51 protein-coding genes and 1 pseudogene (1 of these 52 running past the window's edge) are annotated in these 56,762 nt (G+C 66.1%); 20 read left to right on the plus strand and 32 right to left on the minus strand.

Annotation, left to right across the window (positions count from 1 at the left end):
• Positions 1-173: the 3' end of a diguanylate cyclase gene (locus tag BLS61_RS08115; RefSeq protein ID WP_090429678.1), read on the plus strand. It extends 1,504 nt beyond the left edge of the window; only the last 173 of its 1,677 coding nucleotides appear in the window; its start codon lies off the left edge, out of view; the stop codon is at positions 171-173.
• A gap of 271 nt (positions 174-444) precedes the next feature.
• Here the strand turns inward: BLS61_RS08115 and cysW (BLS61_RS08120) are convergent, their stop codons facing one another.
• The 10 genes from cysW (BLS61_RS08120) to BLS61_RS08165 form a co-directional block, all read right to left on the minus strand.
• The gene (cysW, locus tag BLS61_RS08120; RefSeq protein WP_090429680.1) at positions 445-1,272 is read right to left on the minus strand and encodes a sulfate ABC transporter permease subunit CysW; all 828 of its coding nucleotides are present in this window, start codon (positions 1,270-1,272) and stop codon (positions 445-447) included.
• On the minus strand, positions 1,269-2,108 hold the full coding sequence (cysT, locus tag BLS61_RS08125; protein ID WP_090429681.1) for a sulfate ABC transporter permease subunit CysT: 840 nt from the start codon (positions 2,106-2,108) through the stop codon (positions 1,269-1,271). Before cysT (BLS61_RS08125) ends, cysW (BLS61_RS08120) begins: the two co-directional genes overlap by 4 nt.
• A 138-nt stretch (positions 2,109-2,246) precedes the next feature.
• Positions 2,247-3,263, minus strand: a complete 1,017-nt coding sequence (cysP, locus tag BLS61_RS08130) for a thiosulfate ABC transporter substrate-binding protein CysP (protein WP_090429683.1) — start codon at positions 3,261-3,263, stop codon at positions 2,247-2,249.
• A gap of 353 nt (positions 3,264-3,616) precedes the next feature.
• A complete protein-coding gene (locus BLS61_RS08135; RefSeq protein ID WP_003242436.1) occupies positions 3,617-3,832 on the minus strand; it encodes a TOBE domain-containing protein in 216 nt (71 codons plus the stop codon).
• Positions 3,833-3,920: 88 nt separating this feature from the next.
• Positions 3,921-4,721 carry an aliphatic sulfonates ABC transporter ATP-binding protein gene (ssuB, locus tag BLS61_RS08140; RefSeq protein ID WP_090429685.1) on the minus strand — a complete coding sequence of 267 codons (801 nt, stop codon included), beginning with the start codon at positions 4,719-4,721 and terminating at the stop codon, positions 3,921-3,923.
• A complete protein-coding gene (ssuC, locus tag BLS61_RS08145; protein ID WP_090429687.1) occupies positions 4,718-5,512 on the minus strand; it encodes an aliphatic sulfonate ABC transporter permease SsuC in 795 nt (264 codons plus the stop codon). The genes ssuB and ssuC overlap by 4 nt, the downstream gene beginning before the upstream one ends.
• 327 nt (positions 5,513-5,839) lie before the next feature.
• Complete coding sequence (ssuD, locus tag BLS61_RS08150) at positions 5,840-6,988, minus strand: FMNH2-dependent alkanesulfonate monooxygenase (RefSeq protein ID WP_090429689.1); 1,149 nt, start codon at positions 6,986-6,988, stop codon at positions 5,840-5,842.
• Positions 6,989-7,081: 93 nt separating this feature from the next.
• Positions 7,082-8,047 carry a sulfonate ABC transporter substrate-binding protein gene (locus tag BLS61_RS08155; protein WP_090429691.1) on the minus strand — a complete coding sequence of 322 codons (966 nt, stop codon included), beginning with the start codon at positions 8,045-8,047 and terminating at the stop codon, positions 7,082-7,084.
• A gap of 152 nt (positions 8,048-8,199) precedes the next feature.
• The gene (gene ssuE, locus BLS61_RS08160) at positions 8,200-8,793 is read right to left on the minus strand and encodes an NADPH-dependent FMN reductase (protein WP_090429693.1); all 594 of its coding nucleotides are present in this window, start codon (positions 8,791-8,793) and stop codon (positions 8,200-8,202) included.
• Positions 8,794-8,937: 144 nt separating this feature from the next.
• Positions 8,938-9,576, minus strand: coding sequence for a peroxiredoxin (locus BLS61_RS08165; protein WP_090429695.1), 639 nt, complete (start codon positions 9,574-9,576; stop codon positions 8,938-8,940).
• A 115-nt stretch (positions 9,577-9,691) separates the two neighbouring features.
• On the opposite strand from BLS61_RS08165, the gene BLS61_RS08170 reads away from it, so the two are divergent.
• Positions 9,692-10,141, plus strand: a complete 450-nt coding sequence (locus BLS61_RS08170) for a GNAT family N-acetyltransferase (RefSeq protein WP_090429697.1) — start codon at positions 9,692-9,694, stop codon at positions 10,139-10,141.
• On the opposite strand, the gene BLS61_RS08175 is transcribed toward BLS61_RS08170, so the two are convergent.
• The 7 genes from BLS61_RS08175 to chrA form a co-directional block, all read right to left on the minus strand.
• Positions 10,138-10,830, minus strand: coding sequence for a response regulator (locus BLS61_RS08175; RefSeq protein WP_090429699.1), 693 nt, complete (start codon positions 10,828-10,830; stop codon positions 10,138-10,140). The genes BLS61_RS08170 and BLS61_RS08175 overlap by 4 nt on opposite strands.
• A complete protein-coding gene (locus tag BLS61_RS08180; RefSeq protein ID WP_090429701.1) occupies positions 10,830-13,478 on the minus strand; it encodes a sensor histidine kinase in 2,649 nt (882 codons plus the stop codon). Before BLS61_RS08180 ends, BLS61_RS08175 begins: the two co-directional genes overlap by 1 nt.
• Before the next feature lie 10 nt (positions 13,479-13,488).
• Complete coding sequence (gene kdpC / locus BLS61_RS08185; protein ID WP_090429703.1) at positions 13,489-14,046, minus strand: potassium-transporting ATPase subunit KdpC; 558 nt, start codon at positions 14,044-14,046, stop codon at positions 13,489-13,491.
• Between the two features lie 192 nt (positions 14,047-14,238).
• Positions 14,239-16,296, minus strand: a complete 2,058-nt coding sequence (kdpB, locus tag BLS61_RS08190) for a potassium-transporting ATPase subunit KdpB (RefSeq protein ID WP_090429705.1) — start codon at positions 16,294-16,296, stop codon at positions 14,239-14,241.
• A gap of 13 nt (positions 16,297-16,309) precedes the next feature.
• Positions 16,310-17,998: a potassium-transporting ATPase subunit KdpA gene (gene kdpA / locus BLS61_RS08195; protein ID WP_090429707.1), complete on the minus strand. Its 1,689-nt coding sequence runs from the start codon at positions 17,996-17,998 to the stop codon at positions 16,310-16,312.
• 10 nt (positions 17,999-18,008) lie between these two features.
• Positions 18,009-18,098: a hypothetical protein gene (locus tag BLS61_RS08200; protein WP_021490657.1), complete on the minus strand. Its 90-nt coding sequence runs from the start codon at positions 18,096-18,098 to the stop codon at positions 18,009-18,011.
• A 280-nt stretch (positions 18,099-18,378) separates the two neighbouring features.
• The gene (gene chrA, locus BLS61_RS08205) at positions 18,379-19,713 is read right to left on the minus strand and encodes a chromate efflux transporter (protein WP_090429710.1); all 1,335 of its coding nucleotides are present in this window, start codon (positions 19,711-19,713) and stop codon (positions 18,379-18,381) included.
• A 1,322-nt stretch (positions 19,714-21,035) separates the two neighbouring features.
• Between chrA and BLS61_RS08215 the strand changes: the two genes are divergently transcribed.
• Positions 21,036-21,701: a YcxB family protein gene (locus BLS61_RS08215; RefSeq protein ID WP_139205543.1), complete on the plus strand. Its 666-nt coding sequence runs from the start codon at positions 21,036-21,038 to the stop codon at positions 21,699-21,701.
• Positions 21,702-21,911: 210 nt separating this feature from the next.
• Here the strand turns inward: BLS61_RS08215 and BLS61_RS08220 are convergent, their stop codons facing one another.
• The 4 genes from BLS61_RS08220 to BLS61_RS08235 all read right to left on the minus strand — a co-directional run bounded on the left by BLS61_RS08220 (position 21,912) and on the right by BLS61_RS08235 (position 25,865).
• Positions 21,912-22,643: an ABC transporter ATP-binding protein gene (locus BLS61_RS08220; RefSeq protein WP_090429716.1), complete on the minus strand. Its 732-nt coding sequence runs from the start codon at positions 22,641-22,643 to the stop codon at positions 21,912-21,914.
• Entirely contained in the window at positions 22,640-23,470 is an 831-nt protein-coding gene (locus BLS61_RS08225) for an ABC transporter permease (protein ID WP_090429718.1), read from the minus strand. The genes BLS61_RS08220 and BLS61_RS08225 overlap by 4 nt, the downstream gene beginning before the upstream one ends.
• Positions 23,471-23,473: 3 nt before the next feature.
• Positions 23,474-24,466 (minus strand): aliphatic sulfonate ABC transporter substrate-binding protein, encoded by a 993-nt coding sequence (locus BLS61_RS08230; RefSeq protein WP_090429720.1) that lies wholly within the window; start codon positions 24,464-24,466, stop codon positions 23,474-23,476.
• A 79-nt stretch (positions 24,467-24,545) separates the two neighbouring features.
• Positions 24,546-25,865: an OprD family porin gene (locus BLS61_RS08235; protein ID WP_090429722.1), complete on the minus strand. Its 1,320-nt coding sequence runs from the start codon at positions 25,863-25,865 to the stop codon at positions 24,546-24,548.
• 387 nt (positions 25,866-26,252) lie between these two features.
• Here BLS61_RS08235 and BLS61_RS08240 point away from each other — a divergent pair, with 387 nt between their 5' ends.
• From BLS61_RS08240 to BLS61_RS08255, 4 genes are all read left to right on the plus strand, one after another.
• Positions 26,253-27,212: an aliphatic sulfonate ABC transporter substrate-binding protein gene (locus BLS61_RS08240; protein ID WP_090429724.1), complete on the plus strand. Its 960-nt coding sequence runs from the start codon at positions 26,253-26,255 to the stop codon at positions 27,210-27,212.
• Positions 27,209-28,438 (plus strand): acyl-CoA dehydrogenase family protein, encoded by a 1,230-nt coding sequence (locus BLS61_RS08245; protein WP_090429726.1) that lies wholly within the window; start codon positions 27,209-27,211, stop codon positions 28,436-28,438. The genes BLS61_RS08240 and BLS61_RS08245 overlap by 4 nt, the downstream gene beginning before the upstream one ends.
• Before the next feature lie 103 nt (positions 28,439-28,541).
• The gene (locus BLS61_RS08250) at positions 28,542-29,468 is read left to right on the plus strand and encodes a sulfurtransferase (RefSeq protein ID WP_090429728.1); all 927 of its coding nucleotides are present in this window, start codon (positions 28,542-28,544) and stop codon (positions 29,466-29,468) included.
• Between the two features lie 380 nt (positions 29,469-29,848).
• The gene (locus tag BLS61_RS08255) at positions 29,849-31,033 is read left to right on the plus strand and encodes a YeeE/YedE thiosulfate transporter family protein (protein ID WP_090429730.1); all 1,185 of its coding nucleotides are present in this window, start codon (positions 29,849-29,851) and stop codon (positions 31,031-31,033) included.
• 174 nt (positions 31,034-31,207) lie between these two features.
• Here the strand turns inward: BLS61_RS08255 and BLS61_RS08260 are convergent, their stop codons facing one another.
• Positions 31,208-32,452 carry an MFS transporter gene (locus BLS61_RS08260; protein WP_090429732.1) on the minus strand — a complete coding sequence of 415 codons (1,245 nt, stop codon included), beginning with the start codon at positions 32,450-32,452 and terminating at the stop codon, positions 31,208-31,210.
• A gap of 371 nt (positions 32,453-32,823) precedes the next feature.
• Here BLS61_RS08260 and BLS61_RS08265 point away from each other — a divergent pair, with 371 nt between their 5' ends.
• From BLS61_RS08265 to modC, 4 genes are all read left to right on the plus strand, one after another.
• The gene (locus tag BLS61_RS08265) at positions 32,824-33,450 is read left to right on the plus strand and encodes a class I SAM-dependent methyltransferase (protein WP_090429734.1); all 627 of its coding nucleotides are present in this window, start codon (positions 32,824-32,826) and stop codon (positions 33,448-33,450) included.
• Positions 33,451-33,648: 198 nt separating this feature from the next.
• Entirely contained in the window at positions 33,649-34,425 is a 777-nt protein-coding gene (modA, locus tag BLS61_RS08270; protein ID WP_090429736.1) for a molybdate ABC transporter substrate-binding protein, read from the plus strand.
• A 78-nt stretch (positions 34,426-34,503) separates the two neighbouring features.
• Entirely contained in the window at positions 34,504-35,184 is a 681-nt protein-coding gene (modB, locus tag BLS61_RS08275) for a molybdate ABC transporter permease subunit (protein WP_090429738.1), read from the plus strand.
• Positions 35,184-36,308: a molybdenum ABC transporter ATP-binding protein gene (modC, locus tag BLS61_RS08280; protein WP_090429740.1), complete on the plus strand. Its 1,125-nt coding sequence runs from the start codon at positions 35,184-35,186 to the stop codon at positions 36,306-36,308. Before modB ends, modC begins: the two co-directional genes overlap by 1 nt.
• 800 nt (positions 36,309-37,108) lie before the next feature.
• Here the strand turns inward: modC and BLS61_RS08285 are convergent.
• Together BLS61_RS08285 and BLS61_RS08290 are read right to left on the minus strand one after the other, a co-directional pair.
• The gene (locus BLS61_RS08285) at positions 37,109-37,933 is read right to left on the minus strand and encodes a sigma 54-interacting transcriptional regulator (protein ID WP_090429742.1); all 825 of its coding nucleotides are present in this window, start codon (positions 37,931-37,933) and stop codon (positions 37,109-37,111) included.
• Between the two features lie 113 nt (positions 37,934-38,046).
• A pseudogene (locus BLS61_RS08290) lies at positions 38,047-38,627 on the minus strand (RBBP9/YdeN family alpha/beta hydrolase).
• A 246-nt stretch (positions 38,628-38,873) separates the two neighbouring features.
• Between BLS61_RS08290 and oscA the strand changes: the two are divergent.
• From oscA to BLS61_RS08315, 5 genes are all read left to right on the plus strand, one after another.
• Positions 38,874-39,056, plus strand: a complete 183-nt coding sequence (gene oscA / locus BLS61_RS08295) for a sulfur starvation response protein OscA (protein WP_003464528.1) — start codon at positions 38,874-38,876, stop codon at positions 39,054-39,056.
• Positions 39,057-39,153: 97 nt separating this feature from the next.
• Entirely contained in the window at positions 39,154-40,152 is a 999-nt protein-coding gene (locus tag BLS61_RS08300; protein WP_090429744.1) for a sulfate ABC transporter substrate-binding protein, read from the plus strand.
• Between the two features lie 89 nt (positions 40,153-40,241).
• A complete protein-coding gene (gene cysT / locus BLS61_RS08305; RefSeq protein WP_090429745.1) occupies positions 40,242-41,060 on the plus strand; it encodes a sulfate ABC transporter permease subunit CysT in 819 nt (272 codons plus the stop codon).
• 10 nt (positions 41,061-41,070) lie between these two features.
• Positions 41,071-41,943, plus strand: coding sequence for a sulfate ABC transporter permease subunit CysW (gene cysW, locus BLS61_RS08310; RefSeq protein ID WP_090429747.1), 873 nt, complete (start codon positions 41,071-41,073; stop codon positions 41,941-41,943).
• Positions 41,944-41,946: 3 nt separating this feature from the next.
• A complete protein-coding gene (locus BLS61_RS08315; RefSeq protein ID WP_090429749.1) occupies positions 41,947-42,942 on the plus strand; it encodes a sulfate/molybdate ABC transporter ATP-binding protein in 996 nt (331 codons plus the stop codon).
• Between the two features lie 318 nt (positions 42,943-43,260).
• Here the strand turns inward: BLS61_RS08315 and BLS61_RS08320 are convergent, their stop codons facing one another.
• Positions 43,261-43,662, minus strand: a complete 402-nt coding sequence (locus tag BLS61_RS08320) for a hypothetical protein (protein WP_090429751.1) — start codon at positions 43,660-43,662, stop codon at positions 43,261-43,263.
• A 123-nt stretch (positions 43,663-43,785) separates the two neighbouring features.
• Here BLS61_RS08320 and BLS61_RS08325 point away from each other — a divergent pair, with 123 nt between their 5' ends.
• A complete protein-coding gene (locus tag BLS61_RS08325) occupies positions 43,786-44,571 on the plus strand; it encodes an MmyB family transcriptional regulator (protein ID WP_090429753.1) in 786 nt (261 codons plus the stop codon).
• A 130-nt stretch (positions 44,572-44,701) separates the two neighbouring features.
• Positions 44,702-45,448: a hypothetical protein gene (locus BLS61_RS08330; protein WP_090429755.1), complete on the plus strand. Its 747-nt coding sequence runs from the start codon at positions 44,702-44,704 to the stop codon at positions 45,446-45,448.
• Positions 45,449-45,654: 206 nt separating this feature from the next.
• Here the strand turns inward: BLS61_RS08330 and BLS61_RS08335 are convergent, their stop codons facing one another.
• Positions 45,655-46,179: an Mpo1 family 2-hydroxy fatty acid dioxygenase gene (locus BLS61_RS08335; protein WP_003242470.1), complete on the minus strand. Its 525-nt coding sequence runs from the start codon at positions 46,177-46,179 to the stop codon at positions 45,655-45,657.
• A gap of 124 nt (positions 46,180-46,303) precedes the next feature.
• Between BLS61_RS08335 and BLS61_RS08340 the strand changes: the two genes are divergently transcribed.
• Positions 46,304-46,987, plus strand: coding sequence for a Crp/Fnr family transcriptional regulator (locus BLS61_RS08340; protein ID WP_090429758.1), 684 nt, complete (start codon positions 46,304-46,306; stop codon positions 46,985-46,987).
• Between the two features lie 56 nt (positions 46,988-47,043).
• On the plus strand, positions 47,044-48,990 hold the full coding sequence (locus tag BLS61_RS08345) for an alkaline phosphatase D family protein (RefSeq protein WP_090429760.1): 1,947 nt from the start codon (positions 47,044-47,046) through the stop codon (positions 48,988-48,990).
• 42 nt (positions 48,991-49,032) lie between these two features.
• Here the strand turns inward: BLS61_RS08345 and BLS61_RS08350 are convergent, their stop codons facing one another.
• From BLS61_RS08350 to BLS61_RS08375, 6 genes are all read right to left on the minus strand, one after another.
• Positions 49,033-49,803 carry a 3-hydroxybutyrate dehydrogenase gene (locus tag BLS61_RS08350; protein WP_090429763.1) on the minus strand — a complete coding sequence of 257 codons (771 nt, stop codon included), beginning with the start codon at positions 49,801-49,803 and terminating at the stop codon, positions 49,033-49,035.
• Between the two features lie 129 nt (positions 49,804-49,932).
• Positions 49,933-51,198: an OprD family porin gene (locus tag BLS61_RS08355; RefSeq protein ID WP_090429765.1), complete on the minus strand. Its 1,266-nt coding sequence runs from the start codon at positions 51,196-51,198 to the stop codon at positions 49,933-49,935.
• 556 nt (positions 51,199-51,754) lie between these two features.
• A complete protein-coding gene (locus tag BLS61_RS08360) occupies positions 51,755-53,227 on the minus strand; it encodes a sigma-54 interaction domain-containing protein (RefSeq protein ID WP_090429767.1) in 1,473 nt (490 codons plus the stop codon).
• A gap of 84 nt (positions 53,228-53,311) precedes the next feature.
• The gene (locus tag BLS61_RS08365) at positions 53,312-54,682 is read right to left on the minus strand and encodes a TRAP transporter large permease (protein WP_090429902.1); all 1,371 of its coding nucleotides are present in this window, start codon (positions 54,680-54,682) and stop codon (positions 53,312-53,314) included.
• Between the two features lie 16 nt (positions 54,683-54,698).
• The gene (locus BLS61_RS08370; protein WP_090429904.1) at positions 54,699-55,286 is read right to left on the minus strand and encodes a TRAP transporter small permease subunit; all 588 of its coding nucleotides are present in this window, start codon (positions 55,284-55,286) and stop codon (positions 54,699-54,701) included.
• Between the two features lie 72 nt (positions 55,287-55,358).
• Complete coding sequence (locus BLS61_RS08375) at positions 55,359-56,444, minus strand: TRAP transporter substrate-binding protein (protein ID WP_012020127.1); 1,086 nt, start codon at positions 56,442-56,444, stop codon at positions 55,359-55,361.
• Positions 56,445-56,762 lie beyond the last annotated feature (318 nt).

Below are 56,762 nucleotides of genomic sequence, written 5' to 3' on the forward strand. Positions count from 1 at the left end.
TCATCGCCGATGGCGGGGAATTTTCCTGCACCCTGAGCGCCGGTATCGCCGGCACCGATGTGCACAGCCAGGCCGAACAGTTGCGCGAGCGTGCCGACAAGGCCCTGTATGCGGCCAAGCACGGCGGGCGCAATCAGGTGCGTGTGGCGGCTTCGCAAGAGCATGGCGACTGAAGCCGCTCCCACACCAGCACGACGCTCCGTAGGAGCGGCTTCAGCCGCGATAGGTCATAACGGCTACGGCGGAGTGCCGCCCGCCAACGCCACCCTGCTCACGCCTCGGCGCGCTGCATCAGGCGGCGCTGGCGCCATTCCATGAAGGTCTTGAGGAACAGCATCGCGGCTGAAGCCGCTCCTACACCAGCACCACACTCCGTGGGAGGGGCTTCAGCCGCGATAGGTCATAACGGCTACGGCGGAGTGCCGCCCGCCAACGCCACCCCGATCAGACCTCGGCGCGCTGCATCAGCACGCGCTGACGCCACTCCATGAAGGTCTTGAGAAACAGCGTGAGCAGCGCCATGCACGCCAGCAGGCCGGCGGCGGTGAAGGCCGCGGCGGGCTTGTAGTCGTTGTTGAGCTGATCGACCAGCAGCGGCAGGGTCAGGGTCTGGTTGATGATGCTGCCGGACACCACCGATACCGCGCCGAACTCGCCCACCGCACGGGCATTGGTGACCACCACGCCGTACAGCAGCGCCCATTTGATCTTCGGCAGGCTGATGCGGCGGAAGATCTGCCAGCCGCTGGCGCCCAGGCACATGGCGGCGGTTTCCTCGTCATGGCCCTGGGCCTGCATCACCGGGATCAGGATACGCGCTACATAGGGCGCGGTGACGAACACCGTGACCATGACGATGCCCGGCCAGGCGAACATCAGCTGCATGCCGTTATCGTAGAACCAGCGGCCAATGAAGCTTTCCAGGCCGTAGACCACCAGGTAGCAGAGGCCGGCGACCACCGGCGACACCGCATAGGGAATGTCGATCAGGGTGGTCAGCAGCTTGCGCCCGCGAAAGTCGTAGTGGGTCACGCACCAGGCCAGGCAGATGCCGAAGCACAGGTTCAGCGGCACGGTGATCACCGCCACCAGCAGGGTCAGGCCGATGGCGTGGCGCATGTAGTCTTCGTTGAGGTTGCTCCACAGCAGGTCGAGACCGCCGGCCAGCGCCTTGCTGAAGATCAGCGCCAGCGGCACCAGCAGCACCAGCACGACCACCGTGAGCCCGAGAATCACCAGCGCCCACTGGCGCCAATCCTGAGGTTTTTTCATCGACCTTGCCGTTGCCAAGCGAACAGACGTCCCTGCAGGACCTGCAGGAGGAACAGAAGAATCAGCGACGCGAGCAGGATCACCGAAGCGATGGCCGCCGCCGCCGGGTAATTGAATTCCTGCAGACGGACGAAAATCATCAGCGAGCTGACCTCCGTCTGGAAGGGAATGTTGCCGGCGATCATGATCACCGCGCCGAACTCGCCGAGGCTGCGGATGAACGCCTGCGAACCGCCGGTGATCAGCGCCGGTGCCAGGGTCGGCAGGATCACCTTGGCGAAGGTCTGCGCGCGGCTGGCGCCGAGGGTGCGCGCGGCCTCCTCGTATTCCGAGCCGAGATCCTGCAGCACCGGCTGCACCGTACGCACCACGAAGGGAATGCTGGTGAAGACCATGGCCACGACGATACCGGCATAGGCGTAGGCCACCTTGAACCCCAGCCACTGGCCAATCCAGCCATTGGGCACCAGCAGTGCGGCGAGGGTCAGGCCGGCGACCGAGGTTGGCAGGGCGAACGGCAGGTCGACCAGCGCATCGACGATGCGCCGGCCGGGGAAGTCGTAGCGGGTGATGATCCAGGCCAGCAGCAGGCCCAGCACCAGCACCGCCAACGTCGAGTAGAACGCCGCCGAGACGGTTACCTTGTAGCTCTGCACCACCCGCGGGTCGCTGATGGCGAACCAGTACTGCGCCCAGGTCATGTCGCTGACGTACAGCAGCAGCGCCGACAGCGGCAACAGTATCACCAGGGAGAGATACAGCACGCTGATGCCGAAGCTCAGGCCGAAACCTGGCAGCAGCGGGGTCTGCAGGAAGAACAGCGGCGGTTTATTCACGAAAAAAGCTCGGCTCTACAAATGCAGTTGGCCGCCAATAAGGCGGCCAAAGGACCATTACGATGCTCGCGCAGGGCGGGCGCACCCCGCCACTCATGGGCTGGCGGGTTGCACCCGCCCTACGCCAGACCGGCGTGCTCAGCGCCCGGTCGCGAGAAGCTGGTCGAGAATACCACCGTTGTCGAAGTGCTTGGCGGTGATGTCATCCCAGCTGCCGAGGATCTCGTTCGGGTTGATCAGGCGTACCGGCGCGAACTGCGCCTTGGTCGCCTCGACCACTTCCGGGTTGTGCACGCGGTAGTTGTAGCGAGTCAGCAGTTGCTGGATGTCCTTGCTGTACTGGAAGTCGAGGAAGGCCTTGGCCTGCTCGCGGGTGCCGCGCTCGTCGGCCACCTTGTCGACGATGGCCACCGGGAACTCGGCCAGCACGCTGACTTCCGGCACCACGATTTCCAGATTGGCGGACTTGAACTCGTCACCCTTGGCGATGTTGATCACTTCCGATTCGAAGGTCAGCAGCACGTCGCCCTGGCCATTCTGGGCGAAGGCCACGGTGGCGCCGCGGCCGCCGGTGGGGAAGTTCTCGACGTTCTTCAGCAGCTTGCCGACGAAGGCCTTGATCTTCTCCTCGTCGCCGTTGAACTTCTCGTTAGCGAACAGCCAGGCGCCCAGGTAGCTGTAGCGCGCGTTGCCGGAGGTTTTCGGGTTGGGGAAGACCAGCTTCACGTCGTCGCGAATCAGGTCGTCCCAGCTCTTGATGTTCTTCGGGTTGCCTTCGCGCACCAGGAAGGCGGTGGTGCTGTAGTACGGCGAGCTGTTGTTGGGGAACTGCTGGGCCCAGTCGGTGCGCAGCAGACCGCGCTTGGCCAGGATGTCCACATCGGAAACCTGGTTGAAGGTGACCACGTCGACCTTCTTGCCCTGGATGATGTCCTGCGCCTGGCGCGAGCTGCCGGCGAAGGACTGGACGATCTTCACTTCCTTGCCGCTCTGCTGCTTCCAGTGCTTGACGAACAGCGGGTTGATCTCGCCGAACAGCTCGCGGGCGATGTCGTAGGAGGCGTTGTGGAATGGAGTGTCGGCGGCAGCATGGCTCAGCGAGCCAGTCAGCAGGGTGGCGCTGGCCACGGTGGCCAGAACGATCTTCTTCAGCATCTAGGGCGTCCTTCTTATCGAGAGAGGAGCCTGCAGGCAGGCTATTTGATGGCGCGATTCTGCAGAAAAAACATATAGCTGAAAAATATCTTTTTATTTTCCTTTTATAACCAACATCTCTTTACCTACGAAAACACGCTGCAGCCCTGCTCAGGCAACCACTCATAGAACCTGTTCACGATCTTCAAGGCAAAAGCGTTCGATGAGCATGTAGGAGGGGCTTCAGCCCCGAGCTTTATTGGGGCGCAAAGAGCTCGCGGCTAAAGCCGCTCCTACAGGATCGCAGGCGGATTATTTCGCCAAATGACTGCCGAAATCGCCGAAAATGGGCTGAAAAATTATGAAAAAGCTTCCTACAGCTTGGCGATGGACACCTCGGTGGATTTGACGAAGGCGATCACTTCGCTGCCGACCTGCAGTTCCAGCTCGCGCACGGAACGGGTGGTGATCACCGAGGTGACGATGCCGGCAGCGGTCTGCACGTCGATTTCCGACAGTACGTCGCCGATGACGATCTCCTTGATGCTGCCCTTGAACTGGTTACGCACGTTGATGGCTTTGATGGTCATGGTATTTCTCCTCAGGTCGTTTTACATGTAGCCCGGATGCAATCCGGGGAATTCTTCAGCCGCCCCGGATTACATCCGGGCTACGGCCTCACAGCGCCCATCGCAGTTGCGTGGGCAGGGGCGATACGGGGTCGGGCGGCGTCGGCAGCTCCGGCTGCGCCAGCACCCGGTCGAGCACCCGCGCCTCCAGCGCCGCCAGCAGCGGCGAGCCGTGCGGGCGCGGGCGCACCAGCTGCACATCGCGGTCGAGGCCGATCTGGCCGTCCTCGATCAGGATCACCCGATCGGCCACGGCCACCGCCTCGGCGACGTCATGGGTGACCAGCAGCACGGTGAAGCCATGCTGCTGCCACAGGCGCTCGATCAGTTGCTGCATCTCGATCCGCGTCAGCGCATCCAGCGCACCCAGCGGCTCGTCGAGCAGCAGCAGGCGCGGTCGGTGGATCAGCGCCCGGGCCAGGGCCACGCGCTGCTTCTGCCCGCCGGACAGGGCTGCCGGCCATTCACCTGCGCGATCGGCCAGGCCGACCGCGGCCAGCGCTTCCTCGGCCTGCTGGCGCCAGTTGCCGGAAAGGCCCAGGCCGACGTTGTCGATCACCCGCTTCCAGGGCAGCAGACGCGAGTCCTGGAACATCAGGCGGATATCCTCGCGCACCGCGTTGAGCGAACCGCTGCCGGCCAGCAGCTGGCCGCCGCTGGGCTGATCCAGCCCGGCCAGCAGGCGCAGCAGGGTGCTCTTGCCGCAGCCGCTGCGGCCGACCACGGCGACGAACTGGCCGGCCGGGATATGCAGGTCGATGCCCTTGAGCACCTGGCGCTCGCCGAAGGACTTCTCGATATTCTCGATCGCCAGCGGGATGCCCTGGCGGATGCTGTGCAGGGCGGTCATCGGCCACCTGCCTTGGCCTGGTAGGCCGGGTGCCAGCGCAGCCATACGCGCTCCAGCCCCCTGGCCGCAACGTCGGCCAGCTTGCCGAGCAGCGCGTAGAGCAGGATCGCCAGCACCACCACGTCGGTCTGCAGGAACTCGCGGGCATTCATCGCCAGGTAGCCGATGCCGCTGCTGGCGGAGATGGTTTCCGCCACGATCAGGGTGAGCCACATGAAGCCGAGGGCGAAGCGCACGCCGACCAGGATCGACGGCAGCGCGCCGGGCAGAATCACCTGGCGGAACAGCGAGAAGCCGGACAAGCCATAGCTGCGCGCCATCTCCACCAGCGCCGGGTCGACGTTGCGGATGCCGTGGTAGGTGTTGAGGTAGATCGGGAACAGGGTGCCGAGCGCGACCAGGAACACCTTGGCCGCCTCGTCGATGCCGAACCAGAGAATCACCAGCGGGATCAGCGCCAGGTGCGGCACGTTGCGGATCATCTGCACCGAGCTGTCGAGAAAGCGCTCGCCCCATTTCGACAGGCCGGTGACAAAGCCCAGCAGCAGACCGATGCCGCCACCGATGGCGAAACCGATGCCGGCGCGCTGGCCGCTGATCGCCAGGTGCTGCCAGATTTCGCCGGAGGCCAGCAGTTCCCAGCCGGCGGCCAGCACGGCGCTGGGCGCCGGCAGGATGCGGCTGGACAGCCAGCCACTGACCACCGCCAGCTGCCAGGCGGCCAGCAGCCCCAGTGGCAAGGCCCAGGGCGCAGCGCGCAGGGCCAGTTTGTTAAGGGTCGTGTTGCTCATGGTTGCCTCGAAAACCTGTGTAGCGTCTGTATTCCCCGGATTGCATCCGGGCTACAACCCTCTCCCATGAGAGGGATAGCCGGAGTCGATCCGTAGGGAGCGCCATGCGCACCAATGGCAGCGCAGGCAATCGCGGTGCGCACAGCGCACCCTACGGCTCACTCAGTAGCCCGGATGCAATCCGGGGAATTCGTGCGCCTGCCCCCTCTCCCCCAGCCCCTCTCCCGCAAGCGAGAGAGGGGAGCCAAGCCGTGCCACCGAATCACCCGGCAACACCGATCAGCCCCCTCTCCCATTTATGGGAGAGGGTTGGGGAGAGGGCGCTTTTCAACTCGCCGCAGCCGCCTTCGGCAGAATGTCGCTGGAGATCATTTCGCCGAACGGGCTGACATAGCCGCGACTCTCCGGGCGTTGCGGCTGGGCCACGTCCAGGTGCGGGAACAGCAGTTCGGCGACCCGGTACGACTCCTCCAGATGCGGGTAGCCGGAGAAGATGAAGGTGTCGATGCCGAGGTCGGCGTACTCCTTGACCCGCGCCGCCACGGTCGGACCATCGCCGACCAGCGCCGTACCGGCGCCGCCGCGCACCAGGCCGACACCGGCCCAGAGGTTCGGCGACACTTCCAGGTTGTCTTTCTTGCCGCCGTGCAGCGCGGCCATACGCTGCTGGCCGACCGAATCGAAGCGCGCCAGCGACGCCTGGGCGCGGTCGATGGTGTCCTGGTCCAGATGGCTGATCAGGCGATCCGCCGCGGCCCAGGCCTCCTCGTTGGTTTCGCGCACGATCACGTGCAGGCGGATGCCGAAGCGCACTTCACGCCCCTGCTTGGCGGCCTTCTCGCGCACCTGGGCGATCTTCTCGGCCACCGCAGCCGGCGGCTCGCCCCAGGTCAGGTACAGCTCGACCTGCTCGGCGGCCAGGTCCTGCGCCGCGTCGGACGACCCACCGAAATACAGCGGCGGACGCGGCTGCTGGATCGGCGGGTAGAGCAGCTTGGCGCCCTTGACCTGGATGTGCTTGCCGTCGTAGTCGACGGTTTCGCCCTCCAGCACGCGGCGCCAGATGCGGGTGAACTCGACGGAAGCCTCATAACGCTCGGCATGCGACAGGTGCAGGCCGTCGCCGGCCAGCTCGTCCGGGTCGCCACCGGTCACCAGGTTGAACAGCGCGCGGCCGTTGGACAGGCGATCCAGGGTCGCCGCCTGGCGCGCGGCCACGGTCGGCGAAATGATCCCCGGGCGCAGCGCGACGAGAAACTTCAGGTTCTGCGTCACCGGAATCAGCGAAGCCGCCACCAGCCAGGAGTCCTCGCAGGAACGCCCGGTGGGGATCAGCACGCCGCCGTAGCTGAGACGGTCGGCAGCCTGGGCAATCTGCGCCAGGTAGCCGTGGTCGACAGCGCGGGCGCCTTCGGCGGTGCCCAGGTACTTGCCATCGCCATGGGTAGGCAGGAACCAGAAGATGTTGAGGCTCATGGAGTGGTCTCCTTTCACGAAAGCGTTGACGTAGCCCGGATGCAATCCGGGAAATACCGTGTGGCTGCCCCGGATTGCATCCGGGCTACGGTCTTACTGGACCTGCGCGACCTTGGCCGGCGGAGTCCAGATCACATCCTTGATGGTCAGCTGCTTGGGGATCAGCTTCAGCTCGGTGAAGGTGTCGGCGATCTTCTGCTGCGCCGCGACCACCTTCGGGCTGATGAACTGCGCACCGTAACCCTGGCGCTCGACGGCCTGGCGGGTAATCTCCGGGGACAGGCCGATCAGCGGTGCGACCTGGCTGGTGGCTTCGTCGAGGTTGCCCTTGACCCACTCACCGACGCCGCGGATTTCCTCGACCAGCACGCCGATCACCTGCGGGTTCTTCTCGGCATAGGTGCGGGTCGCCAGGTAAAACTGGTGGTTGTCCACCAGACCGCTACCGTCGCGCAGGGTGCGCGCCTGCAGCTGCTTCTCGGCGGCGGACTGGAAGGGGTCCCAGATCACCCAGGCGTCGACGCTGCCACGCTCGAACGCGGCGCGGGCGTCGGCCGGCGGCAGGTACACCGGGGTGATGTCGCCGTACTTGAGGCCGGCGTCCTCCAGGGCGCGCACCAGCAGGTAGTGCACGTTGGAGCCCTTGTTCAGGGCGACCTTCTTGCCCTTGAGTTCGGCCACCGATTTGATCGGCGAGTCCTTGGGTACGAGGATCGCCTCGCCGGTCGGCGCCGGCGGCTCATGCGCAACGTAGAGCAGGTCGGCGCCCGCGGCCTGGGCGAATACCGGCGGGGTTTCACCGGTAACGCCGAAATCCACCGAGCCGACGTTGAGGCCTTCGAGCAGCTGCGGACCGCCCGGGAACTCCGTCCACTTCACGTCAACGCCGTGTTCGGCGAGGCGTTTTTCCAGGGTGCCCTTGGCCTTGAGCAGCACCAGGGTGCCGTATTTCTGATAGCCGATACGCAGTGTCTCGGCCTGAGCTTGAGTGATGGCGCCGAAGGAAATGGCCGCGGCAAACAGGGCGACCAGGCTTCGACGCAAAGTAGTGGTGCGCATGGCGCTCTCCCTTTGCGGTGATGTCTTGGTTGGCTACCTGCTTGCCCGTTGGCGGGCGAGTAAGGCTTTTTGGGGCTTCAGGCTGCGGGCCTCCGGCTCCAGGCGGACAGGCTCTTGCCTGCCGCCTCTAGCCTGCGGCCTGCAGCCGCTTTTCAGATACTCCAGCGGGCGTTCACCAGCCGGTCGTTCAACAGGTTCGGGTCGATCGGCTTAGGCCGTCGCGCCAGGGCTGCGCCCAGTTGTTCCAGTGCCTCGTCGAGGCGTTCGCGCAACTCGCTGTCGATCTGCGCGGGCTTGTCGCCTTCCGGGTAGGCGATCTGCTTGTCCACGGCGAACACGCCGCTGAGCATTTCCTGCGCCTTCAGCGCAGCCAGCACCGGCTTGAGGGCGTAGTCCACCGCCAGCAGGTGCGCCGGGCTGCCACCACTGGCCAGGGGCAGCACCACCTTGTGCGCCAGGGCACGCTCGGGCAGCAGGTCCAGCAGCACTTTCAAGGCGCCGGTGAACGACGCCTTGTACACCGGCGTGCCGACCACCAGGCCATCGGCGCTGGCCACCACGGCCTGCAGCTGCTGCACCGCCGCGCTGTCGAAGCGTGCGTGCAGCAGGTCCTCGGCGGGAAAATCGCGTACCCGCAGCAGGCTCACTTCCACCTGCTGCGCCTCGAGGCGCTGGCGCACATGGTCCAGCAGCACTTCGGTGCGCGAACGCGCCGCAGGGCTGCCGGACAGCAACACGACATGCATGGTGATTCCTTAAACGTACTTGCGATCTCGCGAGCTAGAGCCATACAAGGCAAAACCGGGCGAGGACGCGGAGTTTACGAGCTGTAAATGAGCAGGCCGAGCCCGGTATTAACGCAGTAGGGCCGACGCGCAGCAGATCGCTCCTTAGCGATTCGGTTGCGGCGTCAGGCGCAGATAGGGTTTGACCGCGCGGTAGCCCTTGGGAAAGCGCTGGGCGATCTCGGCTTCGTCCTTGAGCGACGGCGCGATCACCACCTCTTCACCGTCCTGCCAGTTGGCCGGCGTGGCGACCTTGTAGTTGTCGGTCAGCTGCAGCGAGTCGACCACGCGCAGGATCTCGTTGAAATTGCGCCCGGTGCTGGCCGGGTAGGTGATGGTCAGGCGCACCTTCTTGTTCGGGTCGATGACGAACAGCGAACGCACGGTCAGGGTGTCATTGGCGTTCGGGTGTATCAGGTCATAGAGGTCGGACACCTTGCGGTCGGCATCGGCGATGATCGGGAAGTTGACCGCGGTATTCTGCGTCTCGTTGATGTCGTCGATCCATTTCAGGTGCGAATCCACCGGGTCGACCGACAGGGCGATGGCCTTGACGCCGCGCTTGGCGAATTCGTCCTTGAGCTTGGCGGTGAAGCCCAGCTCGGTGGTGCACACCGGCGTGAAGTCGGCCGGATGGGAGAAGAGGATGCCCCAGCTGTCGCCCAGCCACTCGTGGAAACGAATGCGGCCTTCGCTGGAATCCTGTTCGAAGTCAGGGGCGATGTCGCCCAGGCGGATGGTCATGGCAGTGCTCCTTGGCAGTGGCTTGCGTGGTGCTCACTATGCTCAGGAACGAAACGAAACAAAAAGAATAAATAATGATTTATTTATAACCAAAACATCATTCAAGGATGACGGCATGATCAGCCTGCACAGGATTCCCGGCGAGCAAGCGCCACTGGCGCTGTTGCTCGAAGCCGATCCCAGCACCGACGCCATTGCCCGCTATCTGGCGGACGGTCATTGCGTGGTCGCGCGCCTGGACGACGCGGTCGTCGGCGTCTACGTGATCAAGACCCTGAGCGCCGCTACCTGGGAACTGATGAACATCGCCGTGGCGCCCGAACGCCAGGGTCGGGGTATCGGCGCCCTGCTGCTGCACCACGCCATCGACCAGGCCCGGCAACTGGGTGCCAAGCGTCTGGAACTGGGCACCGGCAGCTTCGGCCACCAGCTGACCTTTTACCAGCGCGCCGGCTTTCGCGTGGTAGCAGTCGAGCCGGATTACTTCCTGCAGCACTACCCCGAGCCATTGTTCGAGAATGGCCTGCAGCATCGGGATCGTCTGCGCCTGGTGCTGGAGCTTTAGGCAGGTTCACGCAGGCGATACCCGACCCCCGCCTCGGTGATCAGGTAGCGTGGCGCGGCCGGGTCGTCGCCGAGTTTCTGCCGCAGGTGGCCGACCACCACGCGCAGGTAATGGCTGTCGCCGACATGGCTGGGGCCCCAGATATCACGCAGCAACTGTTGCTGGGTCACCACCCGCCCGAGGTGCTGGGCGAGCAGCGCCAGCACCGCGTATTCCTTGGGCGTCAGGGCGATCTCGGTGCCGTCGAGGCTGACCCGGCGATAGGCCAGGTCGATATTCAGCGCACCACAGGCGATGCTCGCCGGCAGCGCTTCGCGGCCCTGGCCCTGGCGCAGCAGCACGCGCACCCGGGCGAGGAATTCCTGAATGCCGAAGGGTTTGGTCACGTAGTCGTTGGCGCCGCCGTCCAGCGCCAGCACCTTCTCGCCCTCGCTGGCACGCACCGAGAGCACCAGCACCGGCACCTGGCTCCATTCGCGCAGGCCACGCAGCACCTGCTGGCCATCGAGATCGGGCAGGCCGAGGTCGAGCACGACGAGATCGGGGCTATGCAGCGCCGCCTGGGCCAGGCCGTCTTCGCCGTTGGCCGCCTCCAGCACCCGATAGCCCTGGGCGCTGAGGGCGATGCGCAGGAACTTGCGAATCTGCGCTTCGTCGTCGATCAGCAGAATGCTCGGCCCCTGGCTCATCAGTCGTCCTCGGCTTGTGGCTGCGCGGTCAGCGGCAGGTGCAGGGTCAGGCTGGCGCCACGGCCATCGAGGCCATCGCCGACCGTGACGCGACCGCCGTGGGCACCGACCATGCCCTGGCAGATGGCCAGGCCCAGGCCGGTGCCCTGGCCGCCGCGATCGCCCCGCGCTGCGGTGTAGAACATGTCGAAGATCTTCGCCCGTTCCGCCTCGGGAATGCCAGGGCCCTGGTCGGCGACCACGAAGCGCAGCTCCTGCTCATCGTATTCCAGCGCCACGCGCAGGCGCCCGCCGGGCGGCGAGAAGCGCGCGGCGTTCTCCAGCACGTTGATCAGCGCCTGCTCGATCAGCGCCGCATGCACATGCAGCAATGGCGGCTGTGGCGGCAGCAGGCATTCGACCTGCAACGGCGCGAGCACCGCGCGCAGGCGCTGCAGGGCGCTGGCGACGATATCGCTCGGCGCCACCCAGTCGCGCGCCAGCTTGAGCCCGCCATGGCCGAGGCGGGTCATGTCGAGCAGGTTCTGGATATAGCGGTCGAGGCGCTCGGCCTCGTCGCGGGTGCCTTCCAGCAATTCACGGCGATCCGCCTCGGGGATCGCCTCGCCCAGCGCCAGCAGGCTGTCGATGGAGCCGCGCATGGCCGTCAGCGGCGTGCGCAGGTCGTGCGACACCGAAGCCAGCAGCGCGCTGCGCAGCTCCTCGGTCTGCCCGTGCAGGCGCGCCGCCTCCAGCTCCTCGGCCAGTTGCGCGCGAGCCAGGGCCTGTGCCAGCGGTTGGCCAAGGGCAGCGATCAGACGCCGCCGTTCATCGGCCAGCGGCGTGCCCTGCGCGCTCTGCAGACCGATCAGCAGCAGCGGCCCCTCCTCCCCGCACAGCGGCCACCACCACCAGCGGCTGCTGGGCAGGGTATCGGTACCCAGGCCCGCCGCCTGCTCGTGCTGCCAGGCCCAATCGGCAGCGACTCGCTCGGTATCGGCCAGCTCGACGCGCTGGCCACCCTCGTGGCACCACTGCCCGTCCGCACTGCGCGACAGCAGCGTCAGCTGCACGTCCGGCCAGCCACCCAGTTGCTGCTCGGCCACCGCCAGCACGGCCTGGCGATCGGCGGCGACGGTGAGCTTGCGCGACAGCTCCAGCAGCGCCGTGGTTTCGCCCTGCGCCTGGCGCAACGCCTGCACCTGGCGCCGCTGGCGGCTGGCCAGGTTGCCGGTCAACCCGGCCATGAGCAGGAAGAACAGCAGGGTCAGCACATCTTCCTGACGCTGGATGCGCATGGTCAGGGTCGGGGGGATGAACAGGAAGTTGTAGGCCAGGAACGACAGCCCCGCGCAGGCCAGCGCCGGGCCCAGGCTGCTGCGCACCGCCACCAGCAGCACGGCGGCGAGGAACGCCAGGGAGATGTTGGGCAGCTCCAGCACCCGCGCCAGGCCGAGGGAAATCAGCGTGGCGCAGGCGGCAGCCAGCGCGGCCAGCAGGTAGTCGCGCCAGCGCGGCGCGATGCGCACACGCCGACCAGCCGGAGGCTGGGCCCCGGCCGCATCCAGCACGCTCACCTCCAGCCCGGCACCGGCAGCCAGCAGGCGCTCGCCCAGGCCACGGCCGAACCAGCGCCGACGCAGGCGTCGTGTGCTGCTGCCGACCAGGATCAGGCTGGCGCGGCGTTCGCGGGCGTGGTCGAGCAGCGTGCGCGCCACCGAGTCGCCGTGCAGCGTCACCACCTCGCCACCAAGGCGCTCGGCCAGGCGCAGCGCCGCTTGCAGACGCCCGCGCTGCTGCTCGTCCATGGCCCGGCGGCCGTTCACATGCACCACCGACCAGGGCAGATGGCGGCGCTCGGCGACCCGGCAGGCGTGGCGCACCAGACGCTCGGCCTCGCCATCGCCGTCCACCCCCACCAGCAGGCGCCCGAGCACGCTGGGCGCGGCCTGGCCGAGCTGACGGTAGCGCTGGTCGAGGTCGGCATCGACCCGCGCGGCGGCGGTCTGCATGGCCAGCTCGCGCAGCGCCGTGAGGTTGGTCGGTGAGAAGAAGGCGTCGATGGCCGCCCGCGCCTGCTCGGGCATGTACACCTTGCCGTCGCGCAGGCGCTCGAGCAGCTCGCGCGGCGGCAGGTCGACCAGCTGAATCTCGTCGGCTTCCTGCAGCACCCAGTCCGGCACCGTCTCGCGCACCTGCACGCCGGTGATATCGCGGACGCGGTCGTTAAGGCTTTCCAGGTGCTGGACGTTGACCGTGGTGTAGACGTCGATGCCGGCGGCGAGCAGTTCCTGCACGTCCTGCCAGCGCTTGGCGTGACGGCTGCCGGGTGCGTTGCTGTGCGCCAGCTCGTCCACCAGCGCCAGCTTGGGCGGGTCGGCCAGCAGGCCGTCGAGATCCATCTCGCTCAGCTCCAGGCCGCGATAGGGCAGGCGCAGCGGCGGCTGTTGCGGCAGGCCCAGCAGCAGCGCCTCGGTTTCGCTGCGGCCGTGGCTTTCCACCACCCCGGCGCGCAACGCCACGCCCTGGCGCAGTTGCGCATGGGCGGCCTGGAGCATGGCGTAGGTCTTGCCCACGCCCGGCGCCGCGCCGAGAAACACCTTGAGCCGGCCACGGCCTTCGCGGGGCAGGTCGGCGAGCAGCGCTTCGGCGCGCAGGCTGTCGTTCATCGAGCACTCGTCACTGGGAGGAAGTGGAGGGATTGTCGATCAGCGCCAGGTTCAGAGCCAGTACATTGACCACCGCCGGGCCGAACAGCGGGCGCTCGGTGTGCGCTTCGATCAGGCGCAGCAGCTCGGCCTCGGCCAGGCCACGGGCCTGGGCGATACGCGGCACCTGCCAGGCCGCCGCCTCGGGCGACAGGTGCGGGTCGAGGCCGCTGCCCGAGGTGGTCGCCAGTTGCATCGGCAGCGGCGCCTGGCCGCTCAGGCCGGTGCTGGCCTGCTCGATGCGCTCGCGCAGCTGCGGATTGCTCGGCGCGAGGTTGCTGGCGGCGCTGGCCACAGTGGCGTAGTCGCCGGCCGAGGGGCGCGGCTGGAACCACTGATCGCCGTCGAAGGCCTGGGCGATCAGGCGGCTACCGCGTACCTGGCCGGCATCGTCACGCACCAGGCTGCCGGCGGCCTGATCGGGGAAGGCCACCTGGGCCACGCCGGTGACGCTCAAGGGATAGGCGACCCCGACCAACAGGGTCATGAAAGCCAAGGTGGCGATGGCGGGGCGAATATGGTTGAGCATGATGAGTCTCCTGATTCAGATTGCCCCGGATTGCATCCGGGCTACGTCGCTTGTCTCCCCTCTCCCGCTTGCGGGAGAGGGGCCGGGGGAGAGGGTCTATCCGGTAATACCGAGTGGCCTGCCCCACCCTCTCCCCAGCCCTCTCCCATGAACGGGAGAGGGAGCAGACCGCGTGTGAACGAAACAACGCGGTTACACCCAGCCCAACCCCACCAGCAGCAGGTCGAGCAGCTTGATGCCGATGAAGGGCGCAACCAGCCCGCCGAGGCCGTAGATCAGCAGGTTGCGCCGCAGCAACTGACCGGCGTCCAGCGCCTGGATGCGCACGCCACGCAGCGCCAGCGGGATCAGCGCGACGATGATCAGGGCGTTGAAGACGATGGCCGAGAGGATCGCGCTCTGCGGGCTGTGCAGCTGCATCAGGTTGAGCGCGCCAAGCTGCGGGTAGATGCCGGCGAACAGCGCCGGGAGGATGGCGAAGTACTTGGCCACGTCGTTGGCCACCGAAAAGGTGGTCAGCGCGCCGCGCGTCACCAGCAGCTCCTTGCCCACCTGCACCACGTCGATCAGCTTGGTCGGGTCGCTGTCCAGATCCACCAGGTTGGCGGCCTCGCGCGCGGCCTGGGTGCCGTCGTTCATGGCCAGCCCGACGTCGGCCTGGGCCAGCGCCGGGGCGTCGTTGGCGCCGTCGCCGCACATGGCCACCAGCTTGCCTTCGGCCTGCTCGGCGCGGATACGCGACAGTTTCTTCTCCGGCGTGGCCTCGGCGATCACATCGTCGACACCGGCCTCGGCAGCGATGGCGGCGGCGGTCAGCGGGTTGTCGCCGGTCACCATCACGGTGCGGATGCCCATGGCGCGCAGCTCGGCGAAGCGCTCGCGGATGCCCGGCTTGACCACGTCCTTGAGGTGGATGGCGCCGAGCAGGCGCCCAGCCCCGGCCACCAGCAGCGGTGTACCACCACTCTGGGCGATCTTCTCCACCTCGCGCGCCAGCGGCGCCGGCAGTTCGTCACGGCCCAGACCGAGGTAGGCCAGCACGGCGTCCACCGCACCCTTGCGATAAGCCACGCCACCCACGTCAGCACCGGACAGGCGCGTCTCGGCGCTGAAGGCGATCAGGGTCATGCCGCTGCGCTCGGGCACCGCCATCGGGTGCAGCGCCGCCAGGTATTCGACAATGGACTTGCCCTCCGGCGTGTCGTCGCCCTGCGAGGCCAGCAACGCCGCCTCGGCCAGTTCCAGCGTGGACACACCTGGCGCCTTGACCATGGCGCTGCAACGGCGGTTGCCGAAGGTGATGGTGCCGGTCTTGTCCAGCAGCAGGGTGTGCACGTCGCCGGCGGCCTCCACGGCGCGGCCGGACTTGGCAATGACGTTGAGGCGCACCAGGCGATCCATGCCGGCGATGCCAATGGCCGAGAGCAGGCCGCCGATGGTGGTCGGGATCAGCGTCACCAGCAGCGCCGCCAGGTATATCAGCGGCAGGTCGCCGTCGGCGAAACGGGCGAACGGCTGCAGCGTGGCCACCACCAGCAGGAAGATCAGGGTCAGGCCGATCAGCAGGATATCCAGCGCCACCTCGTTGGGCGTCTTCTGCCGGCGTGCGCCTTCGACCAAAGCGATCATGCGGTCGAGGGTAGACTCGCCGGGGTTGGCGCTGATCTTCACCAGCAGCCAGTCCGACACCAGCCGGGTGTTACCCGTGACCGCCGAGCGGTCGCCACCGGATTCGCGGATCACCGGCGCGGATTCGCCGGTAATCGCCGCTTCGTTGACTGCCGCGACACCTTCGATCACCTCGCCGTCGCCGGGGATCAGCTCACCGGCCTCGACTCGCACCACGTCGCCCTTGCGCAGACTGCTTGCCGGCACGGACTGGAACTGCGCACCGACCTGCTTGCGCGCCATCAGGCCCTGGCTGCCGGACTTGAGGCTGTCGGCGCGGGCCTTGCCACGGCCCTCGGCCAGGGCCTCGGCGAAGTTGGCGAAGAGCACGGTGAACCACAGCCACAGGGCGATCTGCACGCCCAGGGCAGTGCTTACTGCTGGGTTGGGGACGAAGCACAGCACGCTGGTGACCAGCGCCGTCAGCTCCACCACCAGCATCACTGGCGAGCGCAGCAGCTGGCGGGGGTCGAGCTTGACGAAGGCCTGCTTGAGGGCCGGGCGCCACAGCGCAGCGATGCCGGTCTGCGGCTGGCTGCTGGACGATTGGGCGCTGCGTTGCGCCGTTACGGGGGCATTCATCACGGTTTCTCCTTCAGAACGCCAGGTGTTCGGCCAGCGGGCCCAGGGCCAGCGCCGGCATGAAGGTCAGGCCACCCACCAGGAGGATGGTCAGGGTCAGCAGCACGACGAACAGCGGCCCATGGGTGGGGAAGCTGTTCTGCCCCTGCGGCGCGGCGCGCTTGGCCGCCAGGCTGCCGGCAATCGCCAGCACCGGCAGGATGTAGCCGAAGCGCCCGAGCAGCATGGCCAGGCCGAGCATCAGATCGTGGTAGGGGGTATCGGCGCCGAAGCCGGCGAAGGCCGAGCCGTTGTTGCCGGTGGCCGAACCGTAGGCATACAGCGCCTGGCTGAAGCCATGCGGGCCGGGGTTGCCGATGGACGCCGCCGGGCCGGCGAAACTCACCGCCAGGGCGCCGAACACCAGCACGCCGAGCGGCATCACCAGCAGCGTGGCGACCATCAGGCGCACCTCGCGCGCCTCCAGCTTCTTGCCCAGGTAGGCCGGGGTGCGGCCGATCATCAGGCCGGCGAGGAATACCGCGATCAGCACGAACAGCAGCATGCCGTAGAGGCCGGCGCCGACGCCGCCGAAGACGATCTCGCCGAGCAGCATGTTGACCAGCGGCACCAGGCCGCCGAGGGCGCTGAAGCTGTCGTGCATGGCGTTCACCGAGCCGTTGGACGCCGCCGTGGTGGTGGTCGCCCAAAGCGCCGAAGCGAAGCTGCCGAAGCGCGCCTCCTTGCCCTCCAGCGAACCGACCTGCTCGATGGGCAGCCCGGCCAGCGCCGGGTTCGGCTGCAGCTCCGCCCAGGCGCACACGCCCAGGCCGATGACGAACAACAGCAGCATGCTGGCCAGGATCGCCCGGCTCTGGCGCAGGTCACGCACGTAGTGGCCGAAGGTGAACACCAGCGCCGCCGGGATCAGCAGGATCGACGCCAGCTCCAGCAGGTTGCTCAGCGCCGTGGGGTTCTCGAACGGATGCGCCGAGTTGACGCCGAAAAAGCCGCCGCCGTTGGTGCCCAGTTGCTTGATGGCGATCTGGCTGGCCGCCGGCCCCATCGGCAGGCTCTGCTCGCTGCCCTGCAGGGTGGTGGCCGACACGTAATCGCTGAAATTCTGCGGCACGCCCTGCCACACCAGCAGTACGGCCAGCACCAGGCACAGCGGCAACAGGCCGTAGAGCACGGCGCGGATGATATCGACCCAGAAGTTGCCCAGGCGGTCGCTGGACTGCCGCGCCAGGCCCCGGCACAGCACCACCAGCACCGCCAGGCCCACCGCCGGGCTGACGAAGTTCTGCACGCCAAGGCCGATCATCTGGCTGAAGTAGCTGAGCTGCGCCTCGCCGCTGTAGGCCTGCCAGTTGGTGTTGGTGACGAAGCTCACCGCCGTATTGAACGCCAGCGGCAAGCTCATCCCCGCCACCTGCTGCGGGTTGAGCGGCAAGGCGCCCTGCAGCAGCAGAATGCTCATCAGCGCCAGCAGGCAGACCAGGGTGAAGGCCAGCAGCGCCAGGGCGTAGCCGCGCCAGCTTTGCTCCTGCTCCGGGTCGACGCCGGCCACGCGGTAGCACAGCCGCTCCAGCGGCTGCAGCACAGGGCTGAGCCAGGTGCGCTGGCCCTCCATCACGCGATAGAAGTAGCGCCCGAGAAAGGGTGCCGGTGCCAGCACCAGCAGGGAAAAGGCCGCCAGCAGCAGCCAGTCGTAGTCGTGCATGGCCGCCTCCTCAACCACGCCCGGCGGTCAGCAGGGCCGACAGCAGGTAGGCGAAGAGGCCGACCACCAGGATCAGCGACACACCATCGATTGCGTTCATCACAAAGCTCCACGATGCGGGGAATCCGCTCGCGAGCATTGTCGAAAGGCTGGCCGTAAAGATTCGATTGGCGCCCCAGTGCCGGGGCGTAAAGAAATCGTATTGATGAGGCGGGACGAGTCTGTGGGAGGCGCTTCAGCGGCGACTTATCGAGGCGTCGCGGCTATCGCGGCTGCAAGGAGGCAGTTCGTAGGGTGGGTTAGCGGCGCAGCACACCGCTACCACAGCCGCGTACCCACTCCACGCGCCGCGTAACCCACCAAGCGATGCCAAGCCCCCATCAAATCAACAGATGCGCCACCAGCCCGACTACAGCGCAACCGGCAATGGTCTCGATCACCCCGCGCTTGAACTTGAACAGGGCCAATGCCGCCCCGCTGGCGATCAACGCCGACACCCAGTCGAAGGTGCCGGCGAAACCCTCGGGCCAGAGCACGTGATAGCCGAAGAACAGCGCCAGGTTGAGGATCACCCCGACCACGGCGGCGGTGATGCCGGTCAGCGGTGCAGTGAACTTGAGCTCGCCGTGGGTCGACTCCACCAGCGGCCCGCCGGCGAGAATGAACAGGAACGACGGCAGGAAGGTGAACCAGGTGACCAGCACCGCCGCCAATGCACCGCTGGCGAAGGCCGAATCGCCACCGAACACCGGCTGGCCAAAGGCACCGACGAAGGCGACGAAGGCCACCACCATGATCAGCGGCCCCGGCGTGGTCTCACCCAGGGCCAGACCATCGATCATCTGCGTCGGCGTCAGCCAGCCGTAGTGGCCCACCGCGCCCTGATACACATAGGGCAGTACCGCATAGGCGCCGCCGAAGGTCAGCAGCGCCGCCTTGGTGAAAAACCAGCCCATCTGCGTCAGCGTGCCATCCCAGCCGAACGTCAGGGTCAGCAGGCCCATCGGCAGCAACCACAGCACAACGCCGACCAGCAGGATCAGCGCCAGGCGGCTGGAACGAAAGTGTGTGTGCGCCAGGCGCGTATCGTCATCGATCAAGGCTGGCGCATGCGCGCCGCCCTTTTCGCCATGGCCACCGCCGACCGCGAAGTGCTGCGGCGCCAGGCGCCCTCCGATGTAACCCACCAACGCGGCGCCCAGCACGATCAGCGGGAACGGCAGGTGCAGCACGAAGATGGCGACGAAAGCCGCCGCGGCGATCGCCCACAGCCAGCGATTCTTCAGCGCCCGACCGCCAATACGCCAGGCTGCCTGCACGACGATGGCCGTCACCGCCGGCTTGATGCCATAGAAGATTCCGGCCACCAGCGGCACGTCGCCGAACGCCAGATAGACCCAGGACAGCGCGACCAGAATCAGCAGCGACGGCAGCACGAACAGCGCCCCGGCGATCACCCCGCCCCAGGTGCGGTGCATCAGCCAGCCGATATAGGTGGCCAACTGCTGCGCCTCCGGCCCGGGCAGCAACATGCAGTAGTTCAGCGCATGCAGAAAGCGCCGTTCGGACAACCAGCGGCGCTTCTCCACCAGCTCCTGATGCATGATCGAAATCTGCCCGGCCGGCCCGCCGAAACTGATCAACCCCAGCTTCAACCAGAACCAGAAGGCCTGCAGCAAACTGACCGGGGTGGGACGCTCAGGGGATTCGGACATCGGAGGGCTCCATCGGTGGACAAAATCGACCGGGCACTATAGCCGCATAACATGACCGCCGCGCGACAACGCACGAAAAATCACCAGCCCCGCGCAGCCCTTGCACCACGTGGCCCGGACGAGTTTTCCCGCATCTTATCCACAGCACTTTCCCCAGATTCTGTGCACGACACTCGGCAACACGCTGCCGCCCGGCCCAGCCGTTGATAACCCGAGCCAAGTTATTGATTAAAAGCGTTATTCCGCCTGGCGATAACGCCAGCAAAACGTCATTGGGCAAAAACTGAACGGGCTGCCATGGCCCGCTTGAATGCTAGGCGCGGAGGGCTTTTGCAAAGGTTATCCACAGCAGTGTTCACAGAATTTGTGGGTGGCTGTGAGCAGGCTTGAATCAACCTCAACGGCAAACCAGCCATATGGCATTTTGCCCAAGGAGCATGGACAGCGCCGCGGTGGATGGAATAGGTTCTGGGTTGGTTTTGCTGGCGCAGTGTTCCAGCAGATTAGGCTTGCCGTTATCTCTGTCGTGTTTCTTGCTAGGTGCTGTCGCGTTTCATGTGACCACTCTCAATCGGAACAAGGACTTGCAGGACGACAAGGAAAGTTATGCGACAGGTGTCGTGTGAAAAAGCGACATGAACGTCGTCTAATTAATGTTAGGTACTCTTTATGGCCGCTGCTGAGTATTGGATCGAATACGCTGATTCGTGGCGAAATGCTCCGCTCGCGTTTTGGGTACACATTGAGCAAGACGGCGAACCTTGGTTTAAATCTAATAAATTTTTACCAGAGGCACCCAAGGCAGTACCTCACAAGGGCTTTGTAATCATATGCGTTGAGATTCAAGGTACGGTTTTGTATTTCTCTTCCTCTGAGCAGCTTGCAGAGTGCATCAGAATCTTGTCATTGAATCCTCTGCCAACAACTCGTCGTTTATCAACGCTCCGCGGAACGACTCTCGGTCCGAATAGGCACTGGCTAAGTCGTCTTCCAGCAAAATTGAAATCACCAAAAATGCGACCCACAGTAGTTTCTGCACTCAACGAAGCGCTCCGTGCGATAACGAGTACCTAACAACTGTATATGGACTCTCCCCACAAGTAGTGAGTAAAGCTTTGCTTTTGCACATGTCGTCAGCGCGGTTGCATTCGTATATCCGGCCTGTTCTGGGCTCTTGCGCCCTGGCCATTCTGTAGTTCGCGCAGCGGGGGCCAAGCGTTCAATCTATCCCTAAACTCTCAGGCATAGATTTATTTCCACAAGAACTATAGATCCCCCTACAAAAAACTGCTTCCTATTGATTACCCATGCCGAGCAAATAGATGAGACACCGAAAAATATCAAGCAACTACAAACCTAGAGAAATGGGCTTTCTGGTATTTTATACGGGACTTCGGAGCTCAAGATTTCTTCTGAGCTTTGTTTTTCTATGGATACTATTTGCATGGCTCTATATACCTTGGACGCAGGCTGAACCAAAACTTATACTGACCTTAATCTTTATGGGTGCTTTTCTGTGCGGAACATTCTGCGTCATCGGTCTTGCGCTATCGTCTCTGTTTTATATGCTAAAAACCGTTAGAGGCGGCATACCGATTGGGGACATCGAGCATAAAATAAACGAAGAAGGCATCCAGCAAACATCAAAAAACATAGAAGTCACACTATCTTGGCATGCCATCGAGTCGATAATTCCATACAAAAGCCATATTATTCTCCTGACAAAAGTCCCTTATTATTTTATTGCCTTGAAAAAGCAGAGTTTTGAATCCAACATGGACTGCGATATTTTTTATCGCGAGGCTAAAGCACTAATCGGGCAGCGTGACAGCCGTAAGGACAAGGCCCGCACAAAAAGACTGGAATGGGAAGCACAAGAAAAATGGCAAATGACGACATTGCTGCGGAGCTTTGCAAAAAACTGGGAAGACAACCTTCCCAAGCAGAGCTTGAGGAATATCGTTGGTCGCGCTAACTCCCAAAGTTGACAACTCTCAAAGGTGGCAGATTTATTTACTACCTTTACAACCTGCGGGGTTCCAGAGCCCGGTGCGCACGGCGCACCCTACGATCAGAACGCGGACATATCGAGCACACGATTAGCCCCGGATGCATCAGGGCTACGTAGGTGCGTGCGACGCGAACAAAAAAAATCGGGCCTGACGGCCCGAAAAAGTACTCCACCTTGAAGAGTTCGTTTACAGCACGTGCGACTGGTACAGCTCGGTCAGCGCTTCGCCGCGCAGATAGGCCAGTTCGGCCGAGCGGCGGTCGCGAGGGCGGGTCAGGGGCACGGCCAGTTCGCGTTGCAGGCGGCTGGGTGTGCCGCCGAGGATCAGCACGCGGTCGCTGAGGTAGAAGGCTTCGTCGAGGTCATGGGTGACCAGCAGCACGGCGATCTCGTAGCGGGCGGCCAGCTCCACCAGCAGGTCCTGCAGCTTCATGCGGGTGAAGGCGTCCACCGCGCTGAAGGGCTCATCCAGCAGCAGTACCTGCGGTTTGCCGTACAGGGCGCGGGCGATCGCCACGCGTTGGGCCTGGCCGCCGGAGAGGTGCTTGGGCAGCGCCTCGCCACGCCCGTGCAGGCCGACGTCGCGCAACAGTTGTTCAATCCACTGGTCGTCAGCCACCCAGCCATCGGCGAAGCCGACGTTCTGCGCCACGCTCAGCCAGGGCATCAGTCGGGGTTCCTGGAACACCACACCGATGCCGCTGCCACGACCGAAGTTGAGCAGCGGGTTGAGTTCCAGCCCGCCCTGATAGTCCTGATCCAGCCCGGCGGCGATGCGCAGCAGGGTGCTCTTGCCGCAACCGGAGGGGCCGAGCAGGCTGACCACTTCGCCAGCGGCCAGGCTCAGGCTGACGTCTTCGAGCACACGCACGTCAGCGAAGGCCTTGTGGATATTCTGCAGTTTCAGCAGCGCACTCATGCTCCGCCCTCCCCGCCCTGGAAGCTGTCGCGCCAGCGCAGGGCTCGGGTTTCCCAGGCCTTGAGCAGGCTGTCGCTGAGTTTGCCGAGCAGCGCCAGCAGCAGGATGGCGGCGATCACCAGATCCGGCCGCGAGGTTTCCCGACCGTCGCTGAGCAGGTAGCCAAGGCCACGGGTGGCGGCGATCAGTTCGGCGGCGACGAGGAACATCCAGCTCAGGCTGAGCGCGCCGCGCAGGCCGGTGAACAGGCTCGGCAGCGCAGCGGGCAGGAGAATGCGGCGCACCAGCGCAAGGGGCGAGAGGCCGTAGAGCCGGCCCACTTCCACCAGTTTGCGGTCGATGTTGCGGATGCCGGCAAGCAGCGCGAGGTACACCGGGAAGAAGGCGCCGAGGGCGATCAGCACGATCTTCGGCGTTTCGTCGATGCCCAGCCAGAGCAGCAACAGCGGCACCCACGCCAGGCTGGGAATCGCCCGCAGCGCCTGGAAGGTCGGCTCCAGATAGGCTTCGGCGCGGCGGCTCAAGCCCACCCAGGTGCCGATGACGATGGCCAGCGCGGCGCCGATGGCGAAGCCGGCGCCGACGCGCAGCAGGCTGGCGTGCAGATGCCGCCACAGTTCGCCGCTCTGCGCCAGCAGGTACAGGGTTTGCGCCACCTGGCTCGGTGCGGGCATCTGGTGCGCGGGCAACACGCCGCTGCGCACCAGGATTTCCAGCAGGGCCAGCAGCAGCAGGGGCACCACCCAACCACGCAGGTCGGTCAGTGCCGGCCGCCAGGCGGGAAGCCGTTCGACCCAGCGACCGATGACGAGGTTGAGCGCGCCCATCGGTCAGTTCCCCGCCTTGGCCACGCTCTGGCCGATCACCTGGGCAGCCAGTTGCGGCTGGATCAGCTGGTCGACCACCTGGGCCACGTCGGTGCCCGGGCGCACCAGTTGCTCGTCGAGCAGGATGGGCGCGGCGGCTTTCAACGCCTTGATGTGTTCAGCGCCCGGCTGCGAGTTGCTGAAGTCGGTGCGCGACAGTTGCAGCTTGGCCACTTCCAGCGGCAGCTTGGCTTCGTCGGCGAGCAACTGGGCCAGGGCATCGGGGTTGGCGATGGCCCACTGGCGCGCCTGCTCGTAGGCGGCGATCACCTGCTGGATCAGCTCGGGTTGCTCCTTGGCAAACTTCTCGGTGACGCTGAGCACGCTGTAGCTGTTGAAATCACGATTGCGGTACAGCAGGCGCGAGCCGGCCTGCAGCTCGCTGGCCGCCATCAGCGGGTCAAGCCCCGCCCAGGCCTGCACGTCGCCGCGCTCCAGGGCAATGCGACCGTCAGGATGTTGCAGGTGGACGATTTCCACGGCGTTCTTGTCCAGCCCGGCCTTCTGCAGGCTTTGCAGGAGGAACAGGAAAGGGTCGGTGCCCTTGGTGGCGGCGACCTTTTTGCCCTTGAGATCGGCCAGCGACTGGATGGGCGAGTCCTTGGGCACCACCAGCGCTGTCCATTCCGGGCGGCTCGCGACGTAGACGGTATTGATCGGTGCGCCATTGGCGCGGCTGAGCACGGCAGCCAGGCCGGCGGTGGAGGCAAAATCGGTGCTGCCGCCGTTGAGGTATTCCAGCGAACGGTTGCTGCCCTGGCTGAATACCCATTTGACAGCGATGCCCTGCGGCGCGAGGGCTTTTTCCAGCAGGCCCTGCTGCTTGAGCACCAGGCTGGTGGGGGCGTAGTAGGCGTAGTCCAGGCGGACTTCTTGCGGTGGTGCAGCATGTACGGCGACTGGCAACCAGGCGGCGAACAGCGCCGCCAGGCCAACGCGCAAGGCATTCTTGTTCATGGTCATCTCCTCACTTGGATGAAATACCTTCCGGCCCGTTGGCGGGCCGGTCAGGAGATGTCACAACTGGGTTGCTGGATCAGAGCAGCGTCAGGGTGTAGCTCAGGATCAAACGGTTCTCGTCGGCATCGGTGGTGACGTTGCCGCGCTGGGTCGCGTTGCGCCAGGACACACCCAGGCCTTTCAGCGGGCCGTCCTGCAGGGTGTAGTCGAGGCGGAAATCGCGCTCCCATTCCTTCAGGTCGCCGTTGGCGGAATCGACGTTGTCGCCCTTGAGGTAGGCGACGCTGGCCTTGAGGCCCGGCACGCCGAGCTTGGCGAAGTCGTAGCCGTACTCGGCCACCCAGGTGCGCTCACCGGCGTTCTGGAACTTGCCGATCTGGCGGTCGGTGATCAGGTAGGACGAGGAGCCGCCGCCCTGGTTGAGGAAGGGGAAGGCGCTGTCGCCTTCGACCTGCTGGTAGCCCAGGCTGGCGAAGTGGCTGCCCAGGGTGTAGGTGAACAGCGCGCTCCAGGTCTGGTTGTCGACCTCGCCGGTGCTGCTTTCGCCGGCACGCCAGTAGCCGGCGCTGCGGTAACCCTGGGCGCGACCGGAGGCGCTGCCGTTCTTGCCGTCGGAACCGCTGTCGAAGTAGCGCAGGTCGGTCTTCAGCGAGCCCGGGCCGATCGCCCAGTTGTGCACCAGGCCGAGGAAGTGCTGTTTGTAGAAGTCTTCCAGGTTGCCGTAGTAGTACTGCAGCGTCAGGTCCTTGGTCAGCTTGTAGTCACCACCGGCGAAGTAGAACTTGTTGCTGTCGGCGTCACCGCTGGCACCGGCGATACGCAGGGCGATGTCGTCGGTGGAGCTGCGGGTCTTGGTGCTTTCCAGCTGGCCGGCGGTCAGGGTCAGGCCGTCGATCTCGTTGGAGGTGATCTGCCCACCCTCGAAGGTTTGCGGCAGCAGGCGGCCATCGTTGAAGGTCACCACCGGCAGCTTCGGCAGCAGGGTGCCGAGGCGCGCCTCGGTCTTGGACAGGCGCACCTTGGCGGTCACGCCGGCCTTGCTGTATTCGTCCACCGCGCTGCCGTCGCTATCGAGCGGGAACAGCTGGCCGGGAGTGCGGTCGCGCCCGGTCTTGGTATTGCGGCCGCCGGAATCCAGCTTGACGCCCAGCAGGCCGATGGCATCGAGGCCGAAACCGACGGTGCCTTCGGTGAAACCGGAGGCGTAGTTGAAGATGAAGCCCTGCCCCCACTCCTGCGCCTCGCCGTTGTTGTTGGCGGTGTTCTTGTTGTTGAGGTCGTAATAGAAATTGCGCAGGCCGATGCTGGCCTTGCTGTCTTCGATGAAACCGGCGGCGGTCGCTTCGGTGGCCAGAGCGGCCAGGGCGACGGCCAGCGCCAGGTTGGACTTGTTCATGCTCGATGCTCCAGGTGCTGTGTAGGCTGTTATAGGCTGGGCACTGCACAGGGGCTCGACGGACGACCGACACGACGAAGTTGGCAATAAGAGCCCCTGATTCGGGCCCGATGCGGTGGTCCGCTGTCGGCTGGTGGCTAATCTACGAAATACTCGTTAATCCCTAAAAAGAATTATTTTTCACTTTGTAGTAACAAAAAAGAATATAAGACCGCTGGCGACCTGCCTGACAAATCGGCCTTAGCTCATGACTAAAAATTATTTAACAACGGCTTTTTAGATCGACTAGCTTCTCTTCACCGGATCACCGGACTTCTTTCCCAACACTGAAGTACACGTGATCCGCCGCTACGCATGGCCGGTACGTGTCCGCATCGAGATGCCGCCATGTCCAAGACGCATTCCAACCGCAGCGTGCTGATTGCCGTGTCCCTGGCCATCGGCCTGCTCGCCGCCCCCATCGCCGAGGCCGCCCAGCAGCTGCGCATCGGCTATCAGAAATCATCCACGCTGATCAGCCTGCTGAAGAGCCAGGGCACTCTGGAGAAGGCACTGGCCGACCAGAACATTGCCATCAGCTGGCACGAATTCCCCAACGGCCAGCCGCTGCTGGAAGCGCTCAACGTCGGCAATATCGACCTCTCCGCCGATGTCGCCGACACCGTGCCTGTGTTCGCCCAGGCCGCCGGCGCCGACCTCGCCTACTTCGCCCAGGAAGCGCCCTCGCCCAGCGCGCAGGCGATCATCGTGCGCGAGGATTCACCGATCACAAGCCTGGCCGACCTCAAGGGCAAAAAGGTCGCCGTGACCAAGGCGGCCGGCGTGCACTACCTGCTGATCGCCGCGCTGAACAAGGCCGGCCTGAAATTCAGCGATATCGAACCGGCCTACCTGACCCCGGCCGACGGCCGCGCCGCCTTCGAGAACCGCAAGGTGGACGCCTGGGTCACCTGGGAACCCTTCCTCAGCAGCGCCCAGCAGCAACTGCCGACGCGCATCCTCGCCGACGGCAAGGGCCTGGCCGATTACCAGCGCTACTACCTGACCAGCGTCACCTTCGCCAAGCGCCATCCGCAGGTGCTGCAGACGGTGTTCGACGAGTTGGTGAAGACCGGCGACTGGCTGCGCGCCAACCCGCGCCAGGCGGCTGAAATCCTCGGCCCGCTGTGGGGCAACCTCGACCCGGCCATCGTCGAGAAAGCCAACGCCAAGCGCAGCTACCAGGTGCGCCTGGTGCAGCCGGACAGCCTCGCCGAGCAGCAGAAGATCGCCGATGCCTTCTACGGCGCCAGCCTGTTGCCGACCTCGGTGGATGCCCGCGAAGTCAGCATCTGGAGCCCGCAATGAGTGCCGAGGCCCGCCTGCACCCCAGCCTGCGTGACGAACCGCTGCTGGCCGCGCACCTGTTCCCGGTGGATTTCGGCAACCGCACGGCCAAGGTCGAACGCCTGGCCCGGCGCCTGGCGGCCACCGCGGTGGAGCGTGATCGCACCGGCGGCAGCCCGCAGGCCGAGCGCGAGCTGCTGCGCGACAGCGGCCTGCTGACCCTGGCCGTGCCGCAGCAATACGGCGGCCAGGGCGCGGCCTGGCCGGAAATCTACCGCATCGTGCGCTACCTGGCGGCGGTGGACAGCTCGCTGGCCCACCTGTTCGCCTTCCAGCACCTGCAGGTGGCGACCATCGTGCTGTTCGGCAACCCCGATCAGCAGCGCCACTGGCTGACGCGTACGGTGCAGGAGCGCTGGTTCTGGGGCAACGCCACCAACGGCCGCGACACCGGCCTCGTGCTCAGCCCGCGCGAGGAGCATTTCGAGCTCAACGGCAGCAAGTCGTTCTGCTCCGGCGCGCTGGGCGCCGATGCGCTGGTGGTCAGCGCACCGCGCGGCAGGAGCCCGGAGGATCGCGTGTTCATCGTCCTGCCCAGCCAGCGCGAGGGCCTGGCCGTGAACAGCGACTGGGACGGCTTCGGCCAGCGCCAGACCGACAGCGGCACCGTGCAGTTCGAGCAGGTGTTCGTCGACGCCAGCGAGCTGCTCGGCCCGGTCGGCCCCAGCCCGCGTACCACCCTGCGCGCCTGCCTGTCGCAGCTGATCCTCACCCAGCTCTACCTGGGCAATGCCCAGGGCGCGCTGGACGCAGCGCTACGCTACACCCGCGAGCAGAGTCGCGCCTGGCCGGCATCAGGCGTGGCCAATGCCAGCGACGATCCCTTCATCCAGCAACGTTACGGCGAGCTGTGGCTGCGCTATCGCAGCGCCCTGCCCCTGGCCGAGCACGCCGCCCAGCGCCTGCAGAGCGCTTGGGAAAAACCGGCGCTGACCGCTGCCGAACGCGCCGAGGTGGCGCTGGCCATCAGCGAGGCCAAGGTGGTGGCGGCACGCGCCGCGCTGGAAATCACCAGCCAGATCTTCGAAGCCATGGGCGCCCGTGCCACCAGCTCGCGTTACGGCTTCGACCGCTTCTGGCGCAACGTGCGGGTGCACAGCCTGCACGACCCCATCGACTACAAGGTGCGCGACCTCGGTCACTGGCTGCTCAGCGGCCAGGGGCCGCAGCCGTCGCTGTACGGCTGAGGGAGGTGCGCTCAACCGGGAATATGCATAGAAAAAAGCGGTATCTCGCTTCGATAAAGGCTGACTAGCCTGAAATCTGCCAACCTTCGAGAGGTCGTCGACAATGACTATCAAGACCCTGTTCGGCGCCGGCCTGCTGGCCGCCGCCACCCTGCTGCACACGCTGACGGCGCAGGCCGCCAGCGACTATCTGGTCAGTACCGACTGGCTGGAAAAGAACCTGAAAGATCCCAAGGTACGCATCATCGAAGTCAGCGTGGTGCCCGGCGTCTATGAGCGCGGGCACATCCCCGGCGCGGTGAACTTCGCCTGGCACAGCGACCTGGTCGACCCGGTACGCCGCGACATCGCCAGCCAGGAAGCTTTCCAGCAACTGCTGCGCAAGGCCGGGGTGAATGACGACAGCACCACCATTCTCTACGGCGACAACAACAACTGGTTCGCCGCCTGGGGCGCCTGGGTGTTCGACGTGTACGGCGTGGATAACGTCAAGCTGCTCGACGGCGGCCGCGCCAAGTGGGAAGCCGAAGGCCGTCAGCTGGACAGCCGCACCAGCACGCCGAAAGCCGGCAACGTCACGGTCAAGGCCGCCAACAAGGAGCTGCGCGCCTTCCTGCCAAACGTGCTGGCCGCCGCCGAGAAGCGCAGCGACGTGCAACTGGTGGATATTCGCTCGCCGGACGAATACAACGGCAAGGTCTTCGCCCCGCAGGGCGTGCAGGAGCTGGCCGTGCGCGCCGGCCACGTACCCGGCGCGGTGAACGTGCCCTGGGGTCAGGCGGTGGCTGCTGATGGCACCTTCAAGTCGGCCGAGGAGCTGAAGAAGGTCTACGCCGCGGTGGGCATCGACGGCAGCAAACCGATCATCACCTACTGCCGCATCGGCGAGCGCTCCAGCCACACCTGGTTCGCCCTGAAGAAGATCCTCGGCTACGACGTGCGCAACTACGACGGTTCCTGGACCGAGTACGGCAATGCCGTGGGCGTGCCGGTGGTGAACCTGGCCGGTACCGTTTGGGGCGGCAAGTAAGGGCTTGAACCGATCCACCGCTATTAAGGCTGATGCTTTCTGTAGGAGCGGATTTATCCGCGATTTTCGCGGCTGAAGCCGCTCCTACAAAACAAACGTCAGTCACGCACAACGCGGCCCCGGTCCAAACACCGGAATGCTGTTCACTTAAGGTTGTACACACTTCGTTCCCCTCTCCCATTTATTGGGGGCACGCCTAGTGGAGAGGGGTTAGGGGAAAGGGCCGAAAACACCGCGGGACTGCCATTTCCTCTCCGAACGCGGCCCGCCCTAACCCTCTCACCAGAGGGGCGAGGGGATTGATTGCGTTCGACCCTTTCTTATGTGAACAGCATTACGGTCCAAACACCGGGCCCGCTTTCGCCGGGCAAGGACACCCCATGACCGCCAGCATCACCGCCCCCCGCGCAACGCTACCCATCGCCACGGCCGGCCTGATCGCCATCGCCCTGCTCGCCTGGAGCTGGCAACTGGCCGACGGCAGCAACGAAGGCCGCGCCTTCAGCTACTCGCTGGCCAGCGGCGCGCTATTCGGCTTGCTGCTGCAGCGTTCACGCTTCTGCTTCTTCTGCGTGACCCGCGACTTCGTCGAGCGCCGCGTGCCGGACGGCCTGCTCGGCCTGCTCGCCGCCCTGGCGGTCGGCACCCTCGGCTATCACGCAGTGTTCGGCGCCTTCCTGCCCGACCCCAGCGGCGGGCGCCTGCCCCCGGATGCCCATATCGGTCCGCTGAGCTGGGTGCTGGCTCTGGCTGCCACGGTGTTCGGCATCGGCATGGCGATTTCCGGCTCGTGCATCAGCGCGCACCTGTATCGCCTCGGCGAGGGCAATTTCGCCTCACTGGCCGCGCTCGCTGGCGCACTGCTCGGCTTCGCCCTGGGCTTTCTCAGCTGGAACCCGCTGTATCTGGCCGCCCTGCAGGAAGCGCCGGTGCTCTGGCTGCCCGGGCGGCTCGGTTACGGCGGCTCGCTGCTGCTGCAACTGGCGCTGCTGGGTACGCTGGCCGCCTGGCTGCTGCGTTATCGCCAGGCGGGCTCGAGGACTGAAGCTCAAGGACTGTGGTCGCTGCTGTTCGGCGCACGCTGGCCGACCTGGGTCGGCGGCGTGCTGATCGGTGGGCTGGCGGTGCTGGCTTACTTTCGCGTCGCGCCGCTGGGGGTGACGGCCGAACTGGGCAGCCTGGCGCGCACCGGGGCGGACAGCCTGGGCTGGCTGCCACAGCGCCTGGAGGGACTGGACGGCTTTTCCGGCTGCGCCACGGTGGTCAAGGAGACGCTGCTGTCGAACAACGGCCTGTTCGTCATCGGCCTGATGATCGCGGCATGGGCCAGCGCACTGGCCGCCGGCGACTTCCGTCCCAGCAGCGGCGCACCCCGCGACTGGCTGCGCGGCCTGCTCGGCGGCGTGCTGCTGGGCTGGGGCAGCCTGCTGGCGTTGGGCTGCACCGTGGGCACGCTGCTGTCCGGAGTGATGGCCGGCGCGGCGTCGGGCTGGATGTTCGGCCTGTTCTGCCTGGTGGGCATAGTGCTTGGGCTGAAGCTGCGGCCGCTGTTGCGCTTGGGCTGATGCACCTTCGTAGCCCGGATGAAATCCGGGGTCTTCTGCTGCAGGTTTCCCCGGATTTCATCCGGGCTACGGTTGCATCCGATCTAGCGCTGGGTGGGGGCGGTACGCGCGGCGCACCCTACACGATTACCCCGGGTGCGCTGTGCGCACCACGTCAAGCTGCGACACCAGCGCTCAGGCCGCCTTGCTCGGCGAGGCATCCTCGAAGCGGTCGACCCTGCGCAGGCTCTTGAAGCCGAGCATCCAGCCGCCGGTCACCGCCAGGGTGCAGGCGCAGCCGATCAGCGCCGCCGGCACCACGCCGAACCAGGCGGCGCTGGTGCCGGCGCGGAATTCGCCCAGTTCGTTGGAAGAGCCGATGAACAGCATGTTCACCGCGTTGACCCGGCCGCGCATGGCGTCCGGGGTGGAGAACTGCACCAGGGATGAGCGGATGTACATGCTCACCATGTCCGCACCGCCCGCCACCACCAGCGCGGCGAACGACAGCCAGAACAGGCTGGACAGCGCGAACACCAGGTTGGCCACGCCGAACAGCGCCACCGCGGCGAACATCACCAGGCCGACATGACGGTTGAACGGCCGCACGCTCAGGTACAGACCCACCGTCACTTCGCCGATGGCCATGGCGCTGCGCAGCAGACCCAGGCCCGTCGGCCCCACCTCCAGCACCTCCTGGGCGTAGATCGGCAGCAGCGCCACCACGCCGCCGAGCAGCACGGCGAACAGGTCCAGCGAGATGGTGCCGAGGATGATCGGCCGCGTGCGGATGAAATGGATACCGGCGGTGAACCGCGCCCAGGCGGTAGCTTCCAGCGCCTGCATCTTCTCCGCGTAGCGCACCGGCACCAGCGGCAGCAGCGCGGTCCCGATGAGGAAGCACACCAGGCACACCGAGTAGGTCAAACCGCCGCCACCGATGGCATACAGGCCGCCGCCCAGCACCGGGCCGGAGATGGTTGCACCGCGCATGATCATGCTGTTGGCGGCAATGGCCGCAGCCAGGCGCTCGCGCGGCACGATCTGCGGCAGCAGGCTCGATAGCGCCGGCCCGGTGAAGGCGCGGCCGCAGCCGTAGAGCACCAGCACCGCGTAGTACCAACTGACCGCCGCCTCGCTCAGCGACAGCCACAGCAGCGCGGCGGCGCACACGCCCTCAACCAGCCAGCTGAGCATGAGGATCAGCTTGCGATCGAAGCGGTCGATCAGGTCACCGGCCGGCATCAACAGCAGCAGCATGGGGATGAACTGGGCCAGGCCGACATAGGCCAGCGACAGCGGATCGCGTGTCAGGTCATAGACCTGCCAGGCCACCACGATGGCCTGGATCTGCACGGCGAACACCACCACGACGCGGGCGACGAGAAACGGCAGGAAGCCGGGAAGGCGGTAGACGGAAGCGGGAACGGCAGCAGGCACGACGCGAACCTCGAGGCATGACCGGGCAGTTCCGGTCGAGGTGGGCCGGCCAATCTACGGCATGGCGCCGCCACGGGGCAAACGCGGGAACAGGCTGTTGCGCAGGTTGCTCCATTGCGTGGTGGTGGTGGAAATATTTCGGGCAGCATCGACAGATATTGTGCAGTCGCGGCTGAAGCCCCTCCAACGTTCCGTGCGGCGGTGGGGGTATGGTTCAGGCCTCGCTCGGGTGGGAGGCGCTCTAGCGGCGAGCCCTTCTATCGCGGCTGAAGCCGCTCCTACCGGGAACAGCGCGCTAAGACACCTCGGTAGACGACTTTGGTAGCCTTGTCCAAACGCCTGCCTATTTGCCCTTTTTCGGAACCCTCACCATGCCCCTGAGCCCCGACGAACTCGCCCAGATCAGCGCCCTGACCCTGGCCCATTACCAGGGTTGCGCCGAGGACTTTCGCGAGGGCACGCGCGACCATGACGTGAGCCAGAACATCGCCGCCCTGCTGCGCCATATCGAGGGTGACAAACCCTGGCGCATCCTCGACTTCGGCTGCGGGCCGGGGCGTGACCTGCGCACCTTCAGCGGCATGGGTCACGAGGCCATCGGTCTGGATGGCTGCGCCGAGTTCGTCGCCATGGCACGCGCCGACAGCGGCTGCGAGGTGTGGCAGCAGAGCTTTCTCGCGCTCGACCTGCCGGCCGGGCATTTCGACGGCATCTTCGCCAACGCCAGCCTGTTCCATGTGCCGGATCAGGAGCTGCCGCGCGTGCTCGGCCAGCTGCACGGAGCACTGAAGAGCGGGGGCGTGCTGTTCAGTTCCAACCCGCGTGGCGACAACCAGGAAGGCTGGAACGGTGAGCGCTACGGCAGCTACCACGACCTCGGGCGCTGGCGCGCCCGCCTCACCGCCGCCGGCTTCGTCGAACTGGAGCATTACTACCGCCCCGCCGGCCTGCCACGCGAGCAGCAACCCTGGCTGGCCAGCGTGTGGCGACGCGCCTGACCGACCACTTGACTTGCGAGTCAGATTTAGGCCTGATTCACCACGCACGACGCCATCCAACCCTCGCCTGAGAAACCTTCCATGACGGCTCGGCCGTTCTCCGGCGTCTGGATTTCGTCCGCCGCTATATACAAAAAAACATAACGAAGTAGCATGGCTGCCTGATTGATCAGCGGCCGCACAGATCGGAGCAACGAGATGCATGAACGAGACGTTTCCATGATCAGGACAGTGCAACGCAGCCTGCTCGCCCTCGCCCTGCTGTTCACCGGCGGCGTCAGCGCCGGTGAGGTCAAGGTCGCGGTGGCCGCCAACTTCACCGCGCCGCTGCAGGCCATCGCGCCCGCGTTCGAGAAGGCCACCGGACACAAGCTGGTGGCGTCCTTCGGCGCCACCGGGCAGTTCTATGCGCAGATCAGCAATGGCGCGCCCTTCGAGGTGCTGCTGGCCGCCGACGATACGACGCCGGCCAGGCTGGAGAACGAGGGCGCGACAGTGCCAGGCTCGCGCTTCACCTACGCCATCGGCAGCCTGGTGCTGTGGTCGGCCGATGCCGCCTACCTCGACGGCACGGACGCGGCGCTGCAGGCCGGCCAGTTCAGGCACCTGGCCATCGCCAACCCGAAGGCCGCGCCCTATGGCCTGGCCGCGATGCAGGTGCTGGACAAGCTGGGCCTCAGCGAAGCGGTCAAGGGCAAGCTGGTGGAGGGGCAGAACATCACCCAGGCGCACCAGTTCGTCTCCACCGGCAATGCCGAGCTGGGCTTCGTCGCGCTGTCGCAGGTGTATCAGGACGGCAAGGTCGGCAGCGGCTCGGCCTGGATCGTGCCGGAGGCCATGTACGAGCCGATCCGGCAGGATGCGGTGATCCTCCGGCAGGGCGCGGGCAACCCGGCCGCCGCCGCACTGGTCGAGTATCTGCAGGGCGCGGAAGCGGCCAGGGTGATCGAATCCTTCGGCTATAAACTGCCGTAGCCCGGATGAAATCCGGGGCATCCATCCGAGCGAGCCCCGGATTGCATCCGGACCTTCGCCACTTCCGGAAATCCCTGCATGCCGCTGTCCAAGAACGACCTCGACGCCATCCTGCTGACCCTGGAGCTGGCCTCGCTGACCACCGTGCTGCTGCTGATCATCGGCACGCCCATCGCGCTGTGGCTGGCGCGCACCGACTCCTGGCTCAAGCGCCCGGTCGGCGCCATCGTCGCGCTGCCGCTGGTGCTGCCGCCGACGGTGATCGGCTTCTACCTGCTGGTGAGCATGGGCCCCAACGGTTTCTTCGGCCAGCTGACGCAGAGCCTCGGCCTGGGCACCTTCACCTTCAGCTTCACCGGCCTGGTGATCGGTTCGATCTTCTACTCCCTGCCCTTCGTCGTGCAGCCCTTGCAGAACGCCTTCGAGGCCATCGGCCGCGGCCCGCTGGAGGCCGCTGCGACCTTGCGCGCCAGCCCGTGGGATACGTTCTTCAGCGTGGTGCTGCCACTGGCCCGCCCGGGGTTCATCACCGCCGCGATCCTGGCCTTCGCCCATACCGTGGGCGAGTTCGGCGTGGTGCTGATGATCGGCGGCAATATCCCCGGCAAGACCCAGGTGGTGTCGGTGCAGATCTACAACCACGTGGAAACCATGAACTATGCCCAGGCGCACTGGCTGGCCGGCGGCATGGTGGCGTTCTCCTTCATCGTCCTGCTGGCGCTGTACGGCGGCCGCAGCGCCAGGGTGAGGACGCTGTGATGTTCGGATTCGGCAAGGTCAAGGCGCCTGTCGTCAGTGACGACGGGCGCATCCGCGCGCGCTTCGTGCTACAGCACGCCGACTTTCGCCTGGACGTGAACCTCGACCTGCCGGCGCGTGGCGTCAGCGCCCTGTTCGGCCACTCCGGCTCGGGCAAGACCAGTTGCCTGCGCTGCTTCGCCGGGCTGGAGCGCCCGCAGCAGGGCTACCTGCAGGTGGCCGGCGAACTCTGGCAGGACAGCGAGCGCGGTTTCTTTCTGCCGGCACACCAGCGCGCCATCGGCTACGTGTTCCAGGACGCCAACCTGTTCCCGCACCTGAGCGTGCGCGGCAATCTGCAGTACGGGCAGAAACGCATCCCGGCCGCGCAGCGCAGGGTGGCGCTGGATCAGGCGCTGGATCTGCTGGGCATCGGTCATCTGCTCGAGCGCATGCCGTCGGCGCTGTCCGGTGGCGAACGGCAGCGCGTCGGCATCGCCCGCGCCCTGGTGACCAGCCCGCGCCTGCTGCTGATGGACGAGCCGCTGGCCTCACTGGATCTCAAGCGCAAGCAGGAAGTGCTGCCCTACCTGCAGCGCCTGCACGAGGAGCTGGATATCCCGGTGCTCTACGTCAGCCACGCCCCGGACGAAGTGGCGCGCCTGGCCGACCACCTGGTGCTGCTCGACGACGGCCAGGTACGCGCCAGCGGCCCGCTCAAGGAAACCCTGCTGCGCGCCGACCTGCCCTTCGCCAGCGATGAGGATGCCGAGGCGGTGATCGACGGCGAGGTCTGCGGCCATGCTGCCGCCTATGAGCTGCTGGAACTTCGACTGCCTGGCAGCGAAGCGCGCCTGCGCCTGCCTCACGCGGCATTGCCCAACGGTCACCCGGTGCGGGTGAAGATCAAGGCGCGCGACGTCAGCCTCAGCCTGCAACGCGCCGAGGGCAGCAGCCTGCTCAACCTGCTGCCGGCGACGGTGGAAAGCTGGCAGGCGCTCGATGCGCAGATGCTGCTGACCCTGCGCCTGGGCGAGCAGCGCCTGCTGGCACGGATCACCCGCTATTCATTCGATCAGCTGGGCATTCATGCCGGCCAGGCGCTCTGGGCGCAGATCAAGTCGGTGTCGTTGCTGGCGCCGTAGGCTGCGCCGTGCAACCGCGGAGCCCCCGGTGCGCATGGCGCACCCTACGCTGGAGCCGGCACACCGTAGGGTGCGCCGTGCGCACCGACGATCGTGCAATGTCTCTGTCCTGCACGCCCCGACACTGGGCGCAGATCAAGTCGGTGTCGTTGCGCCGTAATTCCCGGCTGGGCGACCGCGGAGCCCCCGGTGCGCATGGCGCACCCTACGCTGGAGCCGGCACACCGTAGGGTGCGCCGCGCGCACCAACGATCGTGCAATATCCCTGTCCTGCACGCCCCGGTACTGGGCGCAGATCAAGTCAGTGTCATTGCTGGCGCCGTAATTCCTGGCTGGGCGAACGCGGAGCCCCGGTGCGCATGGCGCACCCTACGCTAGACCGGCACACCCGTAGGGTGCGCCGCGCGCACCAACGGTCGTGCAATGTCCCTGTCCTGCACGCCCCGGCACTGGGCGCAGATCAAGTCAGTGTCATTGCTGGCGCCGTAATTCCTGGCTGGGCGAACGCGGAGCCCCGGTGCGCATGGCGCACCCTACGCTAGACCGGCACACCCGTAGGGTGCGCCGCGCGCACCAACGGTCGTGCAATGTCCCTGTCCTGCACGCCCCGGCACTGGGCGCAGATCAAGTCAGTGTCATTGCTGGCGCCGTAGTTCCTGGCTGTGCGAACGCGGAGCCCCCGGTGCGCATGGCGCACCCTACGCTAGACCGGCACACCGTAGGGTGCGCCGTGCGCACCAGCAACGCGCAGGTTGCTAGCTCCCACGCGCCACGTGAGGAAGATCGACCTCACCCATCCATTACCCAATACCCGGCAACTCCAAGTGCTCCGGCCCGATCTCTGCATTTCCAGCCAGCAGCAGGGCGAAGTGAATGACGTTCTCCAGCTCGCGGGTATTGCCCGGCCAGCGGTGCGCCTCCAGCACCGCCTGCGCCGCTGGGCTGATCGGCGGGATGGCCAGGCCCAGCCGCGAGGCATGGATGCCAAGGAAGTACTCGGCCAGCGGCAGGATGTCGCCGACCCGCTGGCGCAGCGCCGGGAACAGCAGCTGGCCGTCGCACAGGTAGGCGTACAGGCGCTCGTCGAAGGTGCCGGCGGCCACGGCGCGGCCCAGATCGATGCTGCTCGCCGCCACCAGACGCACATCCACCGGCAGTGCCTGGCTGGCGCCGACGCGATACACCTCGCGGGTTTCCAGCGCAGCCAGCAGCTTGGCCTGCAGAGGACGCGAAAGATCGGCGATTTCGTCCAGGTACAGCGTGCCGCCATTGGCCGAACCGAACCAGCCGGCGCGGCTGCTGGCGGCCCCGACATGGGCGCCGCCGACATGGCCGAACAGCTCGGCCTCGCCCCATTGCGGGCTGATCGCCGCGCAGCTCAGTGCGACGAACAGGCCGCCGCGCTCGCTCTGCCTGTGGATGTAGCGCGCCAGCAATTCCTTGCCGGTACCACTCTCGCCGAGGATCAGCAGCGGCTGGCCATTGCCCGCCAGCGCCTCGGCGCGTTCGCGCAACTGGCGTGAACGCGGGTCGACGAACACCAGCGCCTTGGCCCGAATGCTCAGCGGGCTCTTGTCCGAATCGGCGAAGGTCAGCGGCGCCGGAAAGTCGGGTGGAAAGCTCATGACGTGCAGCTCCAAAGCCGCACCTCGGTGGACGCAGCCCGTAGTCGAATAAAAAAGAGCGGGCGGCTGCCTGGCCCGATCCCGCTCCGAAAGGGTTAGCCCCGAAGGGACGTTCAGGCGCGCAGGCGCGTCTGCTGTTCGATGCGGCTCTGCAGGCGATACAGATAGCCGAAGCCCTGCTCCCAATAGCGGTGCCCGGACTTCACGTTGATATGTCCGGCACCGGTGAGAATCGCCGCCTCGCTACCCCAGGCGCGCGCCAGCTCCATGGCGCGCAGGGCGCTAGCCGCCGCGTCATTGTCGGAGCCACCAGCAGGCTGGGAAAGGGCAGCAGATCGCGCGGAATCGGTGCGAAATTCTGCAGCGGTGCGGGGCAGCCCGGGCGCTCGACATCGGCCGGCGCCACCAGCAGGGCACCGCGTACGCGACGCAGTAGCTCGATGGGTGCCTGCGCCGCCCAGTGGGCGACGGTGACGCAGCCCAGGCTGTGAGCAATAAGAATGGCAGGGCGCGGGTCGGCGGCTACCGAGCGGTTCAGCTCGCTGACCCAGTCGGCGCATTGCGGCTCGAACCAGTCGGCCTGCTCCACCCGCATGCTGTTCGGCAGGCTGCGTTGCCAATGGCTTTGCCAATGCTCCTCGGGCGAGCCCTGCCAGCCAGGCAGAATCAGATAACGGGTTGCTTCGCTGCCCATGACGGCACCTCCTTGAATCGAATGGCGTCAGTCTAGGCAGCAGAAAGCTATTCCAAAAAGAATAAGAACTTATTTGCTTATTCCATAAGAACAAATAAAACACCCAAGTCCACATATTTCCAAAAAGCATATAAATGTTCTTAAACAGTATTTTTAAGAATATTTCAGCACCTCTACTATCCGCTCCACGCCAGCGTCGGCACTGCCTTGCGCCGCCGTGGCGACCTATTCACAAGGAGCCTGGAAATGACCGCGACTCTGAGAAACCTCGAAGGCCAGGACGAAGCCAGCATCCTGCGCGAGATCCAGACCGCACTGCATGGCCTGAAATTCGGCTCGGTGGAAATCACCGTGCACAACGGCCAGGTGGTGCAGATCGAGCGCAAGGAAAAGATTCGCCTGCAACAGCCGAGCACCAAGAACAGCTGATACATGATGCGGCCCGACTGGACCACCAGAGGGCGCGAGAAACCTCCCCAACCTGACACCAATACGCCAACACAAGAATCCAGTTAGGAGCTGCACCATGTCCATTCGTCGTTTCGCCCTGGCCGCGCTGGCCAGCGCCCTGATCGCCGGCCCGGTGGCCGCCGCGCAAACCCTGCTCAACGTGTCGTACGACCCGACCCGCGAGCTCTATACCGAATTCAACGCCGCGTTCAACAAGCACTGGCAGGCCGAGGGCAACGAGGCGGTGACCATCCAGCAATCCCACGGCGGCTCGGGCAAGCAGGCCCGCGCGGTGATCGACGGCCTGCGCGCCGACGTGGTGACCCTGGCCCTGGCCGGCGACATCGACGAGCTGTACAAGCTCGGCAAGCTGATCCCGGAAAACTGGCAGGAGCGCCTGCCGGACGCCAGCACCCCCTACACCTCGACCATCGTGTTCCTGGTGCGCAAGGGCAACCCCAAGGGCATCAAGGACTGGGATGACCTGGTCAAGCCCGGCGTGGAAGTGATCACCCCCAACCCGAAAACCTCCGGCGGCGCACGCTGGAACTTCCTCGCCGCCTGGGCCTATGCCCAGCAGAAGTACGGCAGCGAAGCCGAGGCCAAGGCCTTCACCGAGAAGCTGTACAAGAACGTCCCGGTGCTCGACACCGGCGCCCGCGGCTCGACCATCACCTTCGTCAACAACGGCATCGGCGACGTGCTGCTGGCCTGGGAAAACGAAGCCTTCCTGGCCCTCAAGGAAGAAGGTGGCGACAACTTCGAGATCGTCGCGCCGTCGCTGTCGATCCTTGCCGAGCCGCCGGTCAGCGTGGTCGACCAGAATGTCGACAAGAAAGGCACCCGCAAGGTCGCCGAGGCCTACCTGAACTACCTGTACAGCGAGGAAGGCCAGCGCATCGCCGCCAAGCACTTCTACCGTCCGCGCAACCAGGCGGTGGCTGCCGAGTTCGCCCAGCAGTTCCCGCAGCTCAAGCTGGTGACCATCGACGCTGACTTCGGCGGCTGGAAAACCGCTCAGCCGAAGTTCTTCAACGACGGCGGCGTGTTCGACCAGATCTATCAGGCGCAGTAGCCCGTAGGGTGGGCCGTGCGCACCAGCGCACGGCCCACCAGATCGTCGCAGCCAGTGGCGGGTTCCACCCGCCCTACCAAGGAGCTTGCATGTCCCGCCGCACTTCCCCCGTCATACCCGGCTTCGGGCTGACGCTGGGTTACACCCTGGTGTACCTCAGCCTGTTGGTGCTGATTCCCCTGGGTGCCATGTTCGTCCACGCTGCCCAGCTCACCTGGGATCAGTTCTGGGCCATCATTTCCTCACCGCGCGTGCTGGCCGCCCTGAAGCTGAGCTTCGGTACCGCCCTGCTCGCCGCCGTGATCAACGGCGTGATCGGTACCCTGCTGGCCTGGGTGCTGGTGCGCTACACCTTCCCCGGCCGCAAGATCATCGAAGCGATGATCGACCTGCCCTTTGCCCTGCCCACCGCCGTTGCCGGTATCGCCCTGACCGCGCTCTATGCGCCGGGCGGCCTGGTCGGCCAGTTCGCCACCGCCCTGGGCTTCAAGATCGCCTACACCCCGCTGGGCATCACCCTGGCGCTGACCTTCGTCACCCTGCCCTTCGTCGTGCGCACCATCCAGCCGGTGCTGGCCGACATCCCGCGCGAGGTCGAGGAAGCTGCCGCTTGCCTGGGCGCCCGCCCGCTGCAGGTGGCCCGCCACGTGCTGCTGCCGGCGCTGCTGCCGGCCTGGCTGACCGGTTTTGCCCTGGCCTTCGCCCGCGGCGTCGGCGAGTACGGCTCGGTGATCTTCATCGCCGGCAATATGCCGATGAAGACCGAGATCCTGCCGCTGCTGATCATGGTGCAGCTGGACCAGTACAACTACGCCGGCGCCACCGCCATCGGCGTGCTGATGCTGGTGGTGTCGTTCATCCTGCTGCTGCTGATCAACCTGCTGCAGCGCCGCATCAGTCGTTCGTAAGGAGCCAGGCATGTCATCTGCAACCCTGACGGCCAGCGCCGCCAACAACGCCGCGCGCCGCGGCAGCGCCCTGGGCCGCCGCCTGCTGATCGTTTCGGCCTGGCTGGTGTTCGCCTTCTTCCTGCTGCTGCCCCTGTTCGTGGTAGCCACCGAAGCGCTCAAGCAGGGCGTCGGCGTATTCGTCGCCGCGATCCTCGAGCCCGACGCGATCAGCGCGCTGAAACTGACCCTGCTCGCCGTGGGCATCGCCGTGCCGCTCAACCTGGTGTTCGGCGTGGCCGCCGCCTGGTGCGTGAGCAAGTACGAGTTCCGCGGCAAGAGCATCCTGGTGACCCTGATCGACCTACCGTTCTCGGTGTCGCCGGTGATCGCCGGTCTGATATACGTGCTGCTGTTCGGCGCCCAGGGCTTCTTCGGCCCCTGGCTGCGCGAGCATGACATCCAGATCATCTTCGCCCTGCCCGGTATCGTCCTGGCCACCATCTTCGTCACCGTACCCTTCGTCGCCCGCGAGCTGATCCCGCTGATGCAGGAACAGGGCACGCAGGAAGAAGAGGCCGCGCGCCTGCTCGGCGCCAACGGCTGGCAGATGTTCTGGCACGTCACCCTGCCCAACATCAAATGGGGCCTGATCTACGGCGTGGTGCTGTGTACCGCGCGGGCGATGGGTGAGTTCGGCGCGGTATCGGTGGTGTCCGGGCACATCCGCGGCTACACCAACACCCTGCCGCTGCATGTCGAGATTCTCTACAACGAATACAATCACGTCGCCGCCTTCAGCGTTGCCAGTCTGCTGCTGCTTCTGGCGCTGTTCATCCTGCTGCTCAAGCAGTGGAGCGAGTCCCGTATCAACCGCCGCAAAGCCAGTGCTGGCGAGGAATAAGCCATGAGTATCGAAATCCGCAACGTCAGCAAGAACTTCAATGCGTTCAAGGCGCTGAAGGACATCAACCTGAACATCCAGAGCGGCGAGCTGGTCGCCCTGCTCGGCCCGTCCGGCTGCGGCAAGACCACCCTGCTGCGCATCATCGCCGGCCTGGAAACCCCGGACAGCGGCACCATCGGCTTCCACGGCGAGGACGTTTCCGAGCACGACGTGCGCGATCGCAACGTCGGTTTCGTGTTCCAGCACTACGCGCTGTTCCGCCACATGACGGTGTTCGACAACGTCGCCTTCGGCCTGCGCATGAAGCCCAAGCGCGAGCGCCCGAGCGAGGACGTGATCAAGCAGAAGGTGCACGAGCTGCTCGATCTGGTGCAGCTCGACTGGCTCGGCGACCGCTACCCGGAGCAGCTCTCCGGCGGCCAGCGCCAGCGTATCGCCCTGGCCCGCGCCCTGGCCGTGGAGCCCAAGGTGCTGCTGCTCGACGAACCCTTCGGCGCGCTGGACGCCAAGGTGCGCAAGGAGTTGCGTCGCTGGCTGGCGCGCCTGCACGACGACGTGCACCTGACCAGCGTGTTCGTCACCCACGACCAGGAAGAAGCCATGGAAGTGGCCGACCGCATCGTGGTGATGAACAAGGGCGTGATCGAACAGATCGGCACGCCGGCCGAAGTCTACGAGAACCCGGCCAGCGACTTCGTCTACCACTTCCTCGGTGACGCCAACCGCCTCTATGTCGGCAAAGACCACCACGTGCTGTTCCGCCCGCACGAGGTCGACCTGTCGCTGCACCCGGCGGCCGATCACCAGAGCGGCGAGGTGCGCGACATCCGCCTGCTCGGCGCCATCACCCGCATCACCCTCAAGGTCGAGGGCCAGGACGAGCTGATCGAGGCCGAGGTGGCCAAGGATCACGTCAGCCTGGACAACCTCGCCCGTGGCACCACCCTGTACTTCAAGCCCAAGGGTGGCAAGCCGGTCGGCACACCGGCCAGCTGAGGCCCATGCAGCATGTAGGGTGGGCGTAGGGTGGGCTTCAGCCCACCAAAACAGAGCTCACCTTCATTTGGTGGGCTAAAGCCCCACCCTACGAACCTGGACCTGACCATCAAACGGCAGAAGCCTGCGACTGCTTGAGGCCGAACCACTGCAACTCGGCCAGCAGCGCCACCGCCAGCGCCTGGGCGATGACGAAGGCGTAGCCGAACAGATTCGGTGACACCCAGCCGATCACCAGCACGTAGGGTGGGCTTCAGCCCACCGAAACAGAGCTCACCTTTATCTGGTGGGCTAAAGCCCACCCTACGAACCTGACCATCAAACGGCAGAAGCCTGCGACTGCTTGAGGCCGAACCACTGCAACTCGGCCAGCAGCGCCACCGCCAGCGCCTGGGCGATGACGAAGGCATGGCCGAACAGGTTCGGTGACACCCAGCCGATCACCAGCACCAGCAGACTGTCGATCACCCACAGGGCGTTGACCGCGATCACCGCCCAGATCGCCTGGCGGCTGATTTCGGCGCGGTTGGCCAGCCACACCAGCATGGCGGCGAAGGGCAGCAGCGCGCTGCCGGCGACCAGCAGCAGCAGGCGCGGCAGTTCGAGAAAGGCGCCCAGCCAGCCTGCCGCCAGTACCAGCAGCAGGCCGGTGAAACCGCTGAGCAGGCCATCGATCAGCAGAGCGTTACGTAGCATCGGGGAAGGTTGCAGTGCGTTCATGGCGAATCTCCTGAAAGCGGCACCGGGCTGGTGCCTGGCACACAGAGTTCGCCGAAACGCGCAGGGCGTCGATTACCTGTCAGGTAATGGCCGGCATGACGCCGCTGAACTATCGTGCTGGCCATGAACGATTCCCAGACCGCAGGCGCCCTGTTGCGCCAATGGCGCCAGCGGCGCCGCCTGAGCCAGCTCGACCTCGCCTGCGAGGCCGAAATCTCCACACGCCACCTGAGCTTCGTCGAAACCGGCCGCGCCCAGCCCAGCCGCGACATGCTGCTGCACCTGGCCGAACAGCTGGACATGCCGCTGCGCGAGCGCAACCGCCTGCTCGGCGCCGCCGGCTACGCCCCGCTGTACAGCCAGCACGACCTGGCCGACCCGGCGCTGGCACCGGCGCGCCAGGCCATCGAGCAGCTGCTCAAGGCCCATGAGCCCTATCCGGCGCTGGCCATCGACCGGCAGTGGAATCTGCTGGCGGCCAACGCGGCAGCCAACGCCTTTCTCACCGGCATGCCGGCGTTCCTGCTCGGCCCGCCGCTCAACGTCATGCGCCTGTCGCTGCACCCCGAGGGTCTGGCGCCGCGCATCGCCAACCTGGCGCAGTGGCGCGCGCACCTGCTGATACGCCTGCAGCGCGACGCGGAAATCAGCGGCGACGGGGCGCTGTTCACCCTGCTCGACGAGTTGCGCGGCTACCCGGCACCGGCCGAGGTTCCTGCGCCCGCGAGCGACGCCGTACTGGTACCGCTGCAACTGCACAGCGAACAAGGCGTGCTGAGCCTGATCAGCACCATCACGGTATTCGGCACGCCCAATGACGTGACCCTGGCCGAACTGGCGCTGGAAACCTTCTTCCCCGCCGACGCCTTCACCGCCGAGTACCTGCGCACGCTGATCAAAAGCCCCTGAACGGTAGCGATTTCCGACGAAATCACTCTTTTGGGTCATGCTCCGCTGCGCTTGACGCAGTAGTCTTGGCGCTGCGTCGTTGACGCCGCCACTGCATACCTGCTCAAAACAATAACAAGGAGCACCCCGGATGCGCTGTAAAGCACTGTTGCGCCATGCTTTTTTCTGGTCGCTCGGAGTTCTCGCCGGGCTCTCGCCAATGGCCTTCGCCGAAGCCGTCAGCCTGCAGGAACAGATTCAGATCCACGCCAGTCGCGCCACCAGCAGCCTGATGCTGTTACGCGGCGAAGGTTTCCAGAAGACCCACCAGCAACGCCTGGATGCCGACCTGGCCGCCCTGGCCGGCGCCATGCAGAGCCTGCCGCAGGGCAGCGCCGAACTCAGCCGCGCCCATCAGGCCCTCGTTACCCAACTGCGCAATGGTGTTTCCTATGGCCCCGGCGACGACAACGTGCCCTGGCGCTTCCCGGAAGACCTGAGCCGCGCCCTGCGCGACTTCCTCAGCGCCGCCCGCGCCCTGCCGGGCGGCGAGGGGCAGAGCGAACTGGCGGCCAAGATCGAGTATCTCGGCGTGCAGTACCTCAGCCGTTCCTACCTGGGCACCTTCGAGATCGCCCGTGAGCAGCCCGACACCTACCTGGGCCAGGATGAACGCCTGCTGCTGCCGGCCATCGACAGCGAACTGCAGGCACTGAGCGATCAGTCCGATCCGCAGGTGGCCAGGCTGCAGACCCGCTGGAGCTACCTGCGCGCCGCCCTGGCCGACATGAACAGCCAGAGCAACACGCTGGAGAGCGTATCCGGCCGGCCGTTCGCGCCCATCACAGTGGATCGCAACACGCGCTCGCTGACCACGCAATGGATGTCGATGTACTAGAAAGGCTCGCGGCTGACGCCCACAGCCGTGCGTACCGGGGGCTCCGCGGTCGCCTAGCCAGGAATTACGCTGCCAGCAACGACACCGACTTGATCTGCGCCCAGTGCCGGGGCGTGCAGGACAGGGAAATTGCACGATCGCTGGTGCGCGCGGCGCACCCTACGGAGGGTGCCGGCTCTAGCGTAGGGGCGCCGCGCGCACCGCGTTCACGCCAGCGCCTTCTTCTCGCGAATGCAGGTAGGCCCGGCGATCTCCACCACGGCATGCTCGATTTCCTTGCGCAGGCCGAGCAGGAAGGCCAGTTCGGCGACCACGAACAGCGGGCCGATCACCAGGCCCATGACGTCATCGACGAATGCCGGCTTGCGCCCTTCGTAGTAATGACCGACGAACTGGATGACCCAGCCCACCACGAACAGGCCGATGCCGGCGCTCAGCCAGAGCGTCGTGGAGGCCTGCGCCAGGCCGGCAGCGACCCACAGGCAGAGGCCCAGCAGCGCCGCCATCAGCAGGCCGAAACGGGTATCCAGGCGCAGGTAGAACCAGGCCGAAACCAGCGCCACCAGGGTGGCCGGCGCCAGCCACAGGCCGGCCATGGCGAAGCCGGGCCGCGACAGCAGCACCGCCACGGCCAGCACTATCATGGGAATGCCGATGAAATGACTGGCGATATTGCGCCGGTCGCGATGGTAGGCCGCATACTGGGCCAGATGATCGACGAGGGTTTTCATTGTTATCGTCCTCAGCTGTGGAACAGGCCCGCTCATGATCGCCGCGGCCCGCGCCACCGCTCTGTCGGCTAGCCGACAATGGCAGGGATCGCCGTACCGACCGCAACAGCCGACAGGAGCTGCGATGCCCGATCCACACCGCTATCTCGCGCTGCTACGCCAGGGTCACTGGTTCGCCGCGCTGCCAGATGAACTGAGCCAGGCGCTGCTGGCCATGGCCAGGGTGCAGCGTCTGGAGGCCGGGCAGCGCCTGTTCCACCGTGGCGACAAACCCTGCGGCCTGTACGCCGTGGTCGAAGGCGCGGTGCGCGTCGGTGCGATCAGCGAGAGCGGCAAGGAGGCGCTGCTGACGCTGGTGGAGCCACCCTACTGGTTCGGCGAGATCTCCCTGTTCGACGGCCTGCCGCGCACCCACGACGCCTTCGCCGACAGCGCCAGCACCCTGCTGCTGTTGCCGCAGCACGAGCTGCTCGCCCTGCTCGAACGCCAGCCGCAGTACTGGCGCGATTTCGCCCTGCTGATGACGCACAAGCTGCGCCTGGCCTTCGTCGCCCTGGAAGACATGAGCCTGCTGCCGGCCGCGCCACGCCTGGCCCGGCGCCTGCTGCTGATGGCCGAGAACTATGGCGAGAGCGAGCCGCGCCGGGTGCTGCACCTGGCTCAGGAACAGCTGGCGCTGATGCTCGCGCTGTCGCGCCAGACTACCAATCAGATTCTCAAGGAGCTGCAGGCCCAGGGCGTGGTCCGCCTGACCTACGGCGAAATCGAAATTCTCGACCTCCACCGCCTGCGCCAGCTGGCCGGCTGAACCGCCAGCATTGCGCCACTGTCCAAGGCCAGTCTTGCCACAGGATGCCTGCTTCGATGCCCGTCACCGCCACTGCACTGCCCGATGTCCTCGCCGGCCCGCTACTGCGCCGCATGGAACCCGGCCGCCTGGTGCTGTGGCTGGTGGCCAGCCGCGCGCTGCGCCTGCAGCTGTGGCTGCGCCCCGACGACCAGGCGTCGCACCTGCACGCGCTGGACGATCACTGCCGGCAATTGCCGCTGGGCCGGCATGCCGTGCTGCACCTGATCGACCTGCCGCTGCAGCAGCCCCTGCCGCAGGATGTGCGCATCGCCTATGACCTGCAGATCGTCGAGGACGGCGGCACACGCGGCCTCGCCGACTGGGCGCCGCACCTGCTCTATCCGGGCGCCGAGCATGCCGATTTCGTCCTGCGCTCGCGCCTCGATCACCTGCTGCATGGCTCCTGCCGCAAGCCGCATCACCACGCCACCGACGGCCTGCTGTGCGCCGACCGTCTGCTCGCCGACCAGACACAGGCCGGTCAACGCCCGGCCCTGCTGCTGATGAGCGGCGATCAGGTCTACGTCGACGACGTCGCCGGGCCGATGCTGTGCGCCATCCACCAGCTGATCGCCCGCCTCGGCCTGTTCGACGAAACCCTCGAAGGTGCGGTGGTCGAGGACAGCCAGGCGCTGTACGCCGACCCGGTCGGCTACTACCGACGGGCCGAGCTGCTGCCGGCGCTGAAGAGCAACCAGACCCTGCGCGACAAGTTCTTCGGCGGGGTGGAGAAGCCGATCTTCACCAGCAGCAATGCCGACAATCACCTGGTGACCTTCGCCGAGATGATCGCCATGTACCTGCTGGTCTGGTCGCCCGTGCCCTGGACCCTGATCGAGGAAGACCAGCCGCCGCTGGATGCCCTCAGGCAGCAGCGCTACGCCGCGGAGCGCGCGTGCGTCGACGCCTTCCGCCGCCAACTCGGCCAGGTCGCGCGGGTATTCGCGCACCTGCCGACGCTGATGATCTTCGACGACCACGACGTCACCGACGACTGGAACCTCTCCGCGCGCTGGGAACAGACCGCCTACGGCCATCCCTTCTCCAAGCGCATCATCGGCAACGCCCTGCTCGCCTACCTGCTGTGCCAGGGCTGGGGCAACAACCCGGACGTGTTCGAGCAGCCGCTGGAGGCCTTTGCCGAGCTGCTGCAGCAGCGCCAGGACAATCACTTGCAGGCAGCGGCGCAGGACGCGCTGATCGACCAGCTGCTGCACTTCGAGCGCTGGGATTACGTGCTGCCGACCACGCCCGCGCTGCTGGTGCTGGACACCCGCACGCGCCGCTGGCGCAGCGAAGGGCACCTGTCGAAACCCTCGGGGCTGATGGACTGGGAGGCGCTGTGCGACTTCCAGCAGGCCCTGCTCGATCACCCGGCGTGCATCATCGTCTCGCCGGCGCCGATGTTCGGGGTGAAGCTGATCGAGGGCATCCAGAAGCTGTTCACCTACGCCGGTCATCCGTTGCTGGTCGATGCGGAAAACTGGATGGCCCATCGCGGCGCGGCCAGCGTGATGCTGAACATCTTCCGTCACTCGCGCACGCCGAGGGACTTCGTGATTCTTTCCGGCGACGTGCACTACTCCTTCGTCTACCGCGTGAGCATCCGCCACAAGCGCGCCAGCCCGACCATCTGGCAGATCACCAGCAGCGGCATCAAGAACGAGTTCCCGCCGCGCCTGCTGGACTGGTTCGACCGCCTCAATCGCTGGCTCTACGCGCCCTGGTCGCCACTCAACTGGCTGACCAAGCGCCGGCGCATGCGCGTCACCCCGCTGATTCCCGACCGCAGCCGCTCGGGCGAGCGCCTGTGGAACGGCGCCGGCCTCGGCCAGGTGTTCTTCGACGAGCAGGGCCGGCCCGGCCGCATCCTCCAGCTCAACGCCGATGGATCGAAGCCGGTGGCCTTCGTCGCCGAGCGCGAGGAGCGCCAGCCGCGGGAAATTGCCGCGCGCTCGTGAACCGGCCGAGGCGGCGCAAGCGCCTGCCGCATGACGGCCCCCTCACTGCGCCAGCCAGCCACCATCGATGTTCCATGCTGCGCCACGCACCTGCTGCGCCGCCGAACTGCACAGAAACAGCGCCAGCTCGCCGAGCTGCTGCGGGGTGACGAAGGCCTGCGATGGCTGCTTCTCTGCCAGCAGCGCCGTGCACGCCTGCTCGGGCGATTCGCCTGCGGCGATGCGCGCGTCGATCTGCCGCTGCACCAGGGGCGTGAGCACCCAGCCGGGACAGATGGCATTGCAGGTGACGCCGCTCAGGGCGGTTTCCAGCGCCACCACCTTGGTCAGGCCGAGCACGCCGTGCTTGGCCGCGACGTAGGCCGCCTTGCCGAGCGAGCCGACGCTGCCGTGCACCGAGGCGATGTTGATGATGCGCCCCCAGTCCTGCGCGCGCATGTCCGGCAGGGCCAGGCGCGTGCAATGGAATACCGCGCTGAGGTTGAGCGCGAGGATGGCGTCCCAGCGTTCGGCGGGAAAGTCCTGCAGCGGCGCGACATGCTGGATGCCGGCATTGTTGACCAGGATATCGACTCGGCCGAACTCGCGCCGGGCGTAGTCGAACAGCGCCTCGATCTGCGCCGGGTCGGCGAGGTCGGCGGCGTGGTAGCCGACGCGTCCCTCGTGGCGCGCCAGCTGTTCGGCCGCGGCCTGCCAGTCGCCGAAACCGTTGAGAATGACACTGGCGCCGTTGCGCGCCAGCACCTCGGCGATGCCGAGGCCGATCCCGCTGGTCGAGCCGGTGATCAGAGCGGTCTTTCCATTGAGCATCATGGGGTTCCTTGTCGTGTGAGATGAAGCTGCAGTGGCTGCGGCGCCGCTCGCGCTTGCCGGAAAAAAGGCCGGGCCAGCTGGCCCGGCAAGGCTTTCACGAGGAGTAATCGCGATAGGCGGGGCGCGCCCTTACCAGAGTGGCAGGCTGTAGCTGACGATGAAGCGGTTCTCGTCCAGGTCCGGGCCGAAGTTGCTGCGCGTGGTGGCGTTGCGCAGACGCAGGCCGAGGTTCTTCAGCGGGCCGCTCTGCACCACGTAGGCCAGGTCGGTGTTGCGCTCCCAGGTCTTGCCCTCGCTTTGCCCGGCGCCGCGGTCGACGTTGTCGCCGGACAGGTAACGGGTCATCAGGCTCAGGCCGGGGACGCCGAGGGCGGCGAAGTCGAAGTCGTAGCGCAACTGCCAGGAGCGCTCGTCCTGGTTGCCGAAGTCGTTGATCTGCACCAGGTTGATCAGCGCGTTGTCGGCCCCGGCGATATAGGCGAAGCCGGTGTCGCCGGACAGGTGCTGGTAGCCGGCGGTGAAGCCGTGGCTGCCCAGGCGATAGGTGAACAGCGCACCGAAGGCGTCGTTGTCGACGTTGCTGCCGCCATCATCGGTGGAGCGGGCGTAGCGGATGTCCGACTTGAAGCTCTGGCCCTCGCCCAGCGGCAGTTGGTGCACCAGGTTGACCAGGTGCTGCTTGTAGATGCCGTCGAGGCCGCCGTAGTAGTAGCTGGTGGCGAGCTCCGGGGTCCACTGGTAGCGGCCGCCGGCGAAGATGAACTCGTCGCTGGTCCGCGTGCTGCCCAGCACGATGTTGCGGCGGCCGCCGTTGAACACGGCCATTTCCTCGTTATCCGAGGAGTCGCGCTGGTTGACCCGGTCCAGTCGGCCGAGGTCCAGGCTCAGCCCCTCGATCTCGTTGCTGCTCAGCCAGGCACCGCGAAAGGTCTGCGGCAGCAGGCGGCTGTCGTTGCGCATCAGCGCCGGCAGCAGCGGTTGCAGGGTGCCGAGCTTGAGGGTGCTGTTGGAAGCGCGCAGCTTGGCGGTGAAGCCGGCTTCGCCGTATTCGTCCTGGGCGCGTCTGGGTGCCTCGCGGTCGCTTTTCAGCAGGCCGGTGCCGATGCGGTCCGGGCTGGAGTCGAGCTTGAGGCCGAGCAGGCCGATGGCGTCGATGCCGAAACCGATGGGCCCCTCGGTGTAGCCGGACTCGAAGCGCAGCATGAAGCCCTGCGCCCATTCCTCGGCCTTGCTCTGCGCCGCGCCGTTCTGGCGGAAGTCGCGATTGAAGTAGAAATTGCGCGCATCGAGTACGGCCTTGCTGTCGTCGACGAAGGCGGCGCTGGCGGGGCTGGCGGCGATCAGTACGGCGCCGCCGCAAAGCAGCTGGCAGAGGGAGCTGTGGTGCAGTCGCATGGTATATCCTCTTGTTGTTATGGGCCGCGTTGCGCGGCCGCAAGAGGCAGAGCGAGAAGCGTGCCAGCCCCTCCAGGCAGGCGCCCTGTCGGCGCAATGCCGCGGGCCAGAGCCTTTTGGCGCAAATGCTGGTGGGTCGGGACGGAAGCGCGGAGTGTCCGCTGCGCTGGACATGTCGGCTGGCGACGGCACTCGCCGTCCAGCCGGCTGGACGCGGATGCCTGTATCGAGAATCCTGGCCAATGCCAGCAGGCCGCCATGCTGGGCTACGCCGCATCGGCGGTTGCAATGCTGATGACTGAACCACCGGTCGAACGCGGTCGTCCCCTCGCCCCTCTGGGGAGAGGGCTAGGGAGAGGGGTAGACGGCAGCCCTGCAGGGTGGGTTAGCGGCGCGGCGGTGGTTATCGCCAACCCAACGCAAACCGGACGCCGCGTAACCCACCATTGCGGTTTGCGGTAGGCCGCCATGCTGGGCTGCGCCGCGTTGGCGGTTAGCACCGCACGCACGAAGCCACCCCAAGCATGACCGAACCTCTGCCCGCCGCGGGCTCGCTTCAGCGCTGGCTCAGGCCGTGCTGCTGCAGCTTGCTGTACAGGCTGGCGCGGGAGATGCCCAGCTCCATGGCGGCGCGGCGGCGGTTGCCCTTGCAGGCCACCAGCATGCTCTGCAGGGCACGCCGCTCGGCCTGGGCAAGGGTCTGCGCCAGCGGCTGCACGGGCTCGTCGGCACCAGGCGCGGCCGAGCTGGTCGGCGTTTCCGTCGCCGCGGCGCTGCCGGGAGCGGCCAGCAGTGGCTGCAACTGGGGCACATCCAGCAGCGGGCCGTCGACATCCAGCTGGGCGCGCTCGAGCAGGTTGCGCAGCTCGCGCACGTTGCCCTTCCAGGGCTGGCGGGCGAGCAGGCTCAGCGCCTTGTGGCTCAGCTCCATGGGCGCCTGGCCGGAGCGATTGGCGATGTCGTCGAGGAGAAATTCGACCAGCGCCGGGATGTCCTCGCGTCGCTCGCGCAGGGGCGGTACCTGCAGGGCCAGGACATTGAGGCGGTAGTACAGATCGCCACGAAACTGCCCGGCCGCCACCTTGGCTTCCAGGTCGATATGGGTAGCCGCGATCACCCGCACGTTGAGCGGCTTGACCTGGTTGGAGCCGAGCGGCTCCACCTCCTGCTCCTGCAGCACGCGCAGCAGCTTGGCCTGCAGCGGCAGCGGCAGGTCGCCGATCTCGTCGAGAAACAGCGTGCCGCCGTTGGCCACCTCGAACTTGCCGATGCGCGCCTTGCGCTCGGCGCCGGTGAAGGCGCCCGGCGCGGTGCCGAACAGCTCGGCCTCGACCAGGGTTTCCGGGATCGCCGCGACGTTGACCGCGACGAAGGGGCCATTGGCCCGCGGCGACAGGTTGTGGATGCCCTGCGCCAGCAGCTCCTTGCCGGTGCCGGTCTCGCCGCGGATCAGCACCGTGGCATCCAGCTGCGCGGCGCGGCGCGCCTGGCGCTTCACCTCGCTGGCCGCCGCACTGGCGCCGATGAAGCCGGCGATGGTGTAGCGCGCTCGGCGCGCCTTGGCCAGCTCGTGCTGGGTGGCGAGCAGCTGGGTCTGCAGGTTGGCGTACTTGGCCATCAGCGGCTTGAGATGGCGGGCGCGGTCGAACAGGACGAAACCGAGGGCGCCGACCAGGGTGCCGTCCTCGTCGCGCAGGGGAATACGGGTGACCACGAAGTGCTCGTCGCCGAACGCCATCAGGTCGAGCATGCTCGGCTGGCCGCTTTCCACCACCTCGCGCAGGCGGCTGGCCGGCAGCACCTCTTCGACCTCCTTGCCCAGCGCACTGCGCGGATCGCCGATGCCAACCTTCTGCGCGTACTTGTCGTTGATCCAGACGATGCGTGCCTGGCGATTGACCGCGATGGTGCCCTCGCACTGGGCGTCGAGGTGGTCGAACAGCAGCGGCATGGCCACGGCGCGAAAGCGCTCGGGCGACACGCCGATGATCAGGCCGTGCTGGTCGAGGTCGTCACGGGAAATGGCCATGGCAGTTGCGCCTCCATCGGTTGATCCAGGTAATGACGCAAGCCCTGCCGGGTGGGCAGGGCATTGCGCATGCAGCCATGACGGTCACGGGCCGCCATACACCTCGTTGGGCAACCAGGTGGCCAGCGCCTCGAAATGGAACACCAGGGCCAGGCCGAGCAGTTGCAGGGCAATGAACGGCAGCACCCCCAGGTAGATGTGCCGGGTGGTGATCCCCGGCGGGCACACGCCCTTGATGTAGAACAGGGCGAAGCCCACCGGCGGGGTGAGGAAGGAGGTCTGCAGGCACAGGGCGAAGAGGATGGCGAACCACAGCGGGTCCACGCCCATGGCGAACAGCACCGGCGCCACCAGCGGCAGGACGATCAGGGTGATTTCCACCCAGTCGAGGAAGAAGCCCAGCAGGAAGGTGATGAACAGGACGGTGAGCAGCACGCCGGTCTGGCCGAACGGCAGGCTGGTCAGCGCCGCACGCACCACGTCGTCGCCGCCGAGGCCGCGCAGCACCGCGGCGAACACCGTGGCGCCGATGAAGATGCCGAAGATGAACGCGGTGGTGCGGCTGGTCTGGTACAGCGCGTCCTTGATCACCGCCAGATTCAGGCGCCGGCTGAACCAGGCCATCAGCACCGCGCCGGCCGCGCCCACGGCCGAGGCCTCGGTGGTGGTGGCGATGCCGAAGAAGATCGAGCCGAGCACGGCGAGAATCAGCCCCAGCGGTGGCACCACGGCCAGCAGCACGTCGAGCAGGGCGCGCATGTCCAGTGGCTGACGATCCTTCGGCGCCGGGGCGAAGTCCTTGTTCAGCCAGGCGGCGACCAGGATGTACAGCACGTAGAGCACGCCAAGCAGCATGCCCGGGATCAGCGCGCCCATGAACAGCTTGCCGACCGAAGCCGCCGGCGTGCCCAGGCGGTCGGCCATCAGCACCAGCATGATGCTCGGCGGCACCAGGATGCCCAGGGTGCCCACCGAACAGGCCGTGCCCACCGCCAGGCTCTTGTTGTAGTTGGCCTGCAGCATCGGGCCGAGCGAGAGCAGGCCGAGCAGCACCACCGAGGCACCGACGATGCCGGTGGAGGCGGCCAGCAGCACGCCGACGATGACCACGGTGATGGCGTAGCCGCCGCGCAGCGGGCCGAGCACGCGCACCAGGCTGTGCATCAGGCGCTCGGCGATGCCGGAGCGGTCGAGCATGATGCCCATGAAGATGAACAGCGGCAGCGCCACCATCAGCTCGTTGGCGACGATGCCGTAGATGCGCGCGTCCAGCACGCCGATGGTGCCGCTCCAGGTGAACCAGAGTTCGGCGTCGAAATGGTTCACCAGCACATGGCCGACGACCGCGAAGATCAGGCCGATGCCGGCCAGCGACCAGGCCACGGGAAAGCCGAGCAGCAGCAACCCCATGAAGCTGGCGAACATGGCGATAACCAGAATTTGTTCCAGACCCATCATTTCAGCCTCGTGATCAGGGGTGCGGGTGAGCGCCGTTGGCGGGCTCGTCGGGCGCATCGATGGCCCGCGGGAAATGCAGCAGCAGGGTGCTGCAGCGCGAGGCGCGGGCGATCAGGGCAATGGCCACAAGAATCAGCCCCAGCGGCAGCACGCTCTTGAACACGAAGCGATAGGGCAGCCCGCTCGGTGCCTGCGAGTGCTCCATGTAGACGAAGGCGGTGTGGGCGTAGGCCAGCAGGCTGTCGATCATCAGCACGATCACCGGCAGGGCCAGCAGGACGATGCCCAGCAGCTCGATCCAGGCCTGGGCGCGCAGGGGGAATTTCTCGCGCAGCACGTCGACGCGCACATGGTCGTCGCGCACCACGGCGTAGCCCAGCGAGAGCATCATGGCGGCGCCGAACAGGTGCCAGGACAGCTCCTCCAGGGCGATCGAGCCGCGCGACAGGATGAAGCGGCTGAACACGTTGCACAGCACCACCAGCAGCACGGCCAGCCACAGCCAGGCGCTGGCCTTGCCGATGGTGGCGACGAGACGGTCCAGAATGCTGGACAGGCGGTTATGGGGTAGCGCCGCAGCGGCGGATGTGGGGTGTTGCATCGGGAAAACCTCGGGCAGGAAGGCGCGACGGGCCGCGGCATAGCCGGGCCCGCGCAGGGTCACTGGGCGTGATCAGTCGTGCTGGTAGTAGTCCCGTGGCAGGTAACCCATACCGTGCCAGGTGGCGTGCTGCGCCATGAACTCGCGCTGGCTGCTCAGCACGCGCTTGAACATCGGGTCCTTGGCGGCCATCTCGTCCAGCACCTCGTTGCTCACGCGTTGCAGTTCGCGCAGCACCGGCTCGGGCAGCACCTGCGGTTTGACCCCTTCCTGCTGGTAGGCGGCCAGGGCGGCCGGCTGGGCCCACTCGCTCTCGGCGAAGCCCTTGAGCGTGGCCGACTCGCAGCCCATCTCGATCAGCGCGCGGCTCTGCGGCGTCAGCTTGTTCCACACGTCCTGGTTGACCAGCAGGTGCGAGGTGGTGAGGGTCTGGTGCCAGCCCGGCATGATGTAGTTCTTGATGATCTGGTCGAGGCCGAGCATCTTGTCGATCGCAGGCTGGGAGAACTCGGTGGCGTCGATGGTCTTGCGCTCCAGCGCCTGGTAGATCTCGCCGCCGGGGATCATGGTCACCGAGGCGCCGAGCTTCTCCAGCACCTTGCCGCCGATACCGGCGAAGCGGATGCGCAGGCCGTCAAAGTCCTTCAGCTGCTCGATCGGCCGGGCGAACCAGCCGGCGCCTTCCGGGCCGATGATGCTGCACAGCATCGGGTGGATCTTGTGCGGTGCGTAGATTTCTTCCAGCAGCTTCTTGCCGTCGCCCTGGTAGTACCAGGCCAGGTAGGCCGGCGGCTCCATGTTGAAGGGCGCGCCGGAGTACAGCGGCAGCGCCGGGATGCTGCCCTGGTCGTAACCGATCCAGGTGTAGCCGGCCGGGTACTTGCCGCTGCTCACCGCGTTCATGATCTCGAAGGGCGGCACCAGCTCGCCCGGCTCGTAGTAGCGCAGCTGGATGTCGCCGCCGGAGATGGCCTTGAGCGATTCGGAAAGGTGCTTGACCGGGGTGGTCAGGCCCACCAGGTGGGAGGGGAAGGCCAGGGGCACCTGCCAGCGGATCTTCTCGCTGGCCATCGCCGGGCTGGCCAGCAGACTGCCGGCAAGCAGCGCGGCGGCGGAGATACCCAGGGTCAGGCGGGAAAACGAATGTGTGACGGACATGCTGGAGTTCCTTCTTGTTGTTGTAGTTGTTTTCGAACAACGGTCAGGTCGCTCGCGCCTGCACGGAATACTCCGCGCCGCGGCAGCGCCTGCCAGTAGCCTGTGTGGCAATGCGATCTCTATGCCAGCTTCCTGCGCCCTTATAAAACAGCGAGTTAGAGCGCATTCACGGCGCCAGCACGGCGACCAAGTCTTGAAATCTGGACAGTTACGCGAGGAGTACGCCAGACATGTCCAGAAATACAGACATGTCTGGCGGGGGTGGACAGCCCGAGAGGCGAGCCGTCGGCCGCGCTCGTCTCGCGGTTCAGCCGTGCG

This window comes from Ectopseudomonas guguanensis, from assembly GCF_900104265.1.
Taxonomy (GTDB): Bacteria; Pseudomonadota; Gammaproteobacteria; order Pseudomonadales; family Pseudomonadaceae; genus Aquipseudomonas; species Aquipseudomonas guguanensis.

Coding starts and splice junctions, on each gene's coding strand:
- BLS61_RS08225 (WP_090429718.1), bottom strand. CDS start 23,470: ATGGGCGCGCTCAACCTCGTCATCGGTCGCTGGGTCGAACGGCTTCCC.
- BLS61_RS08155 (WP_090429691.1), bottom strand. CDS start 8,047: ATGCGCACCACTACTTTGCGTCGAAGCCTGGTCGCCCTGTTTGCCGCG.
- cysT (WP_090429745.1), top strand. CDS start 40,242: ATGTCCCGCCGCACTTCCCCCGTCATACCCGGCTTCGGGCTGACGCTG.
- modA (WP_090429736.1), top strand. CDS start 33,649: ATGCATGAACGAGACGTTTCCATGATCAGGACAGTGCAACGCAGCCTG.
- ssuD (WP_090429689.1), bottom strand. CDS start 6,988: ATGAGCCTCAACATCTTCTGGTTCCTGCCTACCCATGGCGATGGCAAG.
- cysW (WP_090429680.1), bottom strand. CDS start 1,272: ATGAAAAAACCTCAGGATTGGCGCCAGTGGGCGCTGGTGATTCTCGGG.
- BLS61_RS08320 (WP_090429751.1), bottom strand. CDS start 43,662: ATGAACGCACTGCAACCTTCCCCGATGCTACGTAACGCTCTGCTGATC.
- BLS61_RS08345 (WP_090429760.1), top strand. CDS start 47,044: ATGCCCGTCACCGCCACTGCACTGCCCGATGTCCTCGCCGGCCCGCTA.
- BLS61_RS08365 (WP_090429902.1), bottom strand. CDS start 54,682: ATGGGTCTGGAACAAATTCTGGTTATCGCCATGTTCGCCAGCTTCATG.
- BLS61_RS08375 (WP_012020127.1), bottom strand. CDS start 56,444: ATGTCCGTCACACATTCGTTTTCCCGCCTGACCCTGGGTATCTCCGCC.
- cysW (WP_090429747.1), top strand. CDS start 41,071: ATGTCATCTGCAACCCTGACGGCCAGCGCCGCCAACAACGCCGCGCGC.
- BLS61_RS08200 (WP_021490657.1), bottom strand. CDS start 18,098: ATGAACGCAATCGATGGTGTGTCGCTGATCCTGGTGGTCGGCCTCTTC.
- ssuE (WP_090429693.1), bottom strand. CDS start 8,793: ATGCATGTCGTGTTGCTGTCCGGCAGCCCTGCGGCGCGTTCGCGCACC.
- BLS61_RS08180 (WP_090429701.1), bottom strand. CDS start 13,478: ATGAACGACAGCCTGCGCGCCGAAGCGCTGCTCGCCGACCTGCCCCGC.
- BLS61_RS08220 (WP_090429716.1), bottom strand. CDS start 22,643: ATGAGTGCGCTGCTGAAACTGCAGAATATCCACAAGGCCTTCGCTGAC.
- BLS61_RS08215 (WP_139205543.1), top strand. CDS start 21,036: ATGAGACACCGAAAAATATCAAGCAACTACAAACCTAGAGAAATGGGC.
- BLS61_RS08170 (WP_090429697.1), top strand. CDS start 9,692: ATGATCAGCCTGCACAGGATTCCCGGCGAGCAAGCGCCACTGGCGCTG.
- kdpA (WP_090429707.1), bottom strand. CDS start 17,998: ATGCACGACTACGACTGGCTGCTGCTGGCGGCCTTTTCCCTGCTGGTG.
- BLS61_RS08245 (WP_090429726.1), top strand. CDS start 27,209: ATGAGTGCCGAGGCCCGCCTGCACCCCAGCCTGCGTGACGAACCGCTG.
- modB (WP_090429738.1), top strand. CDS start 34,504: ATGCCGCTGTCCAAGAACGACCTCGACGCCATCCTGCTGACCCTGGAG.
- ssuC (WP_090429687.1), bottom strand. CDS start 5,512: ATGAGCAACACGACCCTTAACAAACTGGCCCTGCGCGCTGCGCCCTGG.
- BLS61_RS08370 (WP_090429904.1), bottom strand. CDS start 55,286: ATGCAACACCCCACATCCGCCGCTGCGGCGCTACCCCATAACCGCCTG.
- BLS61_RS08315 (WP_090429749.1), top strand. CDS start 41,947: ATGAGTATCGAAATCCGCAACGTCAGCAAGAACTTCAATGCGTTCAAG.
- BLS61_RS08250 (WP_090429728.1), top strand. CDS start 28,542: ATGACTATCAAGACCCTGTTCGGCGCCGGCCTGCTGGCCGCCGCCACC.
- BLS61_RS08135 (WP_003242436.1), bottom strand. CDS start 3,832: ATGACCATCAAAGCCATCAACGTGCGTAACCAGTTCAAGGGCAGCATC.
- BLS61_RS08300 (WP_090429744.1), top strand. CDS start 39,154: ATGTCCATTCGTCGTTTCGCCCTGGCCGCGCTGGCCAGCGCCCTGATC.
- BLS61_RS08350 (WP_090429763.1), bottom strand. CDS start 49,803: ATGATGCTCAATGGAAAGACCGCTCTGATCACCGGCTCGACCAGCGGG.
- BLS61_RS08230 (WP_090429720.1), bottom strand. CDS start 24,466: ATGAACAAGAATGCCTTGCGCGTTGGCCTGGCGGCGCTGTTCGCCGCC.
- BLS61_RS08265 (WP_090429734.1), top strand. CDS start 32,824: ATGCCCCTGAGCCCCGACGAACTCGCCCAGATCAGCGCCCTGACCCTG.
- BLS61_RS08330 (WP_090429755.1), top strand. CDS start 44,702: ATGCGCTGTAAAGCACTGTTGCGCCATGCTTTTTTCTGGTCGCTCGGA.
- kdpB (WP_090429705.1), bottom strand. CDS start 16,296: ATGAATGCCCCCGTAACGGCGCAACGCAGCGCCCAATCGTCCAGCAGC.
- cysP (WP_090429683.1), bottom strand. CDS start 3,263: ATGCTGAAGAAGATCGTTCTGGCCACCGTGGCCAGCGCCACCCTGCTG.
- BLS61_RS08165 (WP_090429695.1), bottom strand. CDS start 9,576: ATGACCATCCGCCTGGGCGACATCGCCCCTGACTTCGAACAGGATTCC.
- BLS61_RS08285 (WP_090429742.1), bottom strand. CDS start 37,933: ATGAGCTTTCCACCCGACTTTCCGGCGCCGCTGACCTTCGCCGATTCG.
- oscA (WP_003464528.1), top strand. CDS start 38,874: ATGACCGCGACTCTGAGAAACCTCGAAGGCCAGGACGAAGCCAGCATC.
- chrA (WP_090429710.1), bottom strand. CDS start 19,713: ATGTCCGAATCCCCTGAGCGTCCCACCCCGGTCAGTTTGCTGCAGGCC.
- kdpC (WP_090429703.1), bottom strand. CDS start 14,046: ATGCTCAACCATATTCGCCCCGCCATCGCCACCTTGGCTTTCATGACC.
- BLS61_RS08355 (WP_090429765.1), bottom strand. CDS start 51,198: ATGCGACTGCACCACAGCTCCCTCTGCCAGCTGCTTTGCGGCGGCGCC.
- BLS61_RS08255 (WP_090429730.1), top strand. CDS start 29,849: ATGACCGCCAGCATCACCGCCCCCCGCGCAACGCTACCCATCGCCACG.
- BLS61_RS08335 (WP_003242470.1), bottom strand. CDS start 46,179: ATGAAAACCCTCGTCGATCATCTGGCCCAGTATGCGGCCTACCATCGC.
- ssuB (WP_090429685.1), bottom strand. CDS start 4,721: ATGACCGCCCTGCACAGCATCCGCCAGGGCATCCCGCTGGCGATCGAG.
- BLS61_RS08175 (WP_090429699.1), bottom strand. CDS start 10,830: ATGAGCCAGGGGCCGAGCATTCTGCTGATCGACGACGAAGCGCAGATT.
- BLS61_RS08325 (WP_090429753.1), top strand. CDS start 43,786: ATGAACGATTCCCAGACCGCAGGCGCCCTGTTGCGCCAATGGCGCCAG.
- BLS61_RS08360 (WP_090429767.1), bottom strand. CDS start 53,227: ATGGCCATTTCCCGTGACGACCTCGACCAGCACGGCCTGATCATCGGC.
- modC (WP_090429740.1), top strand. CDS start 35,184: ATGTTCGGATTCGGCAAGGTCAAGGCGCCTGTCGTCAGTGACGACGGG.
- BLS61_RS08235 (WP_090429722.1), bottom strand. CDS start 25,865: ATGAACAAGTCCAACCTGGCGCTGGCCGTCGCCCTGGCCGCTCTGGCC.
- BLS61_RS08240 (WP_090429724.1), top strand. CDS start 26,253: ATGTCCAAGACGCATTCCAACCGCAGCGTGCTGATTGCCGTGTCCCTG.
- BLS61_RS08340 (WP_090429758.1), top strand. CDS start 46,304: ATGCCCGATCCACACCGCTATCTCGCGCTGCTACGCCAGGGTCACTGG.